This window comes from Pasteurella testudinis DSM 23072 (assembly GCF_900176075.1).
Classification (GTDB): domain Bacteria; phylum Pseudomonadota; class Gammaproteobacteria; order Enterobacterales; family Pasteurellaceae; genus Chelonobacter; species Chelonobacter testudinis.
Window position 1 is genome coordinate 57,672 of the sequence record NZ_FWWV01000035.1, and the last position, 57,671, is coordinate 115,342.

At 48.4% G+C, this 57,671-nt stretch carries 52 protein-coding genes (2 of these 52 cut by a window edge); 33 read left to right on the forward strand and 19 right to left on the reverse strand.

The features are described from left to right. The 5 genes from glpA to B8880_RS10590 all read left to right on the forward strand — a co-directional run. Positions 1-53, forward strand: the 3' portion of a protein-coding gene (gene glpA / locus B8880_RS10570) for an anaerobic glycerol-3-phosphate dehydrogenase subunit A (protein WP_084257572.1). It extends 1,615 nt beyond the left edge of the window; the window shows 53 of its 1,668 coding nt (coding positions 1,616-1,668); its start codon lies beyond the left edge, outside the window; the stop codon is at positions 51-53. Beyond that, on the forward strand, positions 43-1,323 hold the full coding sequence (gene glpB / locus B8880_RS10575; protein ID WP_084257573.1) for a glycerol-3-phosphate dehydrogenase subunit GlpB: 1,281 nt from the start codon (positions 43-45) through the stop codon (positions 1,321-1,323). The genes glpA and glpB overlap by 11 nt, the downstream gene beginning before the upstream one ends. Continuing rightward, a complete protein-coding gene (gene glpC / locus B8880_RS10580; protein WP_084257574.1) occupies positions 1,320-2,579 on the forward strand; it encodes an anaerobic glycerol-3-phosphate dehydrogenase subunit GlpC in 1,260 nt (419 codons plus the stop codon). Before glpB ends, glpC begins: the two co-directional genes overlap by 4 nt. 291 nt (positions 2,580-2,870) lie before the next feature. Then, on the forward strand, positions 2,871-3,320 hold the full coding sequence (gene recX, locus B8880_RS10585; protein ID WP_084257575.1) for a recombination regulator RecX: 450 nt from the start codon (positions 2,871-2,873) through the stop codon (positions 3,318-3,320). 126 nt (positions 3,321-3,446) lie between these two features. Further along, complete coding sequence (locus tag B8880_RS10590) at positions 3,447-3,947, forward strand: GNAT family N-acetyltransferase (RefSeq protein ID WP_084257576.1); 501 nt, start codon at positions 3,447-3,449, stop codon at positions 3,945-3,947. Positions 3,948-3,958: 11 nt separating this feature from the next. Here B8880_RS10590 and B8880_RS10595 read toward each other — a convergent pair whose 3' ends face one another. Then, positions 3,959-5,869, reverse strand: a complete 1,911-nt coding sequence (locus B8880_RS10595) for an ABC transporter ATP-binding protein (RefSeq protein WP_084257577.1) — start codon at positions 5,867-5,869, stop codon at positions 3,959-3,961. Between the two features lie 69 nt (positions 5,870-5,938). Between B8880_RS10595 and B8880_RS10600 the strand changes: the two genes are divergently transcribed. Next, a complete protein-coding gene (locus B8880_RS10600) occupies positions 5,939-6,556 on the forward strand; it encodes a MarC family protein (protein ID WP_084257578.1) in 618 nt (205 codons plus the stop codon). A 187-nt stretch (positions 6,557-6,743) separates the two neighbouring features. Next, positions 6,744-8,060, forward strand: coding sequence for a shikimate transporter (gene shiA / locus B8880_RS10605; RefSeq protein WP_208610912.1), 1,317 nt, complete (start codon positions 6,744-6,746; stop codon positions 8,058-8,060). A gap of 99 nt (positions 8,061-8,159) precedes the next feature. On the opposite strand, the gene B8880_RS10610 is transcribed toward shiA, so the two are convergent. Then, on the reverse strand, positions 8,160-11,066 hold the full coding sequence (locus B8880_RS10610) for a S8 family serine peptidase (protein ID WP_084257579.1): 2,907 nt from the start codon (positions 11,064-11,066) through the stop codon (positions 8,160-8,162). Between the two features lie 329 nt (positions 11,067-11,395). Continuing rightward, positions 11,396-11,830: a ribonuclease E inhibitor RraB gene (gene rraB, locus B8880_RS10615; RefSeq protein ID WP_084257580.1), complete on the reverse strand. Its 435-nt coding sequence runs from the start codon at positions 11,828-11,830 to the stop codon at positions 11,396-11,398. A 297-nt stretch (positions 11,831-12,127) separates the two neighbouring features. Here rraB and adhE point away from each other — a divergent pair, with 297 nt between their 5' ends. After that, the gene (adhE, locus tag B8880_RS10620) at positions 12,128-14,749 is read left to right on the forward strand and encodes a bifunctional acetaldehyde-CoA/alcohol dehydrogenase (RefSeq protein ID WP_084257581.1); all 2,622 of its coding nucleotides are present in this window, start codon (positions 12,128-12,130) and stop codon (positions 14,747-14,749) included. Between the two features lie 101 nt (positions 14,750-14,850). Here adhE and B8880_RS10625 read toward each other — a convergent pair whose 3' ends face one another. Then, positions 14,851-15,780, reverse strand: a complete 930-nt coding sequence (locus B8880_RS10625; protein WP_115306448.1) for a GntR family transcriptional regulator — start codon at positions 15,778-15,780, stop codon at positions 14,851-14,853. Positions 15,781-15,938: 158 nt separating this feature from the next. On the opposite strand from B8880_RS10625, the gene B8880_RS10630 reads away from it, so the two are divergent. From B8880_RS10630 to kdgK (B8880_RS10660), 7 genes are all read left to right on the forward strand, one after another. Continuing rightward, positions 15,939-16,943: a zinc-binding alcohol dehydrogenase family protein gene (locus B8880_RS10630; protein WP_084257582.1), complete on the forward strand. Its 1,005-nt coding sequence runs from the start codon at positions 15,939-15,941 to the stop codon at positions 16,941-16,943. A 47-nt stretch (positions 16,944-16,990) separates the two neighbouring features. Continuing rightward, positions 16,991-17,980, forward strand: a complete 990-nt coding sequence (locus tag B8880_RS10635; RefSeq protein WP_084257583.1) for a C4-dicarboxylate TRAP transporter substrate-binding protein — start codon at positions 16,991-16,993, stop codon at positions 17,978-17,980. 51 nt (positions 17,981-18,031) lie between these two features. Continuing rightward, positions 18,032-18,532: a TRAP transporter small permease gene (locus B8880_RS10640; RefSeq protein ID WP_084257584.1), complete on the forward strand. Its 501-nt coding sequence runs from the start codon at positions 18,032-18,034 to the stop codon at positions 18,530-18,532. Further along, positions 18,529-19,815 carry a TRAP transporter large permease gene (locus B8880_RS10645; RefSeq protein ID WP_084257585.1) on the forward strand — a complete coding sequence of 429 codons (1,287 nt, stop codon included), beginning with the start codon at positions 18,529-18,531 and terminating at the stop codon, positions 19,813-19,815. Before B8880_RS10640 ends, B8880_RS10645 begins: the two co-directional genes overlap by 4 nt. Before the next feature lie 23 nt (positions 19,816-19,838). After that, positions 19,839-21,296, forward strand: coding sequence for a tagaturonate reductase (locus B8880_RS10650; RefSeq protein WP_084257586.1), 1,458 nt, complete (start codon positions 19,839-19,841; stop codon positions 21,294-21,296). A 6-nt stretch (positions 21,297-21,302) separates the two neighbouring features. Next, complete coding sequence (locus B8880_RS10655) at positions 21,303-22,790, forward strand: UxaA family hydrolase (protein WP_084257587.1); 1,488 nt, start codon at positions 21,303-21,305, stop codon at positions 22,788-22,790. A 66-nt stretch (positions 22,791-22,856) separates the two neighbouring features. Further along, entirely contained in the window at positions 22,857-23,798 is a 942-nt protein-coding gene (gene kdgK / locus B8880_RS10660) for a 2-dehydro-3-deoxygluconokinase (RefSeq protein ID WP_084257588.1), read from the forward strand. A 5-nt stretch (positions 23,799-23,803) separates the two neighbouring features. On the opposite strand, the gene B8880_RS10665 is transcribed toward kdgK (B8880_RS10660), so the two are convergent. Genes B8880_RS10665 through B8880_RS10690 form a run of 6 tightly spaced genes read right to left on the reverse strand, consistent with a single transcriptional unit; the run spans position 23,804 to position 30,876 of the window. After that, positions 23,804-24,667, reverse strand: a complete 864-nt coding sequence (locus tag B8880_RS10665; protein WP_084257589.1) for a DMT family transporter — start codon at positions 24,665-24,667, stop codon at positions 23,804-23,806. 41 nt (positions 24,668-24,708) lie between these two features. Next, positions 24,709-25,893, reverse strand: a complete 1,185-nt coding sequence (gene uxuA, locus B8880_RS10670) for a mannonate dehydratase (RefSeq protein ID WP_084257590.1) — start codon at positions 25,891-25,893, stop codon at positions 24,709-24,711. A 20-nt stretch (positions 25,894-25,913) separates the two neighbouring features. Further along, complete coding sequence (locus tag B8880_RS10675) at positions 25,914-26,663, reverse strand: FCD domain-containing protein (RefSeq protein WP_084257591.1); 750 nt, start codon at positions 26,661-26,663, stop codon at positions 25,914-25,916. Positions 26,664-26,675: 12 nt separating this feature from the next. Next, the gene (locus B8880_RS10680; RefSeq protein ID WP_084257592.1) at positions 26,676-29,054 is read right to left on the reverse strand and encodes a glycoside hydrolase family 31 protein; all 2,379 of its coding nucleotides are present in this window, start codon (positions 29,052-29,054) and stop codon (positions 26,676-26,678) included. An 18-nt stretch (positions 29,055-29,072) separates the two neighbouring features. After that, complete coding sequence (locus B8880_RS10685) at positions 29,073-30,374, reverse strand: TRAP transporter large permease (RefSeq protein ID WP_084257593.1); 1,302 nt, start codon at positions 30,372-30,374, stop codon at positions 29,073-29,075. 25 nt (positions 30,375-30,399) lie between these two features. Continuing rightward, a complete protein-coding gene (locus tag B8880_RS10690) occupies positions 30,400-30,876 on the reverse strand; it encodes a TRAP transporter small permease (RefSeq protein WP_084257594.1) in 477 nt (158 codons plus the stop codon). Between the two features lie 247 nt (positions 30,877-31,123). On the opposite strand from B8880_RS10690, the gene B8880_RS10695 reads away from it, so the two are divergent. From B8880_RS10695 to kdgK (B8880_RS10710), 4 genes are all read left to right on the forward strand, one after another. Further along, a complete protein-coding gene (locus tag B8880_RS10695; RefSeq protein WP_084257595.1) occupies positions 31,124-32,119 on the forward strand; it encodes a TRAP transporter substrate-binding protein in 996 nt (331 codons plus the stop codon). 81 nt (positions 32,120-32,200) lie between these two features. Then, positions 32,201-33,649, forward strand: a complete 1,449-nt coding sequence (locus B8880_RS10700) for a mannitol dehydrogenase family protein (protein WP_084257596.1) — start codon at positions 32,201-32,203, stop codon at positions 33,647-33,649. 14 nt (positions 33,650-33,663) lie between these two features. Beyond that, a complete protein-coding gene (gene uxaC / locus B8880_RS10705) occupies positions 33,664-35,067 on the forward strand; it encodes a glucuronate isomerase (protein WP_084257597.1) in 1,404 nt (467 codons plus the stop codon). Between the two features lie 9 nt (positions 35,068-35,076). After that, entirely contained in the window at positions 35,077-36,024 is a 948-nt protein-coding gene (kdgK, locus tag B8880_RS10710; RefSeq protein ID WP_084257598.1) for a 2-dehydro-3-deoxygluconokinase, read from the forward strand. A gap of 354 nt (positions 36,025-36,378) precedes the next feature. On the opposite strand, the gene fruA is transcribed toward kdgK (B8880_RS10710), so the two are convergent. The 4 genes from fruA to B8880_RS10730 form a co-directional block, all read right to left on the reverse strand. Beyond that, positions 36,379-38,058 (reverse strand): PTS fructose transporter subunit IIBC, encoded by a 1,680-nt coding sequence (fruA, locus tag B8880_RS10715; RefSeq protein WP_084257599.1) that lies wholly within the window; start codon positions 38,056-38,058, stop codon positions 36,379-36,381. 4 nt (positions 38,059-38,062) lie between these two features. Then, entirely contained in the window at positions 38,063-39,004 is a 942-nt protein-coding gene (gene fruK / locus B8880_RS10720; RefSeq protein WP_084257600.1) for a 1-phosphofructokinase, read from the reverse strand. 2 nt (positions 39,005-39,006) lie between these two features. Continuing rightward, positions 39,007-40,545 carry a fused PTS fructose transporter subunit IIA/HPr protein gene (gene fruB / locus B8880_RS10725; protein ID WP_084257601.1) on the reverse strand — a complete coding sequence of 513 codons (1,539 nt, stop codon included), beginning with the start codon at positions 40,543-40,545 and terminating at the stop codon, positions 39,007-39,009. Positions 40,546-40,769: 224 nt separating this feature from the next. After that, complete coding sequence (locus tag B8880_RS10730) at positions 40,770-41,267, reverse strand: hypothetical protein (protein ID WP_084257602.1); 498 nt, start codon at positions 41,265-41,267, stop codon at positions 40,770-40,772. A 184-nt stretch (positions 41,268-41,451) separates the two neighbouring features. On the opposite strand from B8880_RS10730, the gene B8880_RS10735 reads away from it, so the two are divergent. The 3 genes from B8880_RS10735 (at position 41,452) to glpE (ending at position 43,315) form a co-directional block, all read left to right on the forward strand. Next, positions 41,452-41,994, forward strand: a complete 543-nt coding sequence (locus B8880_RS10735; protein ID WP_084257603.1) for a TIGR00645 family protein — start codon at positions 41,452-41,454, stop codon at positions 41,992-41,994. Between the two features lie 21 nt (positions 41,995-42,015). Further along, a complete protein-coding gene (locus B8880_RS10740) occupies positions 42,016-42,891 on the forward strand; it encodes a DMT family transporter (protein ID WP_084257604.1) in 876 nt (291 codons plus the stop codon). A gap of 88 nt (positions 42,892-42,979) precedes the next feature. Next, positions 42,980-43,315, forward strand: coding sequence for a thiosulfate sulfurtransferase GlpE (gene glpE, locus B8880_RS10745; protein ID WP_084257605.1), 336 nt, complete (start codon positions 42,980-42,982; stop codon positions 43,313-43,315). Here the strand turns inward: glpE and B8880_RS10750 are convergent. Further along, positions 43,312-43,626 carry a DUF5389 family protein gene (locus B8880_RS10750; RefSeq protein ID WP_084257606.1) on the reverse strand — a complete coding sequence of 105 codons (315 nt, stop codon included), beginning with the start codon at positions 43,624-43,626 and terminating at the stop codon, positions 43,312-43,314. The genes glpE and B8880_RS10750 overlap by 4 nt on opposite strands. Before the next feature lie 85 nt (positions 43,627-43,711). On the opposite strand from B8880_RS10750, the gene B8880_RS10755 reads away from it, so the two are divergent. Together B8880_RS10755 and ubiA are read left to right on the forward strand one after the other, a co-directional pair. After that, on the forward strand, positions 43,712-44,557 hold the full coding sequence (locus tag B8880_RS10755; protein WP_084257607.1) for a rhomboid family intramembrane serine protease: 846 nt from the start codon (positions 43,712-43,714) through the stop codon (positions 44,555-44,557). Between the two features lie 108 nt (positions 44,558-44,665). Then, positions 44,666-45,532, forward strand: a complete 867-nt coding sequence (ubiA, locus tag B8880_RS10760; protein ID WP_084257608.1) for a 4-hydroxybenzoate octaprenyltransferase — start codon at positions 44,666-44,668, stop codon at positions 45,530-45,532. 12 nt (positions 45,533-45,544) lie between these two features. On the opposite strand, the gene B8880_RS10765 is transcribed toward ubiA, so the two are convergent. Together B8880_RS10765 and proC are read right to left on the reverse strand one after the other, a co-directional pair. After that, positions 45,545-46,723 carry a 3-phenylpropionate MFS transporter gene (locus tag B8880_RS10765; RefSeq protein ID WP_084257609.1) on the reverse strand — a complete coding sequence of 393 codons (1,179 nt, stop codon included), beginning with the start codon at positions 46,721-46,723 and terminating at the stop codon, positions 45,545-45,547. Between the two features lies 1 nt (position 46,724). Beyond that, positions 46,725-47,540 carry a pyrroline-5-carboxylate reductase gene (proC, locus tag B8880_RS10770; protein WP_084257610.1) on the reverse strand — a complete coding sequence of 272 codons (816 nt, stop codon included), beginning with the start codon at positions 47,538-47,540 and terminating at the stop codon, positions 46,725-46,727. A 66-nt stretch (positions 47,541-47,606) separates the two neighbouring features. Here proC and rdgC point away from each other — a divergent pair, with 66 nt between their 5' ends. The 4 genes from rdgC to B8880_RS10785 all read left to right on the forward strand — a co-directional run bounded on the left by rdgC (position 47,607) and on the right by B8880_RS10785 (position 49,989). Further along, complete coding sequence (gene rdgC / locus B8880_RS10775; RefSeq protein WP_084257611.1) at positions 47,607-48,530, forward strand: recombination-associated protein RdgC; 924 nt, start codon at positions 47,607-47,609, stop codon at positions 48,528-48,530. Between the two features lie 257 nt (positions 48,531-48,787). Then, entirely contained in the window at positions 48,788-49,018 is a 231-nt protein-coding gene (locus B8880_RS10780; protein WP_084257612.1) for a YgaP-like transmembrane domain, read from the forward strand. Positions 49,019-49,250: 232 nt separating this feature from the next. After that, positions 49,251-49,424, forward strand: coding sequence for a hypothetical protein (locus B8880_RS14530; protein ID WP_167370577.1), 174 nt, complete (start codon positions 49,251-49,253; stop codon positions 49,422-49,424). After that, complete coding sequence (locus tag B8880_RS10785) at positions 49,408-49,989, forward strand: ATPase (RefSeq protein ID WP_084257613.1); 582 nt, start codon at positions 49,408-49,410, stop codon at positions 49,987-49,989. Before B8880_RS14530 ends, B8880_RS10785 begins: the two co-directional genes overlap by 17 nt. A 79-nt stretch (positions 49,990-50,068) precedes the next feature. On the opposite strand, the gene mutS is transcribed toward B8880_RS10785, so the two are convergent. Further along, positions 50,069-52,672, reverse strand: coding sequence for a DNA mismatch repair protein MutS (gene mutS, locus B8880_RS10790; RefSeq protein ID WP_084257614.1), 2,604 nt, complete (start codon positions 52,670-52,672; stop codon positions 50,069-50,071). Between mutS and B8880_RS14755 the strand changes: the two genes are divergently transcribed. From B8880_RS14755 to B8880_RS10810, 5 genes are all read left to right on the forward strand, one after another. Further along, on the forward strand, positions 52,660-52,785 hold the full coding sequence (locus tag B8880_RS14755; protein ID WP_279626861.1) for a hypothetical protein: 126 nt from the start codon (positions 52,660-52,662) through the stop codon (positions 52,783-52,785). The two genes, mutS and B8880_RS14755, sit on opposite strands and share 13 nt — an antisense overlap. 135 nt (positions 52,786-52,920) lie before the next feature. Further along, on the forward strand, positions 52,921-54,006 hold the full coding sequence (recA, locus tag B8880_RS10795; protein WP_084257615.1) for a recombinase RecA: 1,086 nt from the start codon (positions 52,921-52,923) through the stop codon (positions 54,004-54,006). A gap of 261 nt (positions 54,007-54,267) precedes the next feature. Then, positions 54,268-55,047 (forward strand): DeoR/GlpR family transcriptional regulator, encoded by a 780-nt coding sequence (locus B8880_RS10800; protein ID WP_084257616.1) that lies wholly within the window; start codon positions 54,268-54,270, stop codon positions 55,045-55,047. Between the two features lie 14 nt (positions 55,048-55,061). Beyond that, positions 55,062-55,733 carry a DNA-3-methyladenine glycosylase I gene (locus B8880_RS10805; RefSeq protein ID WP_084257617.1) on the forward strand — a complete coding sequence of 224 codons (672 nt, stop codon included), beginning with the start codon at positions 55,062-55,064 and terminating at the stop codon, positions 55,731-55,733. 17 nt (positions 55,734-55,750) lie between these two features. Continuing rightward, positions 55,751-57,001, forward strand: a complete 1,251-nt coding sequence (locus tag B8880_RS10810; RefSeq protein ID WP_084257618.1) for a chloride channel protein — start codon at positions 55,751-55,753, stop codon at positions 56,999-57,001. 47 nt (positions 57,002-57,048) lie between these two features. Here the strand turns inward: B8880_RS10810 and ytfE are convergent, their stop codons facing one another. Next, a protein-coding gene (ytfE, locus tag B8880_RS10815; protein ID WP_084257619.1) for an iron-sulfur cluster repair protein YtfE crosses the window boundary here: on the reverse strand, positions 57,049-57,671 show its 3' portion. 49 nt of this gene lie beyond the right edge of the window; 623 of the gene's 672 nt are visible here — the last part of the coding sequence; the start codon falls outside the window, past its right edge; the stop codon is at positions 57,049-57,051.

A 57,671-nucleotide genomic window follows, 5' to 3' on the forward strand; every position in this document is an offset into this window, starting at 1 on the left:
TGCCGCCGCCGACACAGCAACAATTACAAGGAACCGACAGCAATGAAGTTTGATACCTTAATTATCGGCGGCGGTTTGGCGGGGCTGACCTGCGGAATCCGTCTGCAACAAAACGGCCGGCGCTGCGCGATTATCAGTAATGGGCAAAGTGCGCTGGATTTTTCGTCCGGTTCGTTGGATCTGCTTAATTGCCTGCCGAATGGCGGGCAGGTGTGCGATTTGCCACAGGGATTGGCACAGTTTGTCCAAGCGCAGCCGCAACACCCTTACAGCCTGCTCGGCGTGGATTGCGTGTTGCAACAGGCGGTGCAATTTGAACGGCTTGCGCAGCAGTTGTCGTTGAATTTAAAACACGGCGGCACAAATAATCATCTGCGTTTAACGCCGTTGGGATCGTTGCGCCCGACTTGGCTGTCGCCTGCCAGCGTGCCGACTTTTGATTGCGATGAAAAAATGTTGTCGCCGCAAAAAGTGGCGGTGTTGGGGATTGAGGGGTTTAACGATTTTCAGCCACAGTTGTTATGCGACAATATGCAGCGGTTACCGCACTTTCAACAGTGGCAGCTGCATTTTGCCTATCTGCATATTCCGGAGCTGGATCACCTGCGTAACGACGCACGCGAATTTCGCAGTATCAATATTTCACAGGCGCTGGAGCACAAACTGAATTTTCAGCAATTGGTTGCCGAACTGAAAAAAGTGGCGGCAGGGGCGAAAATTGCGTTTCTGCCGGCATGTTTCGGTTTGGATAACGATGATTTTTTACAGCAGTTGCAGCAGGCTTGCGGCATTAAATTGTTTGAACTGCCGACCCTGCCGCCGTCGTTGCTGGGCATTCGTCAGCACCGTTTGTTGCAAAAAGCTTTCGAGCAGGCGGGCGGCATTATGATGAAAGGCGACAGCGTGCTGCGCGCCGAAATGACGGCAACGCAAGTGACCGCACTTTACACCCGTTTGAATGAAGAGGTGGCGTTGAGTGCCGAGCATTATGTGTTGGCGAGCGGCAGTTTTTTCAGTAACGGTTTGGTGGCGAGCTTTGATCAGATCATCGAACCGATTTTCGGTTTGGATCTGTTTAAACAGGAACAACGCAGTCAATGGACACACCACCGTTTTGCTGCCAGCCAGCCGTACCAACAGTTCGGTGCTAAAATCAACGCCCGTTGCCAAGCGATAAAACAGCAGCAGGTTGTGGAAAATCTGTATGCGATCGGTGCGGTGGTCGGCGGTTATGATGCGATTCATCAGGGCTGCGGTTCGGGGGTGGCGGTCGTGACCGCACTTGCGGCGGCGGAGCAGATTTTGCAGGGGGAAACGCAATGAATTTACAACAATTAATTCAACAGGCGGAGCGCACGCAAGCGCAAATCCATCAGGACAACAGCTTTGAAAGCTGCATTAAATGTACCGCCTGCACCGCCGTTTGTCCGGTTTCGCGCAATAATCCGTTTTATCCGGGGCCGAAACAATCGGGGCCGGACGGCGAGCGCTTGCGCCTGAAAAGTGCGGAGTTTTACGACGAGGCGCTGAAATACTGCACCAACTGCAAACGCTGCGAAGTGGCGTGTCCGTCCGATGTCAAAATCGGCGATATTATCGTGCGTGCACGCAACCGTTACAGCAAAAAACAGGATAAACCGGCGATTCAAAAACTGCGTGACGCCGTGTTAAGCAACACCGATATTATGGGCTCGCTTTCCACGCCGTTTGCGCCGCTGGTCAATGCGGTGACCGGCTTGAAAGCCACCCGTTTTTTACTGGATAAAACCCTCAAAGTCGCCAAGCAGCGCAGCCTGCCGAAATATTCCTTCGGCACGTTCCGCCAGTGGTACGGCAAAGTGGCGGCGCAGCAACGGCAATTTGCCGAACAAGTCGGTTATTACCACGGCTGTTATGTCAATTACAACAACCCGACCTTAGGCAAAGAGCTGATCGCGGTGTTCAATGCGATGAATATCGGCGTGGTGTTGTTGGAAAAAGAGAAATGCTGCGGCGTGCCGTTGATGGTCAACGGTTTCCCTGAACGGGCGAAAAAACAGGGCGAATTCAATATTCAGCAGTTGGAAAAAGCGGTGGGCGAGCGCCGGCTGGATATTGTCGGCACGTCGTCAACCTGCACTTTGACCCTGCGCGACGAATATCAGCATATTTTAGGCTTGGATAACCGCAAAGTGCGCTCGCATATCCAACTGGTCACCCGTTATCTGTATACACTATTGGAACAAGGCAAAACCCTACCGTTGAAACCGCTGCCGCTGCGAATCGGCTACCACACCGCCTGCCATATGGAAAAGAGCGGTTGGGTACCGTACACCATTGAAGTGTTGCGCAAAATTCCGCAGTTGGAAATCGTTATGCTCAATTCGCAATGTTGCGGCATCGCCGGCACTTACGGCTTCAAAGCGGAAAACTACGACACCGCACAAGCGATCGGCAACGGCTTGTTCCAACAAATCGAACAAGGCGGTTTCGATTATATTGTTTCCGATTGCGAAACCTGCAAATGGCAAATTGAGATGTCCACCAGCAGACAGTGCCTGCACCCGATCACGTTGTTGGCGATGGCGTTGGATAAATAAAATCGCAAAGTGCGGTATAAGCGCTTTATTAACAAATACAAAGTGCGGTTCGGGCGGAGAGACAATCCGCCCTTGCGCTCTGATCTATACCGCCCCATATGCCGCTCCAGCTACTCCGTCTCATTTGCGCCGCCTTATCAAATACCGTTAATCATCGGAATGTGGCGGTGCGACCGCACTTTTACGCCGTTTTCGTCAAGATCGTGTTTTCGGCAAAAATGTGCTTTAATAAGCGGCGCTGTAACCTTTAACCATAACAACGATTAACAACCACCGACGGCTTGGCTAAACATGAATAAAATCGCCCTCTCTTATCTCCTCAATTTACTGGCGCGGCGCGATTACAGCGCGGCGGAAATCCGGCAAAAAATGGCGGCGAAAGGATTCGAGCCGGCGGATATCGAGGCGGTGCTTGAGCATTGCCGACAAAAGGGCTGGCAAAGCGATGTGCGCTTTTGTGAAAATTATCTGCTGTCGCGCAGCCGTAAAGGTTACGGGCCGGCAAGAATCAAACAGGAGTTGCAGCAAAAAGGGGTGGCAAGTGCGGTGATTAGCGAGCAGTTTCAGGTTTGTGAGATTGATTGGTTTGCGCTTGCCGAAAGTGTGTTCGCTAAAAAATATGCCACATATTCGGCGGCGGAGTGGACGCCGGCGTTAAAACAGAAGGCTTGGTGGTTTATGTTAAGTCACGGATTTCATTCGGATCATTTTGCCCACCTTTTAAAAATCGAATCGGATTAGAAAATATCTGGCTGTTTTTTAATCTTTTGATTGCGGCAAACCGCACTTTGTGGCTAAATACACCTATCCTTAATTCCCTCATTTATCATGTAGTTAGAATATTTGTTATAGCTTAATGGATTAACTATGATCAGTATTGAAAAATATAACTTTTTGCATTTCGAAGCTTTGACAAGCTACCAGCTGGACGCCGAACAAGCCCGCTTTGTTCGCCAACCATGGCAATGGTTTGAAGGTCAAACGCTATTGCTGAGCAATAATATGACCGGAGTGACCATTTTGGAAAATGGGGTGGCAATCGGTTTTTTTGTATTGGATCGCGGCATGGAGAAGTTCGAATATACCAATAATCAGCAAGCAATTTTGCTGCGCTCTTTTTCGATTAATCCGCACTATCAGGGCAACGGTTTTGCCACTGCCGCCCTTGCGCCCAATTTGATCGACTCCTTTATCTATAATTTATCCCCCAAATACAATGAAATTGTGTTGGCGGTCAATCCATTGAACCAGCGCGCCTATCAGCTTTACCTGCGTTGCGGCTTTCAGGCTGCCGGTCGGGTGATCATTAATGTGCGCGGCGCCCGTTCGGTGCTGGTACGGCAGATCGGAGCTACTGACGGGAATTGAGCGGCATGTTGTCAATTCCCGTTGCTGCCGAGCAGATCTTCCAGTTCTTGTTGTGCGCCTAGCCAGTCGAATTCGACCAGCTCCAACGCTTTTTTCAATTCGACTTGCCGGCTTAACAGTTCGCTCAAGCGCGCTTTGTTTTCGTCCTGATAAAGCGCGCTGTCGGCAAGCTGTTGTTCTATTTGGTTTAAGTCGTTTGAATGCTGATCAAGTTGTTTCTCCAACTGCTGAATTTTTTTGCGCAGCGGTGCGCTTTGTTGGCGCCGTTCGGCCTCCAGCCGCTTTTGTTCTTTACGGTTCGGGGTATTTTCTGTTTTTCCACCGCTCTCCTCCGCTTTGTCAGCGGTTTGATTGGCGCTGTCGTTCAGCCATTTTTGATAATCCTCCAGATCGCCGTTGAAATCGTCCACTTTCTGATCGTGCACCAGATAAAAATCATTCACGGTGTTACGCAGCAAATGGCGATCGTGCGACACCACCACCAGCGAGCCTTGATAATCGACCAAGGCTTCGGTCAAGGCTTGGCGCATATCCAGATCCAAGTGGTTGGTCGGTTCGTCCAATAACAATAAATTCGGGCGCTGCCACACGATCAACGACACCACCAAACGGGCTTTTTCGCCGCCGGAGAAGCTGCTGACCGCTTGTTTGACTTTATCGCCGTGAAACGCGAAGCCGCCCAAGTAATCGCGCAGCTGCTGTTCGGTTTGCTGCGGTGCAAGACGTGCCAAATGCCAAAGTGCGGTTTCATCGGCACGCAGGGTATCCAACTGGTGTTGCGCAAAGTAGCCGAGCTGCACGCCTTTCGCCAGTTGCACCACGCCGTTTTGCGGGGCTAATTCGCCCGCCAAGAGTTTGATCAGCGTTGACTTGCCGGCACCGTTGCGCCCCAACAAACCGATACGCGAGCCGGGCACAAGATTGAGTTTGACCGATTGCAACACGGTTTTGTCGGCGTAACCGGCGCTGACCTTTTCCATACTTAAAATCGGGTTCGGCAACGACAGCGGTGCTCTGAACTCGAATTTAAACGGATTATCCACATACGCCGGCGCAATCAGTTCCATGCGCTCCAAGGCGCGGATTCGGCTTTGTGCTTGTTTCGCTTTGCTGGCTTTGGCACGGAAACGGTCGATATAGCTTTGCAGATGTTCGACTTTTTGCTGTTGCTGGCGATAGAGGGCGTTTTGCTGCGCCAGTTTGGTGGCGCGCTGCACTTCAAACGAGGAGTAATCGCCGCTGTATTCGTTCAGCTGCTGCTGTTCGATATGTAAAATTTTACTCACCACTGGATCAAGAAAATCGCGGTCGTGGGAAATCAGAATCAATGTGCCCGGATAGCGGCTTAACCAGCGTTCCAGCCAGATCACCGCATCCAAATCCAAGTGGTTGGTCGGTTCGTCCAACAGCAATAAATCGGAGCGGCAGATCAACGCCTGTGCCAAATTGAGACGCATGCGCCAGCCGCCGGAAAAGGATTTGACCGCACTTTGCAGCTGCTCGTTCTCAAAGCCTAAGCCGTGCAATAATGTAGCGGCGCGCGATTGGATAGTCCAAGCATCGATGGTATCCAGCTTGGCGTGCAGCAACGCGATTTGATTGCCGTCGTTGTTGGCATTTGCCTGCGTTAATTCGGTGGTTAGTTGGATATATTCGCGATCGCCTTGAATCACATAATCCAAGGCGCTGATCTCCAATGCCGGTGTTTCTTGGTTGACCCAAGCCAGCGACCAATTTGACGGAAATTTAACCTCGCCGCCCTCGCTGCTCATTTCGCCTTTAAGTAAAGAAAGTAAAGAGGATTTGCCGCAACCGTTTTTGCCGACCAAGCCGACTTTTTGTCCGGGATTAATGGTGGCATTGGCGTGTTCGAGTAGCGTGGTTAAGCCGCGCTTGAGGGTGAGGTCAGTAAAAAAAATCATTTTTTGTTTTATTTTGTTAATAGATTATTGCACAATGATAACATAACTCTTAAGTATTCAGGATGAATAATGTTTGACTCTTTGATTGTACAATTTGTGGTACTGTGGGCTGTAATCGATCCTATCGGTTCCGTGCCGGTTTATCTTGCTAAAACAATCGGATTGCCGCTGGAAGCGCGTCATCGGATTGCGCGTAACGCAACTTTAATCTCCGCCGGTATTTTGGTGTTTTTCCTGATCGCGGGTCAACTATTGTTAGAAGCGATGCAAATTCCGTTGACGGCGTTCCAAACCGCCGGCGGCTTGGTGTTGCTGCTGTTTGCCTTGACCATGATTTTCGGTGAGGGCAAGCCGAGCGAAGAGATGCGCATGCCGTCCAACTTGAATGAAATTGCGGTTTATCCGTTAGCCGTGCCGTCGATTGCTTCGCCCGGGGCGATGATGGCGATTGTATTGCTGACCGACAACCACCGTTTCAATGTCGGTGAGCAAATGCTGACTACATTGATTATGTTGATTATTTTGCTGATTACTTATCTGCTGTTTATCGCCGCCAACCGAATCCAGCGGATTATCGGCACCACCGGCGCAGCGATTATCAGTCGGGTGATGGGCTTGATTCTGGCTGCGGTGGCAATCAACAATATTTTACTCGGCGTGCGCGATTTCTTTATGTATGTGAAATAAGCGATACGGAAACCTACCGATAAGATGATGCTAAGACCAACATTATGTTGGTCTTTTTTTTGCTTCAGATGAGGTCTGTTGACCTTGTTGCCCACTTCAGGTAATCTCAAATCCTATTTTTAATTTATGTAAAAAAATAATGACATAATTGGGTATTATTTTTACGGTCGGGTGAGTCGAGGTTTCAGTGTCCCAAATATCGAAAGAGGTGAAAAGTGCGGTAGCCGAAGTGCCGCTTTACAGTAACAAACGGGCGCATCGTGCCGCCCTGAGCAGTTTTATGGGGGCAGTGGTCGATTGGTACGATTTTTTGCTGTACGGAATTGTTGCCGCATTGGTGTTTAATCATCAGTTTTTTCCCAATATCAGTCCGGCGATGGGTACGCTGGCGGCGTTTGCCACCTTTGGCATCGGCTTTTTATTCCGTCCGTTGGGTGGCGTGGTGTTCGGGCATTTCGGTGATCGGATCGGGCGCAAAAAAATGTTGGTGTTGACGGTATTTTTAATGGGCGGTTCGACGGTGCTGATCGGCTTGCTGCCTAATTTTGAGGCTATCGGCTGGGCGGCGCCGGTGCTGTTGGTCGTCTTGCGGGCGATTCAAGGCTTTGCCGTCGGCGGCGAATGGGGCGGCGCGGCGTTGATGGCGGTCGAAAGCGCTCCGCCGGGCAAGAAAGCGTTTTACAGCAGCGGGGTGCAAGTCGGTTACGGCGTCGGCTTAATGCTGGCGACCGGCAGCGTATCGCTGATCATTTACTTTTTCGGCAATGAGGCTTTTCATCAATGGGCATGGCGGATTCCGTTCGTCGCCAGCGTGGTGTTGCTGCTGGTGGCGTTGTGGATTCGGCGCAATCAGCAGGAATCGACCGAGTTTGAACAAACGGTGGTCAACGCCAAACAACAGGTTCGGCGGATGCCGATTATCGAGGCGGTCACTCGCCACCCGAAAGCCTTTTTATACATTATCGCCCTGCGTTTCGCCGAGTTGTTGACCATGTATCTGGTCACCAATTTCGCATTGAACTACTCGACCGTGCATTTGGGCATGTCGAGCAGTGTCTTTCTGAATATCGGTTTATTGGTCGGCGCAGTCAGCTGTGTCAGCATACCGCTCTTTGCCAAAATTGCCGATCATTACGGCTACCGTCGTATGTGCGTCGGCGGCGGTATTATCGGCGCGTTGAGTGCGGTGCCGTTCTTTTTAGCGATGGAACAGGGTAATCTGTTTTTGATTTACCTGTTTGCGATTCTGCTTGCCAATATTGCCCATGATATGGTGGTGAGCGTGCACCAACCGCTGTTTACCGAATTTTTCGGCACGGCTTACCGCTACAGCGGCGCCGGCGTCGGCTATCAGGTTGCCAGTATTGTCGGCGGCGGATTTACTCCGTTTATTGCGGCGGCGTTAGTGGCTTGGTATGACGGCGCTTGGTATCCGGTGGCGGTTTATTTGATGGTGGGTTGTTTATTAACCGCACTGGCGGCGGCAACTATGCAACGTAAGTAATCCAAACCTTACTGATTAAAAACTGAGTTACAAGCCGTCAAAAAGCCGCAATCTGAGACAGATGCGGCTTTTTTGATCGCAGCGTTTAGAAGCCGACACTTAGAAGCGATAGGCGATGTTCAGGTAGGCTTTGTTGCCTTTTTCCTGTTTATAGCCGTTGTGCTGCCAGCCGAAGGTGGCTTGCCAAGCATGATAATTTACCGCCAGCGCCAATTGCGTGCGCAAATGATCACGCTGTCCGGCGGTAGCCGTTTGTGCGATTGTCACGCTATCCAAGCGGCTGCTCACTTCCTGCGGGCGGGAAGTCAAATGCCGGATATAGGCAATGGCGACACTCGGCACAAACTGCCAGTCGGCATAACGCAAAGTGCGGTCTAATTTCAGTTCCAACAGCGCATTGGCTTCGCTTTGGCGAACAGCGTCATTGCGCAGTGCCAGCTCGCTATCGTGCTCGTTAAAGCCTTTCAGCTTCAAGTGATTGAGTTGTATGCCGATTGTCGGTTGCAACGACCAAGCGTTTTGCTGCCATACATAACCCGCACTCAAACCGATATTGCCGTTCCAACCGTGGGTTTTGCCTTTGGCGGTGGCGGCGACGCCGTTAAAGTGGCGCTGCTGTTTATAATGGATTTTTGCCAAAGACAAATCACCTTCGACAAACCAGTCTTGCGCCGAGCCAAGATAATAGCGTCCGCCGGTGGAAAAGCGGGTTTCGCGCATATCGGCGCTGGCATTCGCTTGGGTTACATCAAAGCGGTTGTCGGCTAAAGCCAGAGTTAGCAATGCCCGTTCGGACAGCATTTTATTGACGCCCAACGTCCGTTGTTTGGTTTTGTATTTCACCGCCGTGCCATGTTGATTGGCATGATAGCGGCTGTTATCACGTCCGTTTTCCGTCCAGACTTGCCATTCGCCGTTTTTCAAGGTTGCCGCCACTGACAATTGGCGATGTAACAAAGTGCGGTTTAACGCCGCTTGATCGAGCAGATGGCTGATACCGTTGGCATAAATACTGTTGCCCAAATTTGCGGGCAAGCCTTGCCAATCGCCGCTTTGCAAAGTGCGGTTCAGCCACTGGTTATAACTGCTGCGGCTGAAAGCCAAACGGCTGTCGCGCAATTGGTTTAAGGCATGGATTGCCGCAGCTTCGTTGCGGTTGGCGCTTGTTGTGGTTAACGTTGCCGGATTGACATTCAGCACAACCGCAGTCGGCGCAAACAGTAAATCATAGCGCAAACCTTGGGTTAACAGCGCTTGCGGTTGCAGCAGGGCGGAAAAGCCGCCGCTATAGCTCGCGCCGTTTTCCAGTTGCAGCACCTGCGCTGCGGTCTGTCCGGCTTGCGCCTGCGTAATATTCAGTCCAGCAGCGCTCACGCGTCCGCCCAACCGCACTTTTGCCGCTTTCCCATCGGCGATAATGCCCTGTGGTGCTTGCAGCGCCACCAATGCCGTATCTGCTAAGGTTAAGGGTTGTAAAAAGCGCATGCCTTCGGCAAGTAGCAAACCACTGATGTCGGTTGCGGCGTCAATCACACCGCGTCCGCTCAGGCTGGCTCGCGGCTTGATTTGTACACCGTTGCTTTGCAGGCGCTTGTCGACACGAAGATTACCTTGCTCAACCCGCGCATTTTCAGTTAAACGGGTATCGCCTTGCAGTGTCAATCCGCCTGCGGCAACGGTAATCCCTGTTAAGCGGTTGCTGTCGCCGCCCAATGTCAACCTTGCCGCACCGCGTTTAGTCAGCCGTCCACCGGCACTCAGGCTGTTCGACCAGCGATCATCACGGTTCAAGCTATAGCTTTCATCGCCGAGTAACTGCGCCGGTCCGTTCAACGCCTTTCCGACATTCACCATGCCCCAACCAAACGTATCGTCAACGCCTTTCTTGCCCAAATCGGTGGCGGTGGTCAACATGACATCGCGTATTTGCGCCATGCTCATATAATCAAAACGCTGCTTCAACAGCGCGGCAACGCCGCTGACCGTCGGTGCGGCATAGGATGTTCCTTGTTCAATGGTAAAGGTATAATCAACCGTGCCGGCCTGCGGATCACCTTTTGCCGCCAGCAATACCATGCTGCCGGGCGCGGCGATACACCAATTTTTGCTGACGCCGCAATGATTGGAATAGCTTTCCAGTTTATGATCCGCGCCGACCGCAATCACCGACAGATAATGTTTTTCCATTTGCGGGAAATAACGCGGCAACGCCGCCAAAATTCCCGGCTGGCGTTTCGATTCGTTACCGGCGGCAAAAACCTGTAAAATCCCTTTTTCGGTTGCCCGCTGTAAGCTGTTGATCAATACATTGGATAAATCCAGTTTGCCTTTATATTCGCGATCCATCTCCGCGGCGTGGTCAGAAACCGGATCTTCATTCCAGCTGTGGTTCATCACATGCAGTGTCGGCGCCTTATCGATCATATTATTAATCGCACCGGCAAACAGGGTGCGCGACAGTGGGCTTTTACCAAGTAACAGTTTTTTGTCATCTTGCTTATCGCCACTATCCGCTATCGGATCACGGGTTGCTGCGTAGGAGGTTTGATATAACGTCGCGCTTTTTGCAATGCCACCGAAATAATCCAGTTGTGGATTCTGTTCAGATTTCTGTGTGTCGGCGACAATAATCCCGCTGACTTGTCCGCCGTGGTTGTCATAGACCAGTTTTCCGCTTTTCTGATCTTTTTCCTTGGCCAAGATACGCGGGTCAAAGGTGTAAGGTTTGCCGTTGAGTGTCAGCGTGAAAGGCACGGGTATAATATCACGCTTGTTTTTCAATAGCGGATGTTGGTTAAAAAATCCGGAATCGACCACGCCGACCACAACGCCTTTGCCGTTATAACGGGCGGCAATACTATCCGTCAAGCCGATCGCCTCTTTCGGCTGTTTCAGATAGGGGAGCAGCTTTGCTTGATCTTCGGTCAGAGGCGCCGCTTGAACTTGTCCGCCCAAAATGGCGGCACTGATCACTAAACTAAGGTAAGAGGGGTTGAATTTAAACATCAAGACTCCTTTATTTTATTATTATAAATAGGTTTATTATTGATTTTTAAAGAAATAAATTAAAACGAGTTAATAATCGTTTTCATCTCCAAAAGACGGCGACACTCTATGCAATAAAAAAAGTAACGACAAGGTATTACCCGCGATTCAGGCAAACAATCACAATGATTTACGTTAATAAAGATAATTCCGGTGATATCCGTATTTACTGTTTTGGCGTGAGGAGAGACGAAAGGCGTGGCGGAAAAGCGGGATTTGACAGGCATAAAAAACAGCCCGGAAAGGGCTGTTTACCGCGCCGTCAGCGCAATATGATGCGAAAAGTGCGGTTAGTGGCGCGTGTCTTGCTCGTCACTATAGTCGTCATCGTCATCAAAGAATTCGCCGTCGTCGCCGTATTCGTCCTCTTCGGCGTTCGGGTCTTCAAAGTAAGTGCCCCAACCGTCATAGGCGCCGCCGTGTTTTTCAATCAACGGGATCAGTTCGTTTTGCTGCGCATCGATCAATTCGGCTTCCAGCTTGATTTCGCTGATAATATCGCAGCAGAAAATCTCGTTGCCGTCTTCGTCTTCCAATTCTTCCGCTTCGGACACCTCGTAACCGGCTTTGAACGCATCAACGGCGATTTTTTCCAGCTTATCAAAATCACGGTGAGAAACATGGTGTTCGATAATATACAACGCCTGCGGATCGCTGCCGTCATTGAACAGATCTTCAATAATCTCGCGGGTTTCCTGTTGTAGTTGTGCGCTGTTCGCTTTCATATTTTCTCCTTAATTGAAATAAAGCGGGCTTGTGCCAGCACATTGTAAGACCGGCATTCAAATTACACAATCCCTATCTTTTTAACCGCACTTTTAAGCGCCGCAAGCACAAAATGATGTTAAACAAAAGTGTATTTGTAACAGGCTGTTAGCCGCTTGTTAAGATTTAATCCGAGTTTTTATAAAACGTGATCCAGATCACTCTTTAGAGGTAAATAATACTTAAACATTCGCTTCAAGCGCCTATAATTTTTCTTAGAAAATTTTTAAATTTATTAACTTTTAGGAGAAATCACGATGAACAAAACAACAACAGATGTTGCTGTCAGTCCGGCACAAGCGGAAGTCAACCAACTGGTTGAGCGAGGTTTGCTTGCATTGGAAGAATTTCGCAAGCTGAATCAGGAACAGGTCGATTATATCGTGGCGAAAGCCTCGGTTGCCGCCCTCGATCAACACGGCGTGCTCGCCATGCACGCGGTGGAAGAAACCGGTCGCGGCGTATTCGAAGACAAAGCCACTAAAAATCTGTTTGCCTGCGAATATGTGGTCAACAACATGCGCCATTTGAAAACCGTCGGTGTGATCAGCGACGATGATGTCACCGGCATTACTGAAATCGCCGATCCGGTCGGCGTGGTTTGCGGCATCACCCCAACCACCAACCCGACCTCGACTGCGATTTTTAAAGCCTTGATTGCGCTGAAAACCCGTAACCCGATTGTGTTTGCTTTCCACCCGTCGGCACAGCAATGTTCCGCGCACGCGGCGCGTGTGGTGTATGAAGCGGCGGTTGCCGCCGGCGCACCGAAAGATTGCGTGCAATGGATTGAAAATCCGTCAATGGAAGGCACGGCAGCGCTGATGAAACACCCGGGCATCGCCACCATTTTAGCCACCGGCGGCAATGCGATGGTGGAAGCCGCTTACTCTTGCGGCAAACCGGCGTTGGGCGTCGGCGCCGGCAACGTACCGGCGTATGTGGAAAAAAGCGCCGACATCAAACAAGCGACCCACGATATCGTGATGTCGAAAGCGTTCGATAACGGCATGATCTGCGCCAGCGAACAAGCGGCGATTGTCGATAAAGAAGTCTATGACGAATTCGTCAATGAGATGAAATCCTACGGCGTGTATTTCGTCAATAAGAAAGAGAAAGCCTTGCTGGAAAGCTTTATTTTCGGAGTCAAAGCCAATTCCGCCAACTGTAGCGGCGCAAAATTAAATGCGGCGGTGGTGGGCAAATCCGCCAGCTGGATCGCTGAACAAGCCGGTTTCAGCGTGCCGGAAAAAACCAATATTTTAGCCGCAGAATGTGCGTTGGTCGGCGAAAAAGAGCCGCTGACCCGTGAAAAACTGTCGCCAGTATTGGCAATCCTGAAATCTGATTCTACCGAACACGGCTTTGAATTATCCGAACAGATGGTGAATTTCCACGGTTTAGGACACTCCGCCGCGATTCACACCAAAGACGCCAAGATCGCCAAAGAGTACGGCGAACGGGTGAAAGCCATCCGTGTGATTTGGAATTCACCTTCGACTTTCGGCGGCATCGGCGATGTGTATAACTCCTTCCTGCCTTCCCTGACGCTGGGTTGCGGTTCTTACGGTAAAAACTCCGTCGGCAACAACGTCAGTGCGGTGAATCTATTAAATATCAAACGAGTGGGCAGACGGAGAAATAATATGCAATGGTTTAAAGTGCCTTCAAAAATCTACTTTGAACGCGATTCGATTCAATATTTGCAATCTATGAAAGGCATGGAACGGGTGGTGATCGTCACCGACCGCACTATGGTGGATTTGGGCTTTGTGGAAAAAATCGCCAACCAAATCACAACCCGCGGCAACCATGTGACTTACCAACTGTTTGCTGACGTTGAGCCGGATCCGAGCATTGAAACCGTGCGCCGTGGTACCGCACTTTTACGTAATTACCAACCGGACACCATTATTGCGCTCGGCGGCGGCTCGGCAATGGACGCGGCGAAAGTGATGTGGCTGTTCTATGAACAACCGGAAGTGGATTTCCGCGATTTGGTACAAAAATTCATGGATATCCGCAAACGCGCGTTCAAGTTCCCGCAATTAGGGCGCAAAGCGCGCTTTATCGGCATTCCGACCACTTCCGGCACCGGCTCCGAAGTCACGCCGTTTGCGGTAATCAGCGAAGGCGATAAAAAATACCCGATTGCAGACTACTCGCTGACCCCGACCGTGGCGATTGTTGATCCGTCATTTACCATGAGCGTACCGGCGCACGTTGCCGCCGATACCGGTTTGGACGTGTTGACCCACGCCACAGAAGCCTACGTTTCGACTTTGGCGAACGACTTCACCGACGGTTTGGCGCTGCAAGCGATTAAGCTGGTGTTTGAATATTTGGAACGTTCGGTCAAGAACGGCGCGTCCGATCCGGAAGCGCGTGAAAAAATGCACAACGCTTCAACCATTGCCGGTATGGCGTTTGCCAATGCGTTCTTGGGCATGAATCACTCGCTGGCGCACAAAATCGGCGGCCGCTTCCACACGCCGCATGGCCGTACCAATGCGATTTTGATGCCGCATGTGATTCGTTATAACGGCACCCGTCCGCAAAAAACTGCAACGTGGCCGAAATATAACTACTACAAAGCCGATGTGAAATACCAAGACATTGCCAAAATGCTCGGTTTGCCGTGTACCACTGCGGCGGAAGGGGTGGAATCCTTCGCCCAAGCGTGTTCTGATTTGGCACAAAAAGTCGGCATCAAAATGTCGTTCAAAGATCAAGGCTTGGACGAAAAAGAGTGGATGGACAGCCGCCGCGACATCGCCCTGTTAGCCTTCGAAGACCAATGCTCCCCTGCCAACCCACGCTTGCCGATGGTTGAGGATATGGAGCAGATCTTAACCAAGGCGTTTTATGGTGATAAATAAAACAACACGTTAGTTTTAGCTAAATAAACAAAACCGCACTTTTGGTTATGATTGTCGAAAGTGCGGTTTTTTATTCTGGCGTAGAATTAAGTATCGTAGTGCTATAACACTTCACTTTTGCGGATTAAGGCAACGCTGTTTTTTAAAGTTTTTTTGGCGGTATCTAAATGTTGCTTGAGCTCTTTTGTTGCCACTGGTTTATCATTATTTAAAATATTTTGAATAATGGCTAGGTGTTCTTCTACGGCTAAAATATTACGTTCCAATAAATTACTGTTATCCCATTGATAGTGAAAATGAAATATCACGGAAATCAATTCAATGAAATCATCAATAAAAGGATTGTTTGCTGCGGAAAGCAGTAGAGAATGAAGTTTATTGTCCAAAGCGGAAAAATCGGGATATTCTCTCACAACGTTATCACGCAATTCTTGATGAAGGTTAAAGAGCATTTTCATTTCATTCCAGCGTTTATCTTCTTTCGGTAATGCCATAAAACATTCCAGTGCATGAACTTCAAGCAACTCTCGCAGCTCGAACAATTTATCAGCATAAAATTCATTAATTTCAATTAATTGCCATCGCCCTCTCGATAGGCTGGCAATAAGGTTGAAGCGGGAATATTGTATTAGGTATTCTCTCACCGTAAAAATATTGACGCCGGCAGCTTTGGATAATTGTAATTCGGTAAATATATCTCCCGGCTTCAACAGTTTTCTTTGGATTACACTTTTAAAGTAGCTGTCAATCGACTGGTACTGATTTTTTCTCGGATATTTAATCCTGACGTTTGACAGGATATCTTCTTTTTCCGGCTGGCGAAGAATCAAAAACTGCTTGTTCTGTTCGGTGATAATTTGAATATCGAGCAAATATTGCAAGGCATGGCGGATAGTCGTTCTGCTGACATTGCAAAGTTCCGCCAACATGACTTGAGATGGCAGGTATTGTTGGAATTGCCCGCTGGAGATAAATTCGAGAATTTGATTTACCGTATCATATCTGAGATTTTGGTTACGCCCTCTGCCCATTTTATACACGCCCCACCGATTAATTTGAATAAAAAACATAAAAAAAACATAAAAGCACATTATCTATCACAAATCAAACAACCAAGTTTAGAAGAGATGAGAAATTAGCAAATAATGTATCCATGTTTACCGATTAACTTAATTAATAAGGATTCATTATGAAATCGCTAGTCTGCAAAGAACCGTTCAGTTTGGAATATCAAGAAAAGCCGGCGCCTGTCGCAACGGATAATGAAGTGGTTATCAAAGTTTCGGCGGTTGGAATCTGTGGTACGGATATCCATGCCTATCAGGGAAATCAGCCGTTTTTTGAATATCCAAGAGTGTTGGGACATGAAGTATGCGGCAGTATTGTTGCGCTGGGCAGCCAAGTCAAAGAGTATAAAATTGGTGAGAGAGTCGCTTTAATTCCTTATTTATCATGTGGTCAGTGTATTGCTTGCCAAAATGGCAAAACTAACTGTTGTGAAAACATTTCTGTGATGGGCGTTCATCAAGATGGCGGTTTTAGCGAACTGTTGGCAATTCCGCAAACCAATGTTATTCCAATTGCCGATAATGTCGATGATATCAGTGCGGCGCTGATAGAACCCTTTGCAATCAGTGCGCACGCTGTCCGTCGGGCGCAAGTCAACCAGAATAGCAATGTGTTGGTAATCGGTGCCGGTCCTATCGGATTGGGAGCGGCGGCAATCGCAATGGCTGACGGGGCTAAAGTGGTTGTGGCTGATACAAGTGAAGAAAGAAGACGACATATTCAGAAAAAACTGAATGTGGCGGTCGTTGATCCGTTATCGGAAAAAATTGAAGATTATTTCGATAATATTTTACCTGAAATTGTTATTGATGCTACCGGCAATCCGCATTCCATGAACAATGCGGTGAATTTTATTTGTCACGGCGGAAGAATTGTTTTTGTCGGATTATTTAAAGGGGATTTAGTTATTCATGATCCTGATTTCCACAAAAAAGAGACAACATTAATGGGAAGCCGGAATGCAACTCAGGAGGATTTTATTAAGGTTCAACGATTGATGTCGGAAGGGAAAATCTGTTCGTCAATGATGCTAAGTGATACTTTTAATTATACTGATCTTGCGGATATTTATGAGGAAAAAATTGTTAAAAATAAAAATTTAGTAAAAGGCGTTATTCTCTACTAATAAAGTCGTATTTACCCTATATACCTAATCACAAAGTGAGGATTCTTATGTCTATTTTTAAAAAATTAAAAACGGTTTCTGTATTAAGCCTTATCGGTTTAAGCCTTAGCTTTGCCGCCCAGTCTGCGACAGAAATAATGGTTGCTTACGGTAATCAGCCGGGAGAGCCGATAGATAAAGCGATGCATTATTGGGCGGAGCAAGTTAAAGAAAAATCAAATGGCGATATTATTTTTAAATTATTTCCGTCCAGCCAATTAGGTAGTGAAACAGAGGTTATGGAACAAGCTAAATTTGGCGCCAATATTATTACTATTAGTGATTACGGCGCATTGATGGATATTGTACCCGATCTGGGCATTATCAATGCACCTTATTTAAGCCAATCATTTGAGAAAAAGTCAAAGTTATTACATTCGGAGTGGTTTAACAACTTATCCGCACAACTTGATCAGAAAGGTGTTCATATTGTCATTCCAGATGTTATTTACGGCACCCGGCACTTATTGACTAAAAAAGCGGTTATCAAGCCAGATGATCTGAAAGGAATGAAAGTTCGCGTTCAGCATTCCCGCTTATTTGTTGCAACGATTAAAGCAATGGGTGGGGTGCCTACACCGATGTCTTTGGCTGATGTTTATCCAGGATTATCAGAAGGTATCATTGATGGGCTTGAAAATCCGACAGTCGTGCTGTTTGGCGGTAAATTTTACGAAGTTGCCAAGAATTTAAACTTGACGGCTCACACAAAACATATGTCGCCTTTTGTTGCCGGTAATGCATTTTGGCAACGTTTAACGCCTGAGCAGCAAAATATTATCAAACAAACAGGCGTGGATATGGTGAAGTACGGCGCTGCGCTTATAGAACAAAATGAAGCTGAAGCGTTGAACAATTTGAAAGATGCCGGTGTTAGCGTAAATGAAGTGGATCTTGAACTATTCGAGGCGATGGTAAAAGAGCAGATACAAAAAGATTTCCCTGAATGGACACCGAATTTATATGTAGATATTCAGAAACGACTTTCCGAATTGTAATTATCAAGGGGAGTATTTATCGCTCCCTTTCAAATTTTAGAGGAATAAAGCATGAATACGCATAAAAAAGAGACCTCATTGTGGCTAAAAATAAGTTCAATCGACGAAATCTTAGCTTCTGTCTTTCTTGCCATTATTGTTATTTTGTCCGCTTATGGCGTTGTTACCCGCTATGTTTTAAATTCACCGAGCGCTTGGGTGGAAGAAGTCTGTATCGTATTCTTTATTTGGTTTACTTTTTTGGCATCCAGCGCACTTGCCAAAAATAACGAACTCATCAGAATAGATTACCTATTGACTAAAATCCCAGCCAGATTAGCGAATATTATCGATGGTATATTCCAACCTTTGGTCATGATATTTTGCTTGGTTTTTATGGCTTATCTGGGTTTTAAACTATTGCCTATGGCGCAATTTAGATTTACACCATCGTTACAATTATCATATGCCTATATTTATGCTGCAATTCCGATCAGTGCTTCGTTTATGCTTTTTTATGAAGTTAGAAAAATAGTTTATTTCTTTAAAATAAATAGAGGAAGTCAGTCATGAGTGTATTCATTCCGATTATTATTTTATTAGTCTTGTTTTCTTTAGGAATTCCAGTCGCATTTTGTATATTTTTCTCAACATTAAGTTATTTTTTGATGAGTGATTTACCCATGATTATGCTGGTGCAACGATTAGCCGGCGGATTGGAATCGGTTACGCTATTGGCTATCCCATTTTTTATTATGGCAGGCGTATTTATGAACCATTCGGGGATCAGTGAACGGCTGTTGAAATTTTGTGAAGTGTTAACCGGACATTTAAACGGTGGCTTGGCACAAGTTAATGTGGCGTTAAGTACGCTGATGGGCGGATTATCCGGTTCGAATATTGCCGATGCGGCGATGAATTCCAAACTGCTTGTTCCGCAAATGGTCGCCAGAGGATACAGCGCTTCATTTTCATCTGCCGTAACGGCTGCCGGCTCGTTAATCACGCCGATTATCCCTCCGGGTATAGCGATGATTATTTATGGTTATGTCAATAACGTATCTATTGGCCGTTTATTTTTGGCAGGTGTTGTGCCGGGGTTTTTATTGTGCGTTTTGATGATGATTTTGGTTTCGATTATTTCTAAAAAACGTGGATATCTACCTATCAGAGAAAAAAGAGCGTCATGCAAAGAAATTATTTTTTCAGCTAAAGATGCCGTTCTGGCACTGATGTTGCCGATCATTATTATCGGCGGAATTCGCATGGGAGTGTTTACTCCGACAGAGGCCGGAGCAATAGCGGTTATTTATGCTTTGGGCTTGGGAATGTTTGTATATAGAAAAATGGACTTTCGGAAATTATGGCTAGCGACCAGAGAATCGGCGCTCGGTGCGGCGAATGTGCTGTTAATTATCTGCGTTGCCGTCGGTTTTTCAAAATTCCTGACATGGGAACGTGTTCCCCAATCTTTAGCGTCTTGGATTACTCAAGTCGTCGATAGTCCGTTAGCATTTTTAATGATTGTTAATGTCACCTTATTGGTTCTTGGCATGTTTTTGGAAGGTAACGCAATTATGATTGTCCTCGCCCCCCTGCTTGCGCCGATTGCGCATTCATACGGCGTGGATCCGATTCATTTCGGTATTGTCTTTATTTTCAACGGTGCAATCGGAACGATTACGCCGCCATTAGGGACGGTGATGTTTACCACTTGTTCAATTACAGAAGTACCGATTGAAAAATTTATCAAAGATGTTCTTCCATTCTGGGCGTTATTAGTCGTGGAATTATTGTTGCTCACTTATATTCCCGCCATTACTACAACATTACCCAATCTTGTTTATGGTGCTTAATATATTTCTTGTAAGGATACAAAATGAAAAAATTAAATAGAACAGACTTCCCCGGCCCCCAATATCCGACCAAAATTATCCAGTTTGGCGAAGGCAATTTTTTGCGGGCGTTTATCGACTGGCAGATTGATATTTTAAATGAGAAAACCGGATTGAATGCGGGGATTACCGTTGTCCGTCCGATTGACAGCGACTTTCCGCCGTCGTTGAACACGCAGGACGGGCTTTATACCACGATTATTCGCGGCTTGAACGAACAGGGTGAGCCAGTAAAAGAGGCGCGGATCATACGCTCGGTGAATAATGAAATTAATGTGTACCGAGATTTTACCGATTATTTGGCGCTTGCGCATGATGAAAATATTCAAATCGTGTTTTCCAACACCACCGAAGCCGGTATCAGCTATCATGCACAGGATCAATTCGGCGATGCGCCGCCGTCAAGCTATCCGGCGAAACTGACCCGGTTATTATACGAACGCTTTACCCATTTCAACGCTGCGCCGGACAAGGGCTGGACGCTATTGCCGTGCGAGTTGATCGACTATAACGGCGAGCAGTTGAAGCAATTGGTGCTGAAATATGCGGCACAATGGCAGTTGCCACCGCTCTTTGCCCAATGGATTGAGCAGCACAATACCTTTTGTTCCACACTGGTCGACCGCATTGTGACCGGTTATCCGCGTGATGAAGTGACCGCACTTGAGCAGGAGTTCGGCTATCAAGATGCGTTTTTAGATACCGCCGAATATTTTTATCTGTTCGTGATTCAGGGACCCGAATCAATTAAATCGCTGCTGCGCCTCGAGCAATGCGCGATGAATATCGTGGTGGTTGACGATATTAAACCGTATAAAGAGAGAAAAGTAGCGATTTTAAACGGCGCGCACACCGCACTTGTGCCGGTGGCGTATCTGGCAGGCATGGATTATGTCGGTCAAGCGATGGACGACGAACAGCTGCGCGCCTTTGTCGAACAGACGATTTACCAAGAGATTATTCCGGTATTATCATTGCCGCAACATGCGCTTAACGCCTTTGCCCAAGCGGTGATCAGCCGTTTCCGCAATCCGTTTATTCAACATCAGTTACTCTCTATTTCGCTTAACAGCATGACCAAATACGTCACCCGAATTCTGCCGCAATTGTTGGCGTATGTAGAAAAATATCATACGTTGCCGACTCGTTTGACCTTTGCATTGGCGGCGTTAATCGTATTTTATCGTGGTAAGCGCAATGATGAAGTTATCCCACTGAATGACGATCAGCACTGGTTGGATAACTATGCACTTTGGTGGCAACAGCTTGAACAGCAGCAGATTTCCGTAGCACAGCTGGTCAGTAATGTGCTGCGACAACAAGAACATTGGCAGCAGGATTTAAATGAAGTGCCGGGCTTGACGTTGCAGTTGACCGAGCAGGTGCAGGCGATTTTAACTGACGGTATGCGCACCGCACTTCGGGTTTATTGCAAGGATTAAATAATAATGAAACAGCTGATCAAAATTAATCCGCAGGATAATGTCGCCGTCGCGTTGCAGGATTTATCCGCAGGACAAACGCTGGATTGCGACGGTAATCCGCTTGAAGTGAAAAGTGCGGTTGCGCGCGGACATAAAATAGCGTTGCAAACGATAGCCGCAGGTGATTTGGTGATCAAATACGGCTATCCGATCGGGCATGCCACCCAGCCGATTGACATTGGCGAACATGTGCATGTACACAATACCAAAACCAATCTGCGTGATATCAACGACTATCAATACGAGCCGGTTTCGACCGCACTTTCGGCGCAGGCGGCGGACAGAAAAGTGCGCTTGTACCGCCGCAAAAACGGCGAAGTCGGCATTCGTAACGAATTGTGGATCATACCGACGGTGGGCTGCGTGGTCGGCATTGCCCGTCAGATTCAAAAGCGTTTTTTGCAAAACCATTCGGCGTTGGCGATTGACGGCGTTTATACCTTTAACCACAGCTACGGCTGTTCGCAGTTGGGCGATGATCACGAAAATACCAAAATTATTTTGCAGGATATGGTAAAACACCCTAATGCCGGTGGTGTTTTGGTGATCGGTTTGGGCTGTGAAAATAATCAGGTGAATGTGTTTCAGCAGACGTTGGGCGATTACGATCACGAACGGGTCAAATTTATGGTTTCACAGAAAGTCGAAGATGAAATCGAAGCCGGTGTCGCCTTGCTCGAACAATTGTATCGGCAAATGGCACAGGATCAGCGGCAAGACGGTTATCTGAGCGAGGTGAAATTCGGCTTGGAATGCGGCGGATCGGACGGTTTTTCCGGTATCACCGCTAACCCGATGCTCGGGCTGTTCTCGGATTATCTGACGTCGCACGGCGGCACCACGGTGCTGACCGAAGTGCCGGAAATGTTCGGGGCGGAACGTATTCTAATGAGCCACTGTCGAGATGAGCAAACCTTTAATAAAACCGTGGCGATGGTCAATGACTTCAAGCAGTATTTTATCCGACACCAACAACCGATTTACGAAAATCCGTCGCCGGGAAACAAAGAGGGCGGGATCACTACGCTGGAAGACAAATCGCTCGGCTGCACGCAAAAAGCCGGACACAGTCAGGTGGTGGACGTGTTGAAATACGGCGAACGTTTGAAACACAACGGACTGAATTTATTAAGTGCGCCCGGCAATGATGCGGTTGCGACCAGCGCATTGGCGGCTGCCGGCTGCCATATCGTGCTGTTTACCACCGGACGCGGAACGCCTTACGGCGGTTTTGTGCCGACCTTAAAAATCGCTACCAACAGCGAGTTGGCAAACAAGAAAAAACACTGGATCGATTTTGATGCCGGACAGCTGTTGCAAGCAGTATCGATGACACAGATGTTAGAGAATTTTCTCGATCTCTTGGTCAACACCGTCAACGGACAGCCGACCAAAAATGAAATCAACGATTTTCGCGAACTGGCTATCTTCAAGAGCGGTGTCACTTTATAGCCGTTTACGTTTAAGCGGAAGCAAGCCAACGCAGATCAGTAGGATTTAGCACGGAGTAACAACAAGATGCCTGTAAAAATTGCCGTAATCGGCGAATGTATGATCGAGCTTTCGTTGAAGGAAAATGATCCGAAATTGGCATTCGGCGGCGATACGCTCAATACCGCGGTTTATCTGTCGCGCCTGTTGGATCATTGTCATTTTTCAGTCAGTTATGTGACCGCACTTGGGCAAGATCCGTTCAGTCGGCAAATGTTGGCGCAATGGCAGCAAGAAGGGGTTGAGACCGATTTGGTGCAGCAACGTGCGGACAAGCTGCCGGGACTGTATTCGATTGTGACTGATGCGCAGGGCGAACGCAGTTTCTATTATTGGCGCAATGATTCCGCCGCGCGTTATTGGTTGCAAGGGGAGCAAAGCGAGGTGGTTTTAAGCCGTTTGCAAGCGTTTGATTATTGTTATCTGAGCGGTATCAGCGTGGCGATTTTGGACAGTGCCAGTTTGGAAAAACTCTACGCCCTGTTGCAGCAAATCAAAGCTAACGGCGGTAAGGTGGTTTTTGATAATAATTACCGCCCGCGTCTTTGGCAAAATGCTGAAATTGCGCAGCAGGTGTATCAAAAAATCCTCGCTTTCACCGATATTGCTTTTTTAACGCTGGACGATGAAACCGCACTTTGGGGCGATGATCACGATAAAGCAGGCGAAAGTGCGGTCGAGGCGGTGGTCGCACGCACGCAAGGTTACGGCGTGGCTGAAATCGTGATTAAACGCGGTGCGGCAAGCTGCATTGTCGCAACAGGGGAAAAACGGTTTGAGATTGCGGCGAATAACATTGCCGCAGAAAAGGTGATCGATACCACCGCCGCCGGCGATTCTTTCAGTGCCGGCTATCTGGCGGCACGTTTGTGCGGCAGTGAGGTGGAAAGTGCGGTGCGGCAAGGACACCAACTGGCTGGCACGGTCATTCAGCACCGTGGTGCGATTATTGCACGAGATAAGATGTGAAAATATTATTTTTTCACCACGTTTAAGCGGTAAACCAACAAGGCGCAGAGAATCAAGCTGCAACCGAGCAATTTAAGCGCGGTGAGGGTCTCGTTCATTAACCACACGCTTAACATCAGTGTCCAAACCGGTTCCAGCACCATAATAATCGCCGCCGTGCTGATATGGCAGTGTTTTTGCCCGACCGTTTGCACAAAATAACGCAAATTACTGGCAATCAACACACTGGCAACAAACCAGAGCCAGGTTTTGCCCGAAATATCCGCTTGCCAACTTTCAAATGCGAGCGAATAGCCACTGCATAACATGCCGACGATCCCGAACTGAATCACAATCAGCGGCATCGACGCAATATTTTTGGCATATTGATGATTCAGCACAAAATAGAGTGCAGCAGACAAGGAGCTGAGCAGAAACAGAATACTGCCGGTTGAAAAACGCAGTTCACCATAGCGCCCGATAGCCAGCAAATACAGTCCGGCAAGGGCAATCGGCATCGAAAGCCAGAATACCGGCAAAGGGCGGTGCTTAAAAATCAACCAAGAGATTAACGGGGCGATCAGCATCGACAAACTGACCAGAAAAGCCCCTTCTCCCAAATCATTGCTGTAAGTGATACCCTGCACCCACAGCAATAAATTGAGCGCCAATGCCACGCCGACCGCACTTGCGCGTATAATGTGGGCTTTGCTTATCTGCGACAAAGCAGGATAAGCAAAGGGCAGGAAAATAATCGCCGCCAGCAGAAATCGCAGCCCCATAAAGCCGACCGACGGCATTTCCGCAATGGCATTTTTCGACAAAAACCACCCCGAAGCGCCGATCAGCGTGACCAGAAACATCAGCAGTTGTCCGAGATAGTTTTGCATGGCGATATCCGATGATAAGGGGAAAATTCCCCGTTTTCATCTTATTGATTAAAATAGACTTTCTTCAATGCCAACTCCAGCCCACGGAACTCAGCCAGACCTTTTAAACGCCCAATGGCTGAATAGCCCGGATTGGTTTTCTTACGCAAATCGTCCAACATCTGATGGCCGTGATCGGGACGCATCGGAATCAGGCGTTGATTGCCGGCGGCTTTGCGTTTGTATTCTTCGCTCAATAATGCTTTGACCACGTTAAACATATCGACATCGCCTTCCAAATGCGCGGCTTCGTGGAACGTCAGCGGATTTTCCTCACGGCAAGTAGAGCGCAGGTGGGCGAAATAGATCCGATCGGCAAAGCGTTTGGTCATTTGCACCAAATCGTTGTCGGAACGCACGCCGTAAGAGCCGGTGCACATAGTAAAACCGTTTGCCGCCAGCGGCTGAGTTTCGACAAACCACTGCATATCCTCAATGGTGGAAACAATGCGCGGCAGACCCAAAATCGGGCGCGGCGGATCATCAGGGTGAATCGCCATTTTGATCCCGACTTCTTCCGCAACCGGAATAATTTCCTGCAAAAAGAGCGCCAAATGCTGGCGGAACTGTTCTTTGCTGATGCCTTGGTAGCGATCCAATTGTTGCTGGAATTCGGCAAGGGTATAACCTTCCTCAGCGCCCGGTAAACCAGCGATGATATTATTGGTCAGCTGCTGAATGTCTTGTGCACTCATTTTATCAAAATAAGCTTTTGCTGCTTGCTGTTCGGCGGCGCTATACGTCTCGCTTGCGCCCGGACGTTTTAAAATATGCAACTCGAAAGCGGCGAATGCGTCTTGATCAAAGCGCAACGCCTTAGAGCCGTCCGGTAATTGGTATGCCAAATCGGTGCGCGTCCAGTCCAATACCGGCATGAAATTGTAACAAACGGTATCAATACCGCACTTTGCCAAATTGCGCAGGGTCTGCTGGTAATTTTCAATCCACCGGCGGTATTCGCCGCTTTGGGTTTTAATCTCCTCATGCACCGGCACGCTTTCCACCACCGACCACACTAATCCGGCTTGTTCGATCTCGCTTTTACGCTTCTCGATCTCCTCAATACTCCACACTTGTCCGTTCGGGATATGGTGAAGTGCGGTCACAATTCCCGTCGCCCCCGCCTGACGGATATCCGCCAACGAAACCGGATCTTTCGGTCCGTACCAACGCCATGTTTGTTCCATTTTTTTGCTCCTATGAAAAATTAAATTCCGACGATAACCGGATTAACGCTAAATAAATAACCATCAAAATTAGGGTCTTCTACATCTGATAATTCGAAAAGTTTTTGTTTCACATTTTCTAAATGTTGCCACATCGCTTTTCTTGCTAACGCCGCATCTTTGCGCTGAATAGCCGTGATGATATTTTCATGATCTTGTAACCAAAGGTAGCGGTAACTTTGGTTGGGAATATGAGCATGCAGTCCTTTCCACATTTCACTGTCCGTTCGATATTTCCAAAGATCTTTTTGCATTCTGATTAACACTTCGTTTTGCGTTATTTCTGCAATGGTCGAATGAAAATCTTCATCGGCAATATAATCTTCTTCGCCAAGTTCCAGGCTTTTTCTCTCTTGGCTTAAGATTGATTTCAGTTTATCGATATCTTTTTTGGTGGCTTGAACGGCGGCAAATTCTGCGATGCTGCTTTCTAACAATTGCCGTGCTTGCAATAATTCAAAGGGACCGATGTCAGAAAAAATATCGTCTTTTTCGTCATTCGCAGCAATCGGAAGTGCGGTGACATAAACCCCGGAACCTTTTTTGATGTCAATAAGATTTTCCAGTTCGAGCATAATCAGTGCTTCTCTGATTACCGTTCGACTGACACCAAACTCTTCGGCAAAATCACGCTCGGTCGGCAGCCTATCGCCAATATTATATATGCCGTCGGCAAGCCGTTCTTTTAATAAAAGTCCTATTTTTTTATAGGAACGAAGTTCATTTTCCATTACTCAATACCCCTAACTAGATTTGATATCGGAAATATTAATTTTATTTGTCTGCATACCATTGACTATTAATTTCCTGCTTTCCCCGCTCGGCAATGTGAATACTATTTCGGTATATTCCGGAATAAAATCGCCACGCTTGTTCATGGTTAATTCTATATTATTGTCTGTACATTTCATATTCAGATGTAAGCCGAAATATTTATTATTTAAATAATCGAAGCTGATACCGTCATCGTCAAATAGCGTTATTGTTGTTTCACCTTGATCCAAAAACGGCATAATTAATAATTCGCGCCGATTGTCATACTGTGTGTTTTTCAGCCTGTTGCCGGATAATGGCAGAATGCTGCCGGCTTTGATAAACAGCGGGATTTTTTCTAACGGTGCGTCTACAATAATGCTTTGTTTACCGGCAAACCATTGATGGCTATAAAAATCATACCACCCGTGTTGATTGTCCGGTAAATAGACTTCACGGGTAGTTTGTCCTGGTTCAACCACGGAAGCGACTAATAAATCTTGTCCCAAGAGATAATCGTCATTTTCTTTAAAGGTGTTGTTATCCCAGTCGTGGTCGAGAAATGTCGGCCGCAGCATAGGCTCATGCTCATGGTGGGCTTTCCATAATAGGTTATACAAATACGGCATCAGTCGATAGCGCAATTTAATCGCTTCACGGATAATCGGCGTGACTTCAGGATACATCCACGGTTCATTCACGGTTTTGTCATCATTCCAAGAATGAATGGTAAAACGCGGGTGCATGACGCCATTTTGAACCCAACGTACAAATAATTCCGGATCCGGTTTATTGCCGGAAAATCCGCCGACATCATGCCCCACATTGTAAAGTCCGGACAGGCTCATGCCTAAACCCATTTTGATATTGTAGCGTAGCGTGTTCCAGTTGGTGCGGTTGTCGCCGGACCATGTCTGCACATAGCGGTTCATTCCGGGAGAGCCGGAACGGGAAATAAGATACGGGCGGAGATTGGGGGCATACTCTATCTGCGCTTCATAAGACGCTTTCATCATTAATAGCGGCTGTAACGGACGGATTAATTTTATCGCTAAGCCTTTGCCAAAATAGTGGCATTTGGCGTTATTATCCCAGACTTCAAATTCATTATTATCATTCCAGGTGGAATCAATTCCGTAGTCAAGTAATTGTTGTTTAACATTATTTTTCCACCAATTAATGGTGTTCGGATTGGTGAAATCTAAATGGGAACCTTCATCGTCCCAAAAAACAGAGATTTCTGGATTATCAGATTCGGAATCTTGGATAAATAAACCTGCCTGAGCAACTTCATGATATTTAGGGTGATCATGCAACAGGCAAGGTTTAATATTGGCGGCCAGTTTCATTCCGGCACGATGAAAATAAGCGCTCATCTCTTTTGGTTGCGGCACTTTGTCATAATTCCAGTTAAAGACATAGCGCTTATTACCAATCGACGTATAACCGGACGATAATTGGAAAGAATCACACGGAATCGCGTGCTGCTCGCATAAATCGACAAATTTTTTCAGCTGTTCCTGCGCATCCGGAGCGTCGGTATAATGCATGGTTGAACCGCTGTAACCCAAGCTCCATTTCGGTCCGAAAATAGTTCCGCCTGTCAGTGCGGTATATTTTTTCGTAACATCAAGAATTTTCGGTCCCAAAACCATATAGTAATCGAGATCGCCGTCTTCTGCTTGGTAGCTGCGGTAATAGGTATGGTAGTTATCAATTTCGCTGCCTAATCTGAACCAGCAAGAGGCCAGATTATCGTAATACAGTCCATAACTGACATTTTCAGTATGCGTAATATAGAACGGAATGTGTTTATAGAGCGGATCGGTCGTTTCTGCGTTATAACCCATGGCATCAAGGTTACGCATTTCAAAGCGACGGCCGTGACGGTTCAAATTGCCGGTTTTTTCCCCTAATCCGTAATATTGCTCGGAGATATCGCGTTGTAGGAAATGTGAAATTTGATTGTCGGAAACACCGAATAAATAGGCGCCGGTTTTCCGATCAGACACAAACGTCGTCCAGATGCCGTTGTTGTTATACTGCCATTCTAAACAGAGCGGCTGATGTACGATAACCCGCAGTTTTTCACTGGCAACTATAAGACTATTTTCTGCTTTTGTAACGGAATATGCCGGCAGGGAAAAGCCATCCGAAGACCAACGATCACGTCCCTGCCAGTCAACATCGGATTGATTAGGCGTAACCGCCCAGGTTTGCGGCACTCTGAAATTCTCGTCTTGGCTGAAAGCGATTCGGAATATATCCTGTTCGAGTACAAAAATATGCAGTTTCCAGCAATAATCGCATTGTATGTCAATACGATTGTTTGCTTGTCCGATAAGTTGCCAATTTTTTAATGTTTTCATTCTGATATCCTATTTTAACTAGTATCCCAAGAAAAAGCGTGGCAGCGCCAAACTTAATTCCGGCACAAATGTGACTAACATTAGCGCGATAATAAGCATGGCATAGAATGGTAATAAAGGTTTGATCACTTTATCGATTTTTATGCCACCCACTGAGCAACCGATAAACAGGGCGCTACCGACCGGCGGAGTGCAGATACCGATAGACAGGTTAAATGCCATTAAGACGCCAAAATGTACCGGATCCATGCCTAATTCCGTGACAATCGGGAAGAATATCGGTGTAAAAATCAAGAGCGCCGGTGTCATATCCATAAATACGCCGACAATCAGTAAAATAACATTGATGATGAGTAGAATAACAATCGGATTTTCGGATATGTTGAGTAAGGCATCGCTGATGGTGTAAGGAATATCGGCGTTTGCCATTGCCCATGACATGCCCATTGAAGTACCGATTAATAAAAGAACAATCGAAGTAGTGACAACGGAATCTAAAATAATTTTTGGCAGCTGCTTTAAAGAGACTTCACGATAAAAGACGACCGCCAAAATCAAGGTATAAACTACTGCGAAGGCTGAGGCTTCGGTAGCCGTGAAAACCCCACGGACAATACCGCCCATGATCACGACAATTAACCCAAGACTCGGCAGGGCATCTAAGGTTTTTTTAATAGCCTCCGATTTGGTCGGTTTTGGCGAGACGGGATAATTTCTTTTTTTAGCGATAAACCCGATAATCAGCATGATGGATAATCCCATTAAAATTCCGGGAATATAACCGGCCAAGAATAGGGCGCCGATAGACGTACCGCCAGAGATGAGGGAGTAAACGATAAAGGTGTTGCTCGGCGGAATCAGCAATCCTGTAGGCGATGATGTGATATTGACGGCGGCAGAAAATGCCGGATCATATCCCTCTTTCTTCTGTAACGGCGCCATTGTGCCGCCGACAGCGGCGGCTGATGCCACCGCCGAACCTGAAATAGAACCGAACATCATATTCGCCAACACGTTGACATGGGCTAAGGAACCGGGTAAACGACCGCCGATAACCTTGGCAAATTCAATCAGTCTGAGCGCAATCCCGCCGCGGTTCATAATATTGCCGGCCAAAATGAAGAATGGAATCGCCAGCAATGAAAAGCTATCCAATCCCGATGCCATTTTTTGCGAGATAACGGTAATTGCCGCATCAAACGGAATGGACAGCATGATAGTGATTAAAGAGGAAAGACCGATGGCAAAGGAGATCGGCACTCCGAGAAAGAGGAAGAAAAAGAACGTTGAACAAAGTACGATAACTGTTGACCATTCCATATTATTTACCTTTTGTTAACTAGGCTTAATTATTTAATTCTTTAGAAATATCTCTCAGGAGATAAATCAGCATAAAAGCACCGCTAAGTGGAATGGCAAAGTAAACCCATCCCATTTGAATACCCAAAACCGGCGATATTTGTCCGGCACTCATCGTATCCAACACCAATTTTCCGCCGCCGTAGCACATGATCAGAATGATGAAAAACAGGCTGATGATATTAATCAGCAGATTCAGAAAATTTTGTTTTTTAGGTGATGATTCTAATTTTGTCAGTAGCAAATCGATTGCAAGATGCTTTTTTTGTCCTAAGGCGTAAGCGGCACCGATTAGTCCGACCCAAATAAATAAAAAGCGTGCAATTTCATCGGTATAGGTGCTCGGTTGATTGAGGACGTAGCGAGAGAAAACTTGCCACACAACGCAAATAACCAAAAAAACGCTGAGTGTGACACATAAAGCGGATAACGCTTTATCGATGGTTGAGATGAATTTGGCCATGATATCCCTTAATTATTAAAGTAGAGTTGATGTTCATATTGGCATGCCAAAATATACATCAAACTGAATGTTGAGCAATTATTAATTGTTTATTTTGTGATCTGGTTCACCAATATGATTATATTGGTTTGATCTCTAGCGAATACCTTGTAAGATTTCAGCCAACCACGACCAAGGGGATAGATATTGGGATTGTGGGTAAACACATCTAACTACACTTAAGCAGTAACCAAATGGAGACTCTTTTATGTTTACCAAAAAAACGCTTCTTTCATGTGCTTTAACGACGCTTTTATCGGCAGGTATTGCCTTCGGCGCATCTGCGAAAACAACATTGAAATTAAGCCACAACAACGACAAAACCCATCCGGTACATATCTCGATGCAATATATGGCAGACGAGGTAAAAAAATTAACCGACGGGGAAGTGATTATCCGTATTTATCCTAATAGCCAACTCGGCACGCAACGGGAGTCAATGGAATTATTACAGGCCGGTTCTCTGGACATGGCAAAATCGAACGCCAGTGAATTAGAGACGTTTGAAGCCTCATACGGCGCTTATAACCTGCCGTATCTATTCCGCAATGTCGACCACTACTACCGTGTTTTAGCCGATCAAGAAGTCGGACAAAAAATTCTGGCCTCTTCCCAAGGCAAAGGCTTTATTGGCTTAACCTATTATGACGGTGGCGCGCGCAGTTTTTATGCCAATAAACCGATTCTTTCCCCTGCGGATTTGGTCGGTATGAAAATTCGTGTTCAACCAAGCCCAAGTGCGGTTGAGATGATTAAATTGATGGGAGCTTCTCCGACGCCGTTGGCTTATGGCGAGTTATATACCGCGTTACAACAAAAAGTCGTGGATGGGGCTGAAAACAATCCGACGGCATTAACGCTGGCGCGTCATGGCGAAGTCGCGAAATATTTTAGCCAAGACGAACATACCATGATTCCGGATGTGTTGGTTATCGGGGAAAAAGCCTGGGCTAAATTAACCGCTGAACAGCAAGTGGCACTGAAAAAAGCGGCTGATGATTCGATGATGTACCACAAAGATTTGTGGGTAAAAATGATTGCCGAAAACGTTCAGGAGGCAAAGGATAAAATGGGTGTCGAATTTATCGAAGTTGAAAAACAACCGTTTATTGACGCAGTAAAAAGTATGCACGATAAGGCGTTAGCCGATCCGACTATTGGAGAGTACATTCAAAAGATTGATGCGCTGACACCGGCGAACTGATTCGGCGGCAACATAAACAAAGAGGATACTGGCAGAGGTATCCTCTTTTGATCAAGCAACGTGAGCAAGGACATACTATCTATGCATACCATTCAACAAACAACCTATGATAAAAATAGACTCGCCCCAAAAATCCTCCATCTTGGTTTTGGTGCTTTTCATCGTGCCCATCAGGCGCTTTTTGCCGATCAGCTGGCACGGATTTCCGATAGTGATTGGGGCTATGCCGAAGTGAACCTTATCGGCGGTGAGGATCTGATTGAACTGCTGAAAAAGCAAGATTTGCAATATTGCGTGCTGGAAAAAGGCAACGGCAACAATACGGCGAAAATCATTAATTCGGTTTGCGAAGCGCTGCACGCACAGGTTGAGGGCGTGGAGGCAGTGTTGGAAAAAATAGCGGAGCCGCAGATTGCGATTGTGTCGCTGACGGTGACGGAAAAAGGCTATTGCACCGATCTTGCCACTGGGAAATTGGATTTAAATAATCCGTTGATCCAACAAGATTTGACTAATCCGCAACAACCGAGTTCAGCGATTGGTTATATCGTGGAGGCGCTCAGACGGCGTAAAGCGCGCAACCTTGCCCCTTTCACCGTGATGTCTTGTGATAATGTGATGGAAAACGGCCATATTGCCAAAAGTGCGGTTTTAGGATTGGCATACCAAATTGAGCCTGAATTGGCGCAATGGATTGAGCAAAATGTCACTTTCCCGTGTACGATGGTGGATCGGATTGTACCAGCGGCGACGGCGGAAACCTTGCAGGAAATTGCCGATGTTTTAGGCTATTACGATCCTTGCGCGATTGCCTGCGAGGAATTTAAACAATGGGTTATCGAAGATAATTTCGTTGCCGGTCGTCCGCAGTGGGAGTTGGTCGGTGCCGAATTGGTCGAAGATGTGCGCCCGTTTGAACAGATGAAACTGCGCATGTTGAACGGCAGCCACTCTTTCTTGGCGTACCTCGGTTATTTGGGCGGTTATCCGCATATTTCCGACACCATGCAAGATCCGCATTACCGCCAAGCGGCATTAAAATTGATGTTAAACGAACAAGCGCCGACCTTGTCTATGCCGGACGGAATCGATTTGACCCGTTATGCCGATTTGCTGATTGAGCGTTTCACCAATCCGAGTTTGAAGCACCGCACTTGGCAAATCGCAATGGACGGTAGCCAAAAACTGCCGCCGCGTATGTTGGAATCGGTGCAGTATCACCTAACACATCAGCATCATTTCCCGTTGTTGACCTTAGGCATTGCCGCTTGGATGCGCTATGTCAGCGGCGTTGACGAACAGGAGCAGCCGATTGAAGTGAAAGATCCGCTCAGTGAAAAATTCCATACGATTTATCAAAAGTGCGGTTTGCATGTGCGGGTGGTGGACGAATTACTGGCCATCGACAGCATTTTTCCGCCATCGCTGCGTGACAATGCCTATTTTGTCAGCGAAGTGAAACGTGCTTATCAAACGTTGTTGGATTTGGGCGCAAGACAAGCGGTCAGCCGCTATCTACAGCTCGATTAAAAGGAGGCGACCAGATGAAATCCTTTATGTGTGAAGACTTTTTGCTCTCGACTGAAACCGCTCGCCGTTTATATCACGATTACGCCGCGCAGCAACCGATTTTTGATTACCACTGTCATTTAAATCCGCAAGAGATTGCTGAAAATCGGCAGTTTCAGGATTTAAGCGAAATTTGGTTGGCGGGCGATCACTATAAATGGCGCGCCTTGCGCACCGCCGGTGTGGAAGAGCGGTTGATTACCGGTGATGCGTCCAATTATGAAAAATATCTGGCGTGGGCAAACACCGTGCCGTTGTGTATCGGCAACCCGATTTACCATTGGACGCATTTGGAGCTGCGCCGTCCGTTCGGTATTCATGATACGTTGTTTAATCCGCAAAATGCCGACAAAATCTGGCATCAATGCAATGAAATGCTGCAAGATCGCCGCTTTTCGGCGCGCGGCATTATGCAACAAATGAATGTCAAATTGGTCGGTACAACCGATGATCCGATTGATTCGTTGCAATACCATCAGGCGATCGCCGACGATACCAGTTTTGAGATTGACGTTGTGCCGAGTTTCCGTCCGGATAAAATCTTCAAAATCGAATTACCGCACTTTAACGACTATCTTGAGCAACTCAGTGCGGTCAGTGATGTGGCAATTACCGGCTTTGCTGATTTACAGCGTGCGATGCTGCAACGTTTAGATCATTTTGATCGCCACGGCTGCAAATCCGCCGATCACGGCATTGAAATTCTGCGTTTTGCACCGATTCCGGCAGAAAAAGAGCTGGATCAGATTTTACAACTGCGCCGTGATAATCAGTCGTTGAGCGAGTTGCAAATCGCCCAGTTCAGCACGGCGGTTTTAGTCTGGTTGGGGCAACAATATCAGCAACGCCGTTGGGTGATGCAGCTGCATATCGGCGCACTGCGCAACAATAACAGCCGGATGTTTAAGCTGTTGGGCGCCGATGCCGGTTTTGATTCGATTGCCGACCGCACTTTTGCCGAGCCGTTGTCACGTTTGCTCGACAGCATGGATCAAACGGATAATTTGCCGAAAACCATTATTTACTGCCTCAATCCGCGTGATAACGAGATGATCGCCAGCATGATCGGCAATTTCCAAGGCGGTGGTGTCGGCGGCAAAATTCAGTTCGGTTCCGGTTGGTGGTTTAACGATCAAAAAGACGGCATGGAGCGCCAATTGCAGCAACTTTCCCAATTGGGACTTCTGAGCCAGTTTGTCGGTATGTTGACTGATTCGCGCAGCTTTTTATCCTACACCCGACACGAATATTTCCGCCGGATTTTATGTGAAATGTTAGGTCAATGGGTGGAAAAAGGCGAAGCGCCGAATGATTTGGATCTGCTGGGTAATATGGTGAAAAATATCTGTTTTAACAATGCGAAAAACTATTTTAAGTAAGGACGCAACATGAAAAAGATTGCCGTTGTCGGCGAGTGCATGATTGAGCTTTCGTTGAAAGAAAATGATCCGAAATTGGCATTCGGCGGCGATACGCTCAATACCGCGGTTTATCTGTCGCGCCTGCTCGATCACCGTCATTTTTCAGTCAGTTATGTGACCGCACTTGGGCAAGATCCGTTCAGTCGGCAAATGTTGGCGCAATGGCAGCAAGAAGGGATTGAGACCGACTTAGTGCAACAGCGTGCCGACAAGCTGCCGGGATTGTATTCGATTGTGACCGATGCGCAGGGCGAACGCAGTTTTTATTATTGGCGCAATGATTCCGCCGCGCGTTATTGGCTGCAAGGGGAGCAAAGCGAGGTGGTTTTAAGCCGTTTGCAAGCGTTTGATTATTGTTATCTGAGCGGTATCAGCGTGGCGATTTTGGACAGCGTCAGTTTGGAAAAACTCTACGCCCTGTTGCGGCAAATCAAAGCCAACGGCGGCAAGGTGATTTTCGATAATAATTACCGCCCGCGTCTTTGGCAAGATGCCGATGCGGCGCGGCAGGTGTATCAAAAAATCCTTGCTTTCACCGACATTGCCTTTTTAACCCTGGACGATGAAACCGCACTTTGGGGCGATGATCACGATAAAGCAGGCGAAAGTGCGGTCGAGGCGGTGATTGCGCGCACACAAGGTTACGGCGTGGCAGAAATCGTGATCAAACGCGGTGCGGACAGTTGCATTGTCGCAACAGGGGAGAAACGGTTTGAGATTGCGGCGAATAACATTGCCGCAGAAAAGGTGATCGATACCACCGCCGCCGGCGATTCCTTCAGCGCCGGCTATCTGGCGGCACGCTTGCACGGTGATTCGGTCGAAACGGCGGCACGGCAGGGACACCGCTTGGCGGCAGCCGTGATTCAACAGCGCGGCGCGATTATTCCACAGAGTGCAATGCCGCTGAAATAATCGTGAAATTATGGGTTGCTGTCATCTTGTTGTCATATCGCAACCTTATAATCGATTTGGATTCATCAGGCTTATTCACAACACTATAAAATAGGAGTAGCAATGAAAAAATTAATGAGTTTGTCATTGGCGTTATTAGGCTCGTCGGCTATGTCAAATTACCGTCGGAAGTCTATGGCTTCTGGGCGAAAAAAGGCGTAACCATGTTCCAAACTGACGAACCTGAATTCTTGTTGCAGTGGTTGAGCGAAAACGGTTATCGTAAACCGTATAGTAATTGATAAAACATATTTTGTTCTTATGACAAAAAACCTCAGCCAAGGCTGAGGTTTTCTCTTATTAATCAAGGCTAAATTAAACCAAACTCTCTTCTTTCGGTTTAATCGCCGCATACAGGAAGCCGGTGACGGCGGTACCGGCCAGAATTGCGACTAGATATAACAATACCGGTTGGATTGCGCCCGGAATTGCCAGTACGAAGATACCGCCGTGTGGCGCCATCAATTGTGCGCCGAATAGCATGGATAATGCGCCGGTCAGTGCGCCGCCGGCCATGCAGCTTGGGATAACGCGCATCGGGTCGCGGGCGGCGAAGGGAATCGCACCTTCGGAGATAAAGCACAAGCCCAACACAAACGAAGCCTTGCCACCTTCGCGTTCGCTGGCACTGAATTTTTTACGCGCCAAGAAAGTTGCCAAGCCCATGCCGAGTGCCGGCACCATACCGGCTGCCATCACGGCTGCCATCGGCAAATATGAGGACGATGCCAACAAGCCGACGCCGAAAGTGTAAGCGGCTTTGTTGACCGGACCGCCCATATCGAAACACATCATCGCGCCTAAGATAATTCCCAGCATAATCGCACTGCCCGACTGCATTCCGGTCAGGAATTCGGTCATGCTGCGCATGATCCATGCAACCGGTTCGCCGACGATATAAATCATAATCAAACCGACAACCAGCGTGGCGATAAACGGAATAATCAGAATCGGTTTTAACGCATTCATGGTCGGTGGCAATTTAACATGATCGGCGATGGCTTTGGCGACATAACCGGCGAGGAAACCGGAGATAATCCCGCCTAAGAAACCGGCGCCAATCGAGCTGGCGAGCATACCGCCGACCAGACCCGGCGTTAAGCCCGGACGATCGGCAATCGAGTAGGCGATATAACCGGACAGTACCGGAATCATCAAGCCGAATGCGCTGCCGCCGCCGATTTGCATTAAAGCGGCTGCCAACGTGCCTTCTTCTTTAAAGGCTTCGATCCCGAAAACAAATGACAGTGCGATAATCAAGCCGCCTGCAACCACCACCGGCAACATGTGCGAAACGCCGGTCATCAGGTGGCTGTACACGCCTTTTTTCTCGGTTTTGACTTCTTGTTTGACCGCACTTTGCGCAGTGGCGGTGAAAATTTTGGCTTCTTTGAATGCTTTGTCGAACTCGGCAGCGGTTTTCTTCAGCGCTAAACCGGTAGATGTGCGGTACATTAATTTGCCGTCGAATTTGCTTAAATCCACGTCGATATCCGCCGCCACGAACACCAAATCGGCGGCGGCCACTTCTTCGGCGCTGATTGGGTTGCCGGCACCCACTTGCCCGCGTGTCTCTACTTTGACGTTCCAACCTTGCTGTTTGGCATAGGCTTCGATTGCTTCCGCCGACATAAAGGTGTGCGCTACGCCGGTCGGACAGGCGGTGACGGCAACGATATTTTTCACGCCGCCGGTGCTCGGTGCGCTGACCGCACTTTCGCTTGGGGTAACATAGTCGGCGGCATTTTCCACTGCGGTGGACAAGGTTTGTTCCGGTGCGGCAAAGGCGCTTGCCAGCTCGGTCAGATAGACTTTTTTACCGGTCAATTGCGGATTATTCGGTAAATTTGCGCCTAAGACCAGTGCGATCTCGGCATCGGCGGCGTTTTCAACTACAGTATGTCCGGCATTGGCAGCAGCCGCAGCCAAAACCTGACGCACTAAAAAGCCTTTGGCTTTGCCGGATGCGACATCTTCGAGGAGTAGAATCTTCATGTAATTATCCTTCTAAAACGTTAATTTCAACTTGCTGCAAAATTTGATTGACCAACGTGTGGTCGCTAATGCCGACATTGCTTTGCGACACGGCAAATGCCGATACCGCACTGGCAAATGCCAAAGTTTGTTGTTGTGGCCATTGCCGGCTGATTCCATAAATCAAACCGGCGACCATTGAATCGCCTGCGCCGACGGTGCTGACCACATTTTGGCACTTCGGCGGACGTGCCTGCACTACGCCGTCGTCGCTCAGCCAAATCGAACCCTCTGCGCCCATTGAGATAATCACATTGGCAATGCCTTGTGCTTGCAATTGCTTGGCGGCGGCGACAATCTCTGCCAAACCGTTTAACGGTTTGCCGATCCAGGCTTCCAGTTCGCGGTGATTTGGTTTGACCAGCCATGGATTGGCTTTTAAGCCAGCAGTCAGGGCGGCATTGCTGCTGTCGAGCACCACTTTTACCCCGCTTTGTGCCAAACGGCTTAACCATTGGGTAAACTGCTCGGGCGTAACCCCGCGCGGCAGGCTGCCGCACACGGCGACGATCTCAAACGCCTTGCTCCAGTTTAAAGAGTCCTGCACAAATTTAGTCCAAGCACTGTCATCGATTTGATAGCCCAAGAAATTCAGGTCGGTGACATCAGCCTCCGTTTCAGTGATTTTTACATTGATTCGTGTCTTACCGGGAACACGCTGGAATTTATCTTCCAAACGTAAACGCTGAAACATCTGGCTGAAGTCACCTTGATTGTCCTCGCCGAGAAAACCGCTCACCGCCACATCAACATTCAAATCATGCAGCACTTTCGCCACATTAATGCCTTTGCCGGCCGGAAACAGCCCTAAGGTTTCAACGGTATTCACCTCGCCGAGTTCGATTTTTGCCAAGCGCCCGACCAAGTCATAGGCGGTGTTTAAGGTAACGGTTGCAATTTTCGCCATGATTATTCTCCCAATCCGGCGGCAATGGCTGCACCGATGGCGTCGATAGCTTGTTGCGCATCCTCGCCTTTGGCGACAAAACGTAATTTATGCCCTTTTAACGCACCGAGCGACACCACTTTCATCATACTTTTGGCGCTGACCGGCGCAGACTGGCGATCTAGATTTTCGATTGTGATCGCCGATTGGAATTTTTTCGCGGTCTGCACCAACAAGGCGCAAGGGCGGGCGTGTAATCCGTGTTCGTTTTTCAGGCTGAAGGTGCCTTCAATTTGTCCGTTGCCATTTGCTGCGTCTGTGGCAGGGGCGGCGTTTGGTGCTGCTGCAACCGCACTTTTCACCTCTTCAATGCTGTCAGGTTCTTTCGGCGTAATGCCGGCGCCTTCGCCCAAACCGTCGGCAATCGCTTTGCCGGCCGCTTCGATCGCGGCTTTGGCGTCATCGCCTTCGGCGACAAAACGTAAACGGTGACCGGCAACCACGCCCAATGCCACCAGCTTCATCAGGCTTTTGGCGTTAACCGTATTTCCGGGGCGATCCAGATTTTCCACCGTCACTTTCGCGGCAAACGGTTTGACGGTGCTGACCAGCAACGCGCCCGGACGGGCGTGCAAACCGTGTTCGTTGCGCACGGTGAAGGTGCCGATCACTTGGTTAACCGCACTTTGGCTTTCGCTTTGAGCGGTTGTGCTCTGCGCGGTTGCAATTTGCGCTTTTTCGCCGTTTAACAAGGCGACAACCTGTTGCGCCGAAACCGCACTTAACAACGCCTGTTGCGTGTCGCGCTCAAGCAAACGGCTTAATACCGGATTGAGCTGTTCGTCAACGGTGGCAACGGTAACGACCGCCTGTACGGCTTCGCCTTGTGCGTTGCGGAAAGGCTGTTTGGCACGGCTGAAAGCGACGGCGTTGAATTGGTTGCCTTGCGGATTGTCGTTAAGCCAAATGCCGTTGCCGATTGCCAAGCCGCTATCGGCGATCACTTGGCTGACAAAACGGGTGTCGACCGCACTTTTGGCTTCTAATTTTCCGGCGTTAACCGCCGTTAAGGTCAGTGCGCTGTTTGTGTCAATGTCCAAACTGACGAAATCGGCTTGCAAGGCAGGCTCTTTTTTCTCGCCCATCAAAATCGCACGAAATTCGGCTTTATCTTGCAGCGTGACCAAGGAGACGGCGGTGTCGTCATCGCCCAGTACATGGGTTAATTGACGCAGCAATGCCAAATGTTCGTCAGAACGGGCGGCGATACCAATCACGATATAGGCGGTGTTGCCTTCACCCCATTCGATTCCGTTAGGAAATTGAAAAATCTGCACGCCGGTTTTTTTCACCATATTACGGGTTTCTAGCGTGCCGTGCGGAATGGCGATACCGTTGCCTAAAAAGGTCGAGGTTTGTTGCTCGCGCGCCAACATTCCTTGTAAGTAGCCAGCTTCGACATAGCCGTTTTGTGCCAATGCATTGGCAGCCATTTCGATTGCTTGTTGTTTGTTATCGGCGGCTGCTGATAAATGAATGTTGTTTTCCGGTAAGTTAAACATTCAATGCTCCTGTGCGTATGTTAAAGATAAAAACGAAATAATTTGCTTTTGGTGCTGAAAAATCAAGCTGAATGGTTAAATATTATCTGAAAAATCGTTTCAGCAAAAGAGAAAAAAATTTTGCTGCTTAATTTAATCACTAAAGCAGCAAACTTAAATTGTCGGCTATTATTTGCCATTCTGCGTTTCAGTTCAAAATAAAAATCGTCAAAAAGTGACCTGAATCACGTTTTGTTGCTGCTTTGACAGTTTTGTAAGAATAGCTCGCTACCCGCGACCAAATACGGATCATTCTCATCACGTAGGCGGTCACGGCGTAAATCGCGCATCGCGTCATAAATTCCTTGTGTCAGGCTCGGTTTGTTGAGTAAAGACCAGCAGTTTTGGCTCAAACGGGAAAAATTGTTTTGCAGCTCGCCGGCAAACACAATGCCGCTGCGAAACGCATACACATCGCTGTCTTGCAACTGGTTATACAGCTTATCGCGAATGTTGGCCACGTTCTCTTTCACATCGCCGCGATACCACGCCTGCACGCCACGGGTGAAATCGTCCACTTCATAATTTTTGCCGACAATCCCTTGGAAAGACTGCACGGTGGTTTGATAAGCGATAGCGTAGGAGGGTTGATCGCGTTGCGAATCACTCAAATCGATGACCGGTCGGCTGCCGCAAGCGGCTAAGCATAAAATAAAAGCCGTCGGGATAAGTTTTTTTAACATGTTTACTCCTTGTCAGACCGCACTTTGGGATAGATCGCGGTAAAGTGCGCATATTTTATTACATTTTCGCCGGAAAGCCGAATTTCTGTCTTTTTTATGCGCTATTTTTACCGGCATATCTTGCTATTTAAGCGGAAAATCGGTAATTTTCTTCCACTTTTTTAGTTAACATTTTTAGAACATTATGCATATCACAAACGAAAAACAAGATCGAATCAGAAGAACCTCGATTTTCAGTAAAATTATTTTTGCCAGCCGCTGGATTCAGCTGCCGATTTATATCGGTTTGATCGTGGTGCAGATTATTTACGCCTACAAATTCGTCAAATCGTTATGGGAGTTGATTACTAATCTGAATACATTGGACGAAAGTGCGATTATGCTGGCGGTGTTGAATCTGATTGATGTGGTGATGATCGCCAACCTGTTGATTATGGTGATTGTCGGCGGCTACGAAACTTTTGTTTCCAAGCTGAACACCGACGATCACCCCGATCAGCCGGAGTGGCTGAACCATGTCAATGCGTCGGTGTTGAAAGTGAAATTGTCGATGGCGATTATCAGCATTTCCTCGATTCATATGCTGCAAACCTTTATCAACGTTGCCAACCTGCCGGAAAAGCAGATGATGTGGCAATTGCTGCTGCATTTGGGATTTTTGGCGTCGGCGTTAGCGATGGCTTACACCGACCGAATCCTGTATGGTACCAGTCATAAAAACCATTAATCTGATAAAAGAGCGGTTGCGATGACAAATCTCGGCAAAGGCGTGCTGGCAATGCTGATTTCGGCACTGGGTTTCACCGTGATGGCGGTGTGCGTAAAATTGGCAGGCGATTTGCCGGTGGTGGAGAAAGCTATTTTTCGTAATGCAATTGCCGCTTTGCTCAGCGGGTATCTGGTATGGAGAAACCGTACGCTGTTTTTCGGACGACGCAAAAATCGCAAGGCGTTGCTGTTGCGTTCGATTTTCGGGCTGCTTGGGGTGCTGCTGGGATTTTATTCGATTGATCATCTGTTGCTGAGCGATGCGGATATGATTATGAAACTGTCACCGTTTATCTTAATCGGTTTATCGGCGGTTTTTTTGCAGGAGAATGTCAGTGTCCGTCAAATCGCCTTGTGTATCCTCGCATTTATCGGCGTGTTGTTGATTATCCGTCCCGGGTTAAGTTCGGGCACGCAGCAAACCGCACTTTTTCCTTATCTGATTGCGATCGGCGGTGCGGTGTTTGCCGCCGCCGCTTATCTGATGTTGCGCGTGCTGGCGCTGAGCACCACGCCGGAATCGCCTTATACCATCGTCTTTTTCTTTTCCTTTTTCTCGACGATTGCGTTGATTCCGCCGCTGATTTGGCAGTTTGAGCCGATGTCCTTCACCCAGTTCGGCTACTTGCTGTTGTCTGGCGTGATGGCAACCGTCGGGCAATTCGGCATCACGTTGGCATATCGTTACGCCAGCGCCAAAGAGGTGTCGATTTACTCCTATGCCTCGGTCATTTTCGCTGCATTATTCGGTATTACGCTGTTTGGGCAATTGCCCGATCTGCTCAATTGGCTGGGTTATCTGCTGATTTTTATCAGCGGTTATCTGATGTTTCTGCTGAACCGCAAAGCGGCATAATCGGCAACACCGCACTTTCATTCGTACTGTTTAGCTGATAACATTCTGTTAACGTTTTTCTTAATACAGGATAGATAAAGGATAGCCGATGACAACCGAAATCGAAACGGTGACCCCGCAGCAGGCGTGGCAGAAAGTGCAGGATAAACAGGCGGTATTGCTGGATATCCGCGATCTGAAAAATTTCAGCTACTGCCGCCCGCCGCAGGCATTCCATTTAACCAACCAAAGTTACGGTCAGTTTTTAGATCGTTACGATTATGATTTTCCGATTTTGGTGATGTGCTATCACGGTATCAGCAGCCTGAACGTGGCGCATTTTTTGGTCGAACAGGGCTTTGACCACGTTTACAGCGTTCAAGGCGGCTTCGAGGGCTGGGTGCGCGCCGGTTTGCCGAGCGAAAGCGATTTGGACGCCGACTAATGCCAAACACTGCCGATCAGATACGCCAGTGCGGCGTAAAATGCGATAAACGCCAACACCAACAGGGTCCGTGCGGCTTGCGGCGAGCGGCGGCGTAATTTCGCCAGCAAAAGTGCGGTACAGAACAACAGCAACGGATAAACCCAAAGTGCGGTTGAAAACCAAAAGACCGCACGGCTGCCCAAATTCGGATTTTCCGCCACCGACGGCGACACCAGCAGCGCCAACGGCCATAAAATCGACGGCAGGCAAAATAGCGCCAATGCCCAGCTGAATGCGGAAAAACCGTTTAACGGTTGCGGATTGCCCATGTTGAAGTCCTTTTTTATCTCTTTCAATCGACTACGGAAAACGCTAGTATAACCCAACTTTACCGCTTTTCTAACGCCGACGACTATGAAAGTAATTTTAACCAGTGATCACCCGGAATTGGCGCTGCGCTTTCGTGATTATATCCGCCAACGCTATCAACGCGATCTGCCGCTGTATCAGCAACAAACGCACTATTTCTTCGCTTTGCCGCAGGACGATCCGCAGTTAACCGCACTTTTAGCGGAAGCGGAGGTTTATCGACGTGATCCGTTTGCGGAAAAATACACCCAAGCCAGCTGGCAGGACGGGCAAACCTATTCGCTGAAAGGGCGTTTTAACGGCTTTTTACCCAATCCGGCGCAATGGAAAACCGCACTTCGCCGTGCGCCGTTGACCGGCTTGATTGGTCTGATCTGCCTGCTGGTTTATCTGTTAAGCCTGAGTGATTATCAAACATCGATCTATTTAACCGCTCATTTCCCCGAAGGCAGTGCACAATATACGCAAATTTGGCGCTTTTTCACCCATGCATTGGTGCATTTGTCTTTGCCGCATTTACTGTTTAACCTGACCTACTGGCTGGTTTTCGCTGCCATGATTGAAAAATATTGCGGCACGTTTAAAGTGTTGCAACTGTTTTTGACGGTTGCGCTGATCAGCGGCGTGGTGCAAAACTTTTTCAGCGGCGCGGCATTTTTCGGGCTTTCCGGTGTGGTTTACGGGGTGTTGGGTTATGTGTATGTGATGAGTCGCGGCGATTCACACCGGCGTTTCCGCCTGCCGAGCGGTTTTATTTACATGTTGCTGGTTGGGATTGCCAGCGGCTTCATCGGGCCGTTATTTGACGTGCATTTCGGCAATGCGGCGCATATTTCCGGTTTGGTACTCGGCGCGGCAATCGCTTGGTTCGACAGTAAAAAATCGAGATAAAAAGTAAAATTCCAGTGTTATGCAGAGCATTTCTGTCTATTTTGCGGTAATATGACCGCCATATTGACCAGCATAACGTGAAGTCGCAAACGATATCATTGATTTAAAATGCCTGAAGTATTAACCCGAAAACTGAATGCTTACGCGCGCCTGATGCGCCTTGATCGCCCAATCGGTACACTACTGTTGTTATGGCCGACGTTGTGGGCGTTGTTTTTAGCTGCAGGCACGATTCCCGACACGCGCATTTTGCTGATTTTCATCTGCGGCGTGGTGCTGATGCGTGCCGCCGGCTGTGTGATCAACGACTACGCCGACCGCCATATCGACGGCAACGTCAAGCGCACCGCCCACCGTCCGTTGGCAACCGGCGAGGTGAGCGAGAAAGAGGCGAAAACCCTGTTTGTGGTGTTGACCGCACTTTCGTTTTTTTTGGTCTTGAATCTCAACGGCTATGCGATTGCGCTCTCGTTTATCGCGGTCGGGCTGGCGTTCGTCTATCCGTTTATGAAGCGCTACACCCACCTGCCGCAATTTGTGCTGGGGGCGGCGTTCGGTTGGTCGATTCCGATGGCATATGCCGCCGTCAGCGCACAGCTGCCGCCGTTGTGCTGGTTGCTGTTTTTGGCAAATCTGCTGTGGACAGTGGCCTACGACACCCAATATGCGATGGTCGATCGTGACGATGATTTGCGGATCGGTGTGAAATCCACTGCGATTTTGTTTGCGCAATACGATAATAAAATCATTGCGTTGTTGCAATTTGTTGCCCTGATCCTGTTTTTTGCCATCGGCTATTTGGCGCAGCTGCACCCGGCGTACTACCTTGCGCTTGCCGTGACCGCACTTTGCTTTATCTACCAATGCAAACTCACCCGCGAGCGCAGCCGCGCAGAGTGTTTTAAAGCCTTTCTCAACAACAACTATTTCGGCATGGGCATTTTTATCGCCATACTGCTGGGCATTTTTTGTTGAGTGGCATTTGCGTTACTCCTCAATCCGCTGCGGGTATTTCACTTTTTGCAGCAGCACAAATGCCGGCAGCACCAGAAGCGCCATCAGGTAAAACGACCAAGCCGGTTCGTAGCGATAAACCACACCGGCGAATAACATGAATAACGCCACGCTTAAACAGCTGCATACCCCGTTGTATAACGCCTGTAACTTGGCGATATAGCTGCTCGGACAACCGGCGATATAACGAATGGTGACGAAATGGCACAGGGCGAAGGTGATCCCGTGCAGGGTTTGCAGCAGCAAAAATGGCAGAAAATGCTCGGCCAGTCCCATGCCGATCCAACGCAGCACCGCCACCAGTGAGGTGAACATCAACAGGCTGTAGAGCGAACAGTTTTTCAGCAAGCGGCCGGCAAAGAAAAATACCAATACTTCTGCCGCTACGCTGGTTCCCCACAGCCAGCCGCTGAGCTCGACTCCGATGCCCATTTCCGCCCAATACAGCACGCCGTAGGCATAATAGGCGGCATGTGCGCCCTGAATCAAGGCAAGCGCGCTTAACAACGCCACAATCTGCCGATTGGCTAAAATGGTTTTATAGCTGACCGTCTGGCGTGTTGCCGCTTGTTGGGATTGCGGATTAGCGTTCGGATCGCGCGGATAAGGATTCGGCGATAACAGCTGAATCGCGCCGTAGGCCAGCAAAAGTGCGGTCACCAGCCAAATCATACTCTGATCACCAAAAATGCCCAAGATATAACCGCCGAGCAAATTGGCGCCGATAAACGCCAGCGAACCGGTCAAACGGGCTTTGCCGTAATCGAGATTGACCTGTTTCTGCCAGTTGCCCGCCAGCGCATCGGTCAGCGGAATGCCGGCTCCGAACACCGCATTAAACAGCCAGATCAGGGCGATCAGCAACCAAGCGACTTCGCTGCTGACCGCAATCGCCAGCACCAATCCCAAACTGCTCCAACTGATCAGGCGCAACATAGAAATCAGCGCCGAAGGCCGCTTTACCCATTGCGAAAACAACATACTACCGATAAAACGGAACAGAAAAGAGAACGCCACCACGACGCCGATGGTCTCTTCCGAATAGTGGTAGCTTTTCAGCCAGATCGGCAAAAACGGCAACACTACGCCATAAGCGGCGAAATAGCCGATAAAACTACAGATTAACCAGGCAAAGGGCGAGACTGTACGCATATTAAAATTGACTCTCCATCTCTTGCGCACGCCGAACCGCCGCTTGCATGGCTTGGGCAATAATGGGTTTGATCTGTCGTTGTTCGAAAATCTGCAATGCCGCCGCCGTCGTACCGCCCTTTGAGGTGACTTGTTCGCGCAGAGTCGCCAGTTCGAGCTGCGGATTTTCGATCACCATTTGTGCCGCACCCAACATCGCTTGCTGAATCAGTTGGCGCGCCGTGGTGGCATCCAATCCCATGTTGATTGCCTCCTGCTGCATGGCTTCCAAAAACAGGAAGAAATATGCCGGGCTACTGCCGGAAGCGGCGATCACGCTATTGATATCGCTTTCTTGTGCCAGCCAACAGATTTTGCCGACCGCACTCATCAAATCGGCGGCAAAAGATTTCTCTTCCGTACCGCACTTTGCATTGGCAAACAGCCCTGCCATGCCTGCCGACAACAGCGACGGCGTATTCGGCATTACCCGCACAATCGCTTGCGCGCTAGGCAATAGCGCACTTAAACGCTGCACCGAAATGCCGGCGGCAATCGAAATCAGCAATTTGCCGCTGAAATCCAAATCGGCGAAATCGGCGCAGGCGGTTGCCATCAACTGCGGTTTCACCGCCAACACCACCACCTCGGCTTGCTCGGCGGCAAGTCGGTTATCGTTAAAAGTCCGCACGCCCAGCTCGGCCAAGGCGGCTAATTTGGCATTGCTCGGATTGCTGGCAATCAGGTTTTGCGCCGGATAACCGCTGTGCAATAACCCCGAAATAATCGCACGGGTCATGTTGCCGGCGCCGATAAAGGCGATTAATTTTTGCTGCATAGGTTTTTCCTTAACTCAGGTCTGCTACAATGTGTGCCATTCTAACATAAGCAGAAAGAGAGATTTATGTATTGGTTTAAAAATGTCATGGTTTACCGTTTAAGCAAAAAATTGGACTGGTCGAGTCAAACGTTGGACAACAGTTTGGCAAATCACGCGTTTTTTCCCTGCGGTAGCCATGATCAAAGCAAATTCGGCTGGGCAAAGCCGCTGAACGGTAGCGATTTGCTGCATTTCAGCGTCAACGGACAAAGCCTGCTGGTGGCGCAAAAAGAGGAGAAAATGCTACCGGCGCAGGTGATCAAGCAGGAGCTGGAGCAGCGCATTGACAGCGTGCAAGAAAAAGAGCAGCGCAAGCTGAGCAAAGTGGAAAAACAGACCTTGAAAGACGATGTGGTGAATGAACTGCTGCCGCGCGCCTTTAGCAAAAAACAGCAAACTGCACTTTGGATTGATTCGGTCAACGACCTGATTTATATCAACGCCGCGTCGGCAAAACGGGCGGAAGATGCGTTGGCATTGCTGCGCAAATCGCTGGGATCGTTGCCGGTCGTACCGCTAATGTTTGCCAATGATCCGGCGGTGGTGATGACCGATTGGATCGCCAACGACAATTTGCCGGCATGGCTGACCGCACTTGGCGAAGCGGAACTGACTTCCACCACCGACGAGGCGGTGATCCGTTGCAAACAGCAGGATTTGGAGAGCCAAGAGATGCAAAATCATTTTGCCGTCGGCAAACAGATCACCCGTTTGGCGTTGGAATGGGAAGAGCACCTCAGTTTTATTTTCGCTCAAGACTGTACTTTGAAGCGGGTGAAGTTCGCCGATAACGTGCGCGAGAAAAATGATGACATTCTGAAGGAAGATTACGCTCAGCGCTTTGATGCGGATTTTATTTTGATGAGCGGCATTTTGTCGCAATTGAGCGAGCGTTTGTTGGACGTATTCGGTGGTGAATCGGCGTCGCTGGCGGATAAAATTCAGTAATATGGCAAAGAAAAACAAGTGTTGTAAAAAATATAAGAAAAAGGGGAAATATTGCAAAGATTGCCCTTTCCGTTAGCTATACTTTTATTAGGTTTTATTTGACCGGAAAAATATTCGGCCGGATAAAATCTGATAATAATTTGATCTACATGTGTTTTTTTATAAATGTTTTTAGTTATACTTGTAACGCGTCTGACTTTTTTGAAAAATATTTGGTGTTTAACGGTGTAACTAACTAAAATTCAAGGACGATTAGCGTGGGTTGTTGGCAGCTAGTAAATATCATTCGCGGCGTGTTTATTTTACTTTCCTTACTGTTCGGGCTCTCCGCCAGCCCGTTGTTTATCAGTGCGCACTGGCTGTGGATCTGTTTATGGATCGGCATTAATATGCTGACCAGCGGTCTGACCGGTTTTTGCACTTGCACTTATCTTGCCAGCAAAGTCAGTATGAAACTGCCGAAGTTATCCAGAGATTATTCGAAATAAAATAAGGGGAAATTTCCCCACAGGCTATTAACAAAGGTTACTGATTAAGTCACACAGGGGCGGATTATATATCCGCCCGTTTACAAAGTGCGGTATCCATGTAATTAGCGTGAATCAGTATTTATTCAAAAATTTGGATAAGCTCAGAATACTGACAATGGGCTGTCTTCAGGTATATAATGAACAACACTCTCATCCATTACTGAACGATATGAGCCATTGGAGAACGCAAATGACAAACCAACAAATTGCCGAACATCAACGCCAGTTGCACATTCAATTTAAGGCGTGGATGGACGATAAGAAAAAGCGTGAAGTGCTGACGTTTCAACGCGCGAATGGGAATATTGTTCGCCATTATCCTGACGGACGCGAAGAAGTAATTGAATATGCCAAAGCAAAATAATCTTGCGATTTTCTACTGCGGTACAAACGGTGCGGGTAAAACCACATTGCGTGGATTTAATAAAGATACAGTGCAAATTGTGATTGATTCTGATCATATCGCCATGCAAATTAACCCTGAAAATCCACGCTTGGTGGATAGCCTTGCTGGCAGAAAAGCGATTGAATTATTTAAATTTGCGGTTGAACATCAAATCTCGTTTTCAATGGAATCCACATTATCAGGCAACTCCATTTTGCAACGTATAAAAAAAACCAAAGACAATGGTTTCTATGTGCGATTAAATTATGTGGGTGTAAATAGCGTTTCCATCAATATTGATCGTGTAAAAGCAAGAGTGGCGAGCGGCGGACATTTTATTGATGAAGCAACAATTCGCAACCGCTACGACATCAGTTTGCAAAATTTAATTAAAATCTTACCACTTTGTGACGAAGTGTTTATTTATGACAATTCGGAAGAACTACCGAATTTGGTGTTTCATCTTAAAGGAAATAAATTAACCCAGTGGCTTGATGTGTTGCCGGAGTGGTGTGCAGAATTAAAACAGGCACTAAATCACTAGGGGCATAGTAGGCAAAATGCAAAGCTCGGTTCGGGCGGATATATAATCCGCCCCTACTTTCCCATCAGAATCAATTATCTTAACCTTTCACCAAGGTTTTCAACTGATACAAATAAGTCAGTGCTTGTTTCGGCGTCAAATCGTCTGGATCAAGCTGTTGCAGCATTTGCCAGACCGCACTTTTCCCCTCGTCCTCCTCCACCAATGGTAATTCGCCCTGCGCCTGCGTCATTTCGCGCAGCTGCTGTAATTTTTGATCGCCGCTTTGTTGCGACAGCCGTTCTAATTGATTGAGTTTCTGTTTTGCCAGTTTCAACACGTTTTTCGGCACACCGGCTAAAGCGGCGACCGCCAAGCCGTAACTTTTGCTGGCGGCGCCGTCTTGCACCGCATGCATAAACGCAATGCTGTCGTTGTGTTCCAATGCGTCCAAATGCACGTTGAAGACACTGTCGAACTGCTGCGGCAACACGGTCAATTCAAAATAGTGGGTGGCGAACAGGGTCAGCGAACGCAGTTTTTTCGCCAGCCATTCGGCGCACGCCCATGCCAGCGCCAAGCCGTCGTAAGTGGACGTGCCGCGCCCGATTTCATCGATCAGCACCAGACTTTTTTCTCCGGCCTGATGTAGAATATTCGCCATTTCGGTCATCTCGACCATAAAGGTCGAGCGCCCCGACGCCAAATCGTCGGAAGCGCCGATACGGGTGAAAATCCGATCAATCGGACCGATAACCGCACTTTCCGCCGGTACGAAGCTGCCGATATACGCCATCAGCACGATTAACGCCGTTTGCCGCATATAGGTGCTTTTTCCGCCCATATTCGGCCCGGTAACGATCAATAAGTGGCGTTGCGCATTTAACTGCAGCGGATTGGCGATAAACGGATCGCGCATCACGTTTTCTACCACCGGATGCCGTCCCTGTCGAATCTCCACGCCGATGCGATCGGTAAACTGCGGACAGTTGTAATTCAACGTTTGCGCCCGTTCCGCCAAATTGGCGAATACATCAAGCTGCGCCAGCGTTAAGGCGGCAAGCTGCAATTCGCCCAAGTGCGGTAACAGTTGCTCGAACAGCTCGTCGTACAACTGTTTTTCCAACGCCAATGCCGCCCCTTTGGCTTTCAGCACTTTGTCTTCATAGGTTTTCAGTTCGGGGATAATATAGCGTTCGGCGTTTTTCAGGGTTTGGCGGCGCACATAGTGAATCGGCGCGCGATCCGCCTGTCCGCGGCTGATTTGAATGTAGTAGCCGTGCACCGCGTTGAAACCGATTTTTAAGGTGTCGATCCCGGTCGCTTCACGCTCTCTGGCTTCCAGCTCCTCCAAGAAACGGGTGGCGCCGGCGGACAGCTCGCGCCATTCGTCCAACTCGGCATGATAACCGGCGGTAATCACGCCGCCGTCACGAATCAGCAGCGGCGGGGTCTCCACCAGCGCGGTTTGCAACAATTGGCACAGTGCGGAAAAATCGTCGATCATGCGGCAAAGTGCGGTTAACGGCGGCGAATCTTGTAGATTTATTGTATTTTTAATTAACGGAATCTGTTCAAGTGCGGTGCGCAAACGGGTCAGATCGCGCGGACGGGCGGAACGCAACGCCACCCGTGCCAAAATCCGTTCCATATCGCCCACTTGGCGCAACAACGGCTGTAAATCGCCGATCAAATCCTGCTGCAAAATCGCCGAAATCGCATTTTGCCGTTTACGCAATTGCGCCACATCGCAAATCGGCTGATGAATCCAGCGTTTTAACAAACGGCTGCCCATCGGCGTGACGCAGTGATCCAGCACCCATGCCAACGTATAATCGTTGCCGCCCGCCAGATTCTGGGTCAGTTCCAAATTGCGGCGGGTGGCGGCGTCCAACACGATAAAATCATTGTTTTGCAACAGGCTGATCGCATTGATATGCGGCAAGGCGGTGCGCTGGGTCTCTTTGGCATATTGCAGCAAACAACCGGCGGCGCACAGCCCTAGTTTGGCGTGTTCAACGCCGAATGCTTTCAGATCTTTGGTACCGAATTGACGGTTCAACAGTTGAAGTGCGGTATTCAGCTCGAATTCCCAAATCGGACGGCGGCGCAAACCTCGACACTGCTGCAAAATCGTGGTGTCGGCAAACTCCTCGTCATACAGCAGCTCGGCAATGGCGCTGCGTTGTAACTCCGCCTGCAAACCGGCTTTGTCATCATGTTCGCTAATCTGGAAACGCCCCGACGCCATATCCAGCGTTGCCAAGGCAAACCGCTCTTTTTGCTGGTAAACCGCCGCGATAAGATTGTCCTGCCGCTCCGGCAGCAAGGCTTCGTCGCTGACCGTGCCCGGCGTGACAATCCGCACCACCTGCCGCTCCACCGGCCCTTTGCTAGCCGCCGGATCGCCGATCTGCTCGCAAATCGCGACAGATTCGCCCAAACGCACCAACTTCGCCAGATACCCCTCGACCGCATGATAAGGCACGCCCGCCATCGGAATCGGTTGTCCGGCGGAACTGCCGCGTTTGGTCAGCGAAATATCCAGCAACTGCGCCGCTTTTTTCGCATCGTCATAAAACAATTCGTAAAAATCGCCCATGCGATAAAACAGTAAAATATCGGGATTTTCAGCTTTCAGACGCAAATACTGCTGCATCATCGGCGTATGATCGGAAAAACTGCTGTCGAATGACTCTTTCATCGGGGCTGCCTTGTCGCGGGTTGGTCGGAACGATTGTGGAAAACAATAAAGGCAAAAATGATACTGAATCACCGCCTGATGATCAATCGCTTATCGGTAAAAGTGCGGTTTAGACAAATTAAACGCTTAAATTTTGGAATCGGGATCAAATTCTCAAAAAAAGATCAAAATTCCGCTTGATACTGTATAATCATACAGTATAATGACGCCAATTATGTTGATTCTGATTTAAATACCTGAGGTTTATCATGGCTGAGAAGAAAGTTGAAAAAGTCGATAGTGAAAATAAAGAGAAAGCACTGGCGGCGGCGTTAGGGCAGATTGAAAAACAATTCGGAAAAGGCTCGATCATGCGGCTCGGCGATTCGCAAGCGCTCGACGTTGAGGCGATTTCGACCGGTTCGTTAGGTTTGGACGTGGCGTTGGGTATCGGCGGCTTGCCGATGGGGCGGATTGTGGAAATTTTCGGGCCTGAATCTTCCGGTAAAACCACCCTGACTCTTTCGGTGATCGCGCAAGCGCAAAAAGAGGGCAAAACCTGTGCCTTTATTGATGCCGAACACGCCCTCGATCCGATTTATGCCAATAAATTGGGGGTGAATGTGCAGGATCTGTTGGTTTCTCAGCCGGATCACGGCGAACAGGCGTTGGAAATTTGTGATGCGTTAGTGCGCTCCGGCGCGGTTGATGTGATTATCGTCGACTCCGTTGCCGCCTTAACCCCGAAAGCGGAAATCGAAGGCGACATGGGCGACTCGCATATGGGCTTGCAGGCACGTTTGATGTCGCAGGCGCTGCGTAAATTGACCGGCCACATCAAAACCGCCAACTGTTTGGTGGTGTTTATCAACCAAATCCGGATGAAAATCGGGGTGATGTTCGGCAATCCTGAAACTACCACCGGCGGTAATGCGCTGAAATTCTATGCGTCGGTACGTCTGGATATCCGCCGTACCGGTGCGGTGAAAGACGGCGAAGAGGTGATCGGCAGCGAAACGCGGGTCAAAGTGGTGAAAAACAAAGTCGCCGCACCGTTCCGCCAAGCAGAGTTCCAAATCGTTTACGGCGAAGGGATCTCGAAAAACGGTGAATTAATCGAGCTGGGCGTGAAACACAAACTGGTGGAAAAATCCGGTGCTTGGTATGCGTATAACGGCGGTAAAATCGGGCAAGGCCGTGCCAATGCGATGAAATGGCTGGCGGAGCATCCGCAGGAAACGGCGGAGTTGGAAGCCAAATTACGCGCCGAGTTGCTGGCGCATCCGGAGCAGGCGTTAATTGCCGAAGCCGGTGCGGAGGCTGATGCCGAAGATGATTTTGAGCACGAAGCATAATCATCGGCAAAACAAGTTACGGCAGATACCGTAAGGTAAACGCAAAGTGCGGTCAAAGGGGCTAAGCAAAAGAGGCTAAGCAAATGGTCAATTTTACCGCACTTTTTTATAATATCACTGTGCCGATCTGGTTATACCTCGGCCGCTTGCCGATTTAACGTATTTTTTCTCGTGCCACTTCCCAAAAAACCGATAATTTAAGGTATATTAAGCAAAAGCTTAGGCTAAATAATATTCAATAAATTTAAAAAAGGAGGGAAGATGAAACAATCGATTCGTCACCAGCAAATTGTCGAGCTGGTCACACAGCGCGGTTATATCAGCACCGAAGATTTAGTGACGGTATTTAACGTGACCTCGCAAACTATTCGACGCGACTTAAACGAATTGGCCGAACAAAATTTGATCCGCCGTCATCATGGCGGCGCAGCTTCTCCCTCCACGAGCGAAAACAGCGATTATTCCGAACGCAAAAGTTTCTTTTCCAACGAAAAACAAGCGATAGCGCAACGGGCGGCGGCGCTGATTAAAAACGGTTCGTCGCTGTTTATCGACATCGGCACCACGCCGGAAGCGGTGGCTTATGCCCTGTTGGGACATCAAAATTTGCGCATTGTCACCAATAACCTGAATGCGGCGCATATTTTGATGAAAAATCCGGATTTTGAAATCACGATTGCCGGCGGCAACCTGCGCTCCGACGGCGGAATCATCGGCGAGGCAACCGTAGATTTTATCTCCCAATTCCGTTTGGATTACTGCATTTTGGGTATCAGTGCGATTGACGAGGACGGCACGCTGTTGGATTACGACTTCCATGAAGTGCAGGTGAAACGGGCGTTGATGCACAGCTCGCGCAACATTTTGCTGGTGGCGGATCACTCCAAATTCAGCCGTCAGGCGATTGTGCGGTTGGCTTCGCTCAATGATGTCGATACCTTGCTGACCGATGCGCCGCCGCCGCAAAAAATTATGCAGTTACTGCAACAACATAATGTCAAACTGGAACTCTGTTTGGCACAACATCAAACCCTTGCTTAAAATACAGCGTAGTTATGATTCTGGAAAAATTTGACGATATTTATCAGCGCGCCGCCGAGCAAAAAGGCGGCGAAGCGCGGTTGCAAGCGTTGCTCTGCGAAGTGAAATCCACACAGCAATTATTGGACGTGCCCGATCACCGCTGGTTGGCGGAATTAACCCGTAAAATTTTCCAATCCGGTTTTGTCTGGCGGATTGTCAACCAAAAATGGGACAGTTTCGAGCAGGTTTTTTGGGGCTTCGAGATTGAAAAACTGTTGATGATGCCCGATGAATTGTGGGAAAAGAAAGCGCAGGATCCGAGCATTATCCGCAATTGGTCGAAAGTCGCCACCATTAAGCAAAATGCACAGATGATTTATCAAGCCAATCTGGAGGGCGGATTTTCCCGTTTGCTGGCGGAATGGGACAGTGGGAACATTACCGCACTTTGGCAATATTTGAAGCGCAACGGCAAGCGTTTGGGCGGCAACACCGGCGCTTATACTTTGCGGGCCGTGGGCAAAGATACTTTTCTGCTGACCCATGACGTCGAGGCCTATTTACGCAATCACAAACTGATTGACGGCGGCATTCAAACCCAGCGTAGTTTTACGATTGCACAGCAAGTCTTCGCTGAATGGCAGCAACAAAGCGGCCGTCCGCTCAGCCACATCAGCCAGATTGTGACGTTCAGCATGGGATAGACACGGAATCGGCACAGATGAATATCAGTTTACGTTTTTTTCTTTCGCTGTTGGTGGTCGGTGTGCTTGCCGGTTTGGTCGGTTTTGCCTTGACCGAGCTGATGCATTTCACTCAACATCACGCTTTTGGTTACGCCCTGCACGGCGAAGAGATTGCTTTTCGTATTGGTGCGGAGCATGCCGCGCCGCAACGGCGTTGGTTGGTGTTGACGCTATGCGGTGTTTTGGCCGGCGGCGGTTGGTATGCCATTCACCGTTGGGGCAGCCGCTTGGTCGGTTTTAAAGCCGCGATGGCGAATCCGCAACAAGGCATGCCGCTGTTTACCACGCTGGCTCACGCCTTGTTGCAAATTATCACCGTCGGCTTGGGATCACCGTTAGGACGGGAAGGCGCGCCGCGTGAAATGAGTGCGGCGTTTGCTTCGCTGTGGATTCGTAAAGTGCGGTTGAGTGATGACGATGCCGCCCTGCTGATTGCCTGCGCCGCCGGAGCCGGTTTGGCGGCGGTGTATAACGTGCCGTTGGCAGCCACGATTTTTATTTTGGAAACCCTCGTACTGGCGCTGAATCCGCGCGTCATTTTTGCGGCGTTACTCACCTCTGTCACCGCAACGCTGGTGGTGCGTTATACCTTGGGCGATTTGGTGCAGTATCACTTGATTAATGTGGAGGTCAACCATGCGCTATTGTGGTTTGCACTGTTAATCGGGCCGTTGATAACCGTCAGCGTCAAGCTATTTCGCTATACGACCGCACTTTTTCCCATTATTGCGCGCGATGACAAACGGATTATCCCGTTGGCAATTTTGCTGTTCAGTCTGATTGGCGTGGTGGCGATCTTTTTCCCCGATGTATTGGGTAACGGCAAAGCCGGTAATCAATTGGCGTTTGCCGGTTTGTTGGATTGGCACAGCGGTTTAACGTTGTTGTTAATGAAATGGTTGGTGGTGCTGTTGGCATTGGCGGCAGGGGCTTACGGCGGCTTAATCACGCCGTCGATGATGTTGGGCGGCATCTTGGCGCTGAGTCTGGCGCTGGCTTGGAACGGCTTTTTTCCGACAATTTCAATCGAAACCGCCGCCTTAATCGGCGCAACCGCATTTTTGGCGGTCTCGCTGAAAATGCCGCTGACTGCCATTGTATTTGCGTTGGAACTGACCCGCGCGCCGGTCGAGATTGTATTGCCGCTGGCATTGGCGGTCGCCAGTGCCTGGTGTGTCGAGAAGGGGTTGTTTGATCATGCGGATAAAACAAAAACCGCACTTTAGCTCAAGGTCGAGCAAAGTGCGGTATTGAACTTGCCGTATTGGCCGGCTTAAGCTTCGTTGACTACGCGCGGAAACAAAATATTGTTTTCCAAATGGATATGGTGCATTAAATCATCAATAAATTCATTAATGCCGCTGTACAGCGCGCGCCAGCTGTTGCAGGCATCGGTCGGCGGGGTGACATTGTTGGTCAGCGATTTCAGGACTTCCACCTGCTGTCCGGCATCGTCATGTTCGTGTTCCATCACCTGAATCGGCATGCGCGCCATCGCGTATTGACCGGCGTTGATCATCGGGAACAAAATCTGTTCTTCTTTTTGCATATGCTGGTTTAGGTCGGCATGAATCGCTTTTAGTACCGCAGACGCACCCATCGGGCAATCTGCGCGATCACCGTGTACGTTTTCCACCTTCTCCGCCAACAAAATCAGTTCGGGCAATTGTTCACGATGACGTTGGTGGTAACGGGCGATGATATGCTCAATGGTGTCGGCATAGGCGGCCTGTGTCCAGTCCTGTTCTGCGCTTGCTTCTTGATTTTCTGCCAGATCGGCTAAGCGTTTTTCAATTTCCGCCAGATTCAGATTTTTCAATTTTGCCGCAAAGCCCAAAGTATTGGCACCGCCACAGCAAAAATCCAGATCATATTCACGAAACAGCTTGGTTGCCC

Coding starts and splice junctions, on each gene's coding strand:
- glpB (WP_084257573.1), top strand. CDS start 43: ATGAAGTTTGATACCTTAATTATCGGCGGCGGTTTGGCGGGGCTGACC.
- glpC (WP_084257574.1), top strand. CDS start 1,320: ATGAATTTACAACAATTAATTCAACAGGCGGAGCGCACGCAAGCGCAA.
- recX (WP_084257575.1), top strand. CDS start 2,871: ATGAATAAAATCGCCCTCTCTTATCTCCTCAATTTACTGGCGCGGCGC.
- B8880_RS10590 (WP_084257576.1), top strand. CDS start 3,447: ATGATCAGTATTGAAAAATATAACTTTTTGCATTTCGAAGCTTTGACA.
- B8880_RS10595 (WP_084257577.1), bottom strand. CDS start 5,869: ATGATTTTTTTTACTGACCTCACCCTCAAGCGCGGCTTAACCACGCTA.
- B8880_RS10600 (WP_084257578.1), top strand. CDS start 5,939: ATGTTTGACTCTTTGATTGTACAATTTGTGGTACTGTGGGCTGTAATC.
- B8880_RS10610 (WP_084257579.1), bottom strand. CDS start 11,066: ATGTTTAAATTCAACCCCTCTTACCTTAGTTTAGTGATCAGTGCCGCC.
- rraB (WP_084257580.1), bottom strand. CDS start 11,830: ATGAAAGCGAACAGCGCACAACTACAACAGGAAACCCGCGAGATTATT.
- adhE (WP_084257581.1), top strand. CDS start 12,128: ATGAACAAAACAACAACAGATGTTGCTGTCAGTCCGGCACAAGCGGAA.
- B8880_RS10625 (WP_115306448.1), bottom strand. CDS start 15,780: ATGGGCAGAGGGCGTAACCAAAATCTCAGATATGATACGGTAAATCAA.
- B8880_RS10630 (WP_084257582.1), top strand. CDS start 15,939: ATGAAATCGCTAGTCTGCAAAGAACCGTTCAGTTTGGAATATCAAGAA.
- B8880_RS10635 (WP_084257583.1), top strand. CDS start 16,991: ATGTCTATTTTTAAAAAATTAAAAACGGTTTCTGTATTAAGCCTTATC.
- B8880_RS10640 (WP_084257584.1), top strand. CDS start 18,032: ATGAATACGCATAAAAAAGAGACCTCATTGTGGCTAAAAATAAGTTCA.
- B8880_RS10645 (WP_084257585.1), top strand. CDS start 18,529: ATGAGTGTATTCATTCCGATTATTATTTTATTAGTCTTGTTTTCTTTA.
- B8880_RS10650 (WP_084257586.1), top strand. CDS start 19,839: ATGAAAAAATTAAATAGAACAGACTTCCCCGGCCCCCAATATCCGACC.
- B8880_RS10655 (WP_084257587.1), top strand. CDS start 21,303: ATGAAACAGCTGATCAAAATTAATCCGCAGGATAATGTCGCCGTCGCG.
- kdgK (WP_084257588.1), top strand. CDS start 22,857: ATGCCTGTAAAAATTGCCGTAATCGGCGAATGTATGATCGAGCTTTCG.
- B8880_RS10665 (WP_084257589.1), bottom strand. CDS start 24,667: ATGCAAAACTATCTCGGACAACTGCTGATGTTTCTGGTCACGCTGATC.
- uxuA (WP_084257590.1), bottom strand. CDS start 25,893: ATGGAACAAACATGGCGTTGGTACGGACCGAAAGATCCGGTTTCGTTG.
- B8880_RS10675 (WP_084257591.1), bottom strand. CDS start 26,663: ATGGAAAATGAACTTCGTTCCTATAAAAAAATAGGACTTTTATTAAAA.
- B8880_RS10680 (WP_084257592.1), bottom strand. CDS start 29,054: ATGAAAACATTAAAAAATTGGCAACTTATCGGACAAGCAAACAATCGT.
- B8880_RS10685 (WP_084257593.1), bottom strand. CDS start 30,374: ATGGAATGGTCAACAGTTATCGTACTTTGTTCAACGTTCTTTTTCTTC.
- B8880_RS10690 (WP_084257594.1), bottom strand. CDS start 30,876: ATGGCCAAATTCATCTCAACCATCGATAAAGCGTTATCCGCTTTATGT.
- B8880_RS10695 (WP_084257595.1), top strand. CDS start 31,124: ATGTTTACCAAAAAAACGCTTCTTTCATGTGCTTTAACGACGCTTTTA.
- B8880_RS10700 (WP_084257596.1), top strand. CDS start 32,201: ATGCATACCATTCAACAAACAACCTATGATAAAAATAGACTCGCCCCA.
- uxaC (WP_084257597.1), top strand. CDS start 33,664: ATGAAATCCTTTATGTGTGAAGACTTTTTGCTCTCGACTGAAACCGCT.
- kdgK (WP_084257598.1), top strand. CDS start 35,077: ATGAAAAAGATTGCCGTTGTCGGCGAGTGCATGATTGAGCTTTCGTTG.
- fruA (WP_084257599.1), bottom strand. CDS start 38,058: ATGAAGATTCTACTCCTCGAAGATGTCGCATCCGGCAAAGCCAAAGGC.
- fruK (WP_084257600.1), bottom strand. CDS start 39,004: ATGGCGAAAATTGCAACCGTTACCTTAAACACCGCCTATGACTTGGTC.
- fruB (WP_084257601.1), bottom strand. CDS start 40,545: ATGTTTAACTTACCGGAAAACAACATTCATTTATCAGCAGCCGCCGAT.
- B8880_RS10730 (WP_084257602.1), bottom strand. CDS start 41,267: ATGTTAAAAAAACTTATCCCGACGGCTTTTATTTTATGCTTAGCCGCT.
- B8880_RS10735 (WP_084257603.1), top strand. CDS start 41,452: ATGCATATCACAAACGAAAAACAAGATCGAATCAGAAGAACCTCGATT.
- B8880_RS10740 (WP_084257604.1), top strand. CDS start 42,016: ATGACAAATCTCGGCAAAGGCGTGCTGGCAATGCTGATTTCGGCACTG.
- glpE (WP_084257605.1), top strand. CDS start 42,980: ATGACAACCGAAATCGAAACGGTGACCCCGCAGCAGGCGTGGCAGAAA.
- B8880_RS10750 (WP_084257606.1), bottom strand. CDS start 43,626: ATGGGCAATCCGCAACCGTTAAACGGTTTTTCCGCATTCAGCTGGGCA.
- B8880_RS10755 (WP_084257607.1), top strand. CDS start 43,712: ATGAAAGTAATTTTAACCAGTGATCACCCGGAATTGGCGCTGCGCTTT.
- ubiA (WP_084257608.1), top strand. CDS start 44,666: ATGCCTGAAGTATTAACCCGAAAACTGAATGCTTACGCGCGCCTGATG.
- B8880_RS10765 (WP_084257609.1), bottom strand. CDS start 46,723: ATGCGTACAGTCTCGCCCTTTGCCTGGTTAATCTGTAGTTTTATCGGC.
- proC (WP_084257610.1), bottom strand. CDS start 47,540: ATGCAGCAAAAATTAATCGCCTTTATCGGCGCCGGCAACATGACCCGT.
- rdgC (WP_084257611.1), top strand. CDS start 47,607: ATGTATTGGTTTAAAAATGTCATGGTTTACCGTTTAAGCAAAAAATTG.
- B8880_RS14530 (WP_167370577.1), top strand. CDS start 49,251: ATGACAAACCAACAAATTGCCGAACATCAACGCCAGTTGCACATTCAA.
- B8880_RS10785 (WP_084257613.1), top strand. CDS start 49,408: ATGCCAAAGCAAAATAATCTTGCGATTTTCTACTGCGGTACAAACGGT.
- B8880_RS14755 (WP_279626861.1), top strand. CDS start 52,660: ATGACTCTTTCATCGGGGCTGCCTTGTCGCGGGTTGGTCGGAACGATT.
- mutS (WP_084257614.1), bottom strand. CDS start 52,672: ATGAAAGAGTCATTCGACAGCAGTTTTTCCGATCATACGCCGATGATG.
- recA (WP_084257615.1), top strand. CDS start 52,921: ATGGCTGAGAAGAAAGTTGAAAAAGTCGATAGTGAAAATAAAGAGAAA.
- B8880_RS10800 (WP_084257616.1), top strand. CDS start 54,268: ATGAAACAATCGATTCGTCACCAGCAAATTGTCGAGCTGGTCACACAG.
- B8880_RS10805 (WP_084257617.1), top strand. CDS start 55,062: ATGATTCTGGAAAAATTTGACGATATTTATCAGCGCGCCGCCGAGCAA.
- B8880_RS10810 (WP_084257618.1), top strand. CDS start 55,751: ATGAATATCAGTTTACGTTTTTTTCTTTCGCTGTTGGTGGTCGGTGTG.